This is a genomic window from Methylobacterium sp. E-016 (genome assembly GCF_022829745.1).
Lineage (GTDB): Bacteria > Pseudomonadota > Alphaproteobacteria > Rhizobiales > Beijerinckiaceae > Methylobacterium.
Window position 1 is genome coordinate 1 of record NZ_JAKSYF010000075.1, and the last position, 40,632, is coordinate 40,632.

Genomic DNA, 40,632 nt, shown 5'->3' on the forward strand with positions numbered 1-40,632 from the left:
GATCGACGTGCAGGTCGGTGATCTGATCGTCTCCAACTTGCATCATTCCAACCAGCACGTCACCACGAACGGCGACGATGAAGCTTCGCCACTCATTCTCAGCCTGCAACCGTGCGGGGTCAAAAGCGGCGAAGGCTTGCACCGCCTCGAACGGAAGCTCGGGGGCCCAGGTGACAAGCCACGAACGCCGCAAAAGACGAACGAGCGCAGGCACGTCCCGCTCTTCGGAGGGACGAAGAGTGATGGTCTCAGTCGCCACTTGCGGTCCCTAAAGCGGCCTGCGGTGCGCATAGCCTCACCCAAGCGGGGACATCATTCAAGCTCACCGCCAAGGGCCTAAAAGGATCACGAACGGGAAAGGAAACGATATCCGCTTCAGCGCATTACCGCCCGAATGCGGACCGGCAGAAATCCACCCGTTGCGGGCTTCGCAGGTGGGTACCAAGCGTCGGGTTTGGATTACTAGCCCTCCCCGCAACACAGACGCCAGCCACGCACCGCACCTGAGCAAATGAGACCTCCATTCGAGACCGGCATGCAGCTGATGGGGCGTCGCGTCACTTCACTTGAAAACCGTATGAAGGCATCATAAAGCGAGGCCAAACTTAGCAGCCGCGGGCAACTCTGAACCTGCGCGCTGATGCGCCGAATATTTAGCGGATACCAGTCGCTGACATAGGTGATTAGCCATTGCGAACCTTCACCGCTCGTCATCAGCGCGGGCGATCACGCCTGACCTGGTTCGGCCTCACGCTCATCCTGGTCAGCGTCGGCCTTATCTGGCGTTTGGTCCCCCTCGGCCTCAATGGTTTCGCGCTCAAGTACGGCGGCTCCGTTCTCTGGGCAGCCATGATTTACTGCCTCTGCGCAGCGCTTCTTGCCAGCCAGTCGATCACGGCTACAGTATGCTTATCCGGCTTCATGACGCTCAGCACTGAACTGCTACGCCTCTACCACGAACCCTCACTCGATGCGTTCCGACTGACTTTGCCGGGAGCATTGCTCCTCGGGCGTATTTTCTCGCTTTGGAACCTCGTGGCCTACGTTGCCGGGATCGGGTTCGTTGCTCTTTGTGAACGGGCCGCTACCTCGCAGCCGGCAAATCCATCTTCTCAAACCCGCGAGCGGTAAGCAGACCGTCCTAAGTTTTCGAAGGGTGGGGCAGCCTGACCTCGAATGCCGTCCCATCTACCACCGGTACGACCGCGATTGATCCGCCACGTCCTTGCAGGATCGCTCGAACGATGCTCAGCCCCATGCCGGTCCCCCCATCCTCCCGTCGTGTGGTGTAGAACGGCTCGAACACCCGCTCGCGGTCGCGGATCAGGATCCCGCGACCATCATCGACGATGCGTACGCAATGCATGTCACCGGCGATCATCACGTCGAGCCGCAGGGTCGATGCACCATGCCGAGCTGCGTTGTCGGCCAAATGCCCGAACACGATGCCGGCATCCTCCGGCGACAGCGGCAACGGCTGCTCCAGCGTACCCTCGGCGCGGATCTCGATCTTCGCGAAACGGGCGATCAGATCCGCCGTGATCTCCTGTAAGGTCGTGTGCCCGGCAGGCGAGGCAGTTTCGGCGCGGGCGAGTTCCCGCAGCCGCCGCAGCAGGGCGTTTAGACGATTGGCGTCCGCTACGATGTTTGCGAGAAACCGCCGCCGCTCGGCCGTACTCATCGCCGACCCCAGCCCATCCTCGTCCTCTTGAAGTAGCTCGGCCGCCCCTTGGATCGCAGTGAGCGGTGTCTTCAGTTCGTGCGAGACGTGGTTGGCGAATGTCGCGACGTAGTCCGAGCGCTCGCGCAGGCGCAGTGCCATCGTCTCGAAACTATGAGCGAGTGCCGCGATCTCGCGCGTTCCGAACCGGGCCTCGGGGGCGGAGGTGACCGGCGCACCTTGCCCGATCGCCGCGGCCCGCGCCTTCAAAGCCGTGATCGGCCGACCAATCGCCCGGGTGAAGACGAGGGCAACGGTCCCTGTCAAAACCATCACCATCAGTAACGCAAGGACGACCTTGCCGCGCTCGCCGTAGAGCAGCCGCACGACGTTGTCGGGCGTGCGCGACGCGTACACGACCCCAGCGATGCGGCCATCCACCAGCACTGGCATCGCCACGAACACCCGCACGCTGGTGCCGCGGCTGATCGCGTACAAGGGCGGTGGTGGATGTTTCGAAATGCGGACCCGCATGACCGCCCGAAACCGCCCCTGCAATGCCGTGGCGACCTCCTCGACACCCGCAAGCGAGCGACCGACCTCGTCACCGCCGGCGAGAACGATGCCGTCGCGGTCGAGGACGCGAAAGCCGGCGAGCGTCACGGCTCGGATGGGTGGTAAGAGCGGAGCGAGGCGCGTCCCCAGGGCCGCGGTGGCGGGTGAGAGGCTCGGGGCGTCGGCAGCGCTCGGGCGGCGACCGAGGATGGGGTCGGTGGTGAGATCCAGCGCCGGCTCGATCGCGGCCGGATCCACCTTCGGCACGACCGGGCCGAGCAACATGTCGCGCGCAGGATCCCTGGCGATCTCGCGCGCGATCACAGTCGCTAACACCATGGTCTGGCCGATCAGCTCGCCCTCCGCTTGGCGCACGAGTTGGTTCTCGTACAGTCGCACGAAGGACAGGCCGAGCAGCGGTAGGGCTGCCACAGACAGCAACAGCGCCAGAACAACGAGGCCGAGTGTCGGCCGCCACTTTTCCCGCGGCGCTCGCGCGACAATGTTCTTGGCGCTCACGCCCGCGCACCGCATGGTCCGAGGCGGAAGCCGACGCCGTGTATGGTCTCGATCGCGTCGCTACAGCCGACCGCGGCCAGCTTCGCGCGGAGGTTTCGGACATGGCTGTCGATTGTGCGGTCCGAGACATGCACGCGCCCGCTATAGGCGGCATCCATCAGCTGGTCTCGGCTGAGGACGTGACCAGGACGCACGGCGAGCGCCCGAAGCATCGCAAACTCGACCGCCGTCAATGCCAAGGCGACGCTGCCGTAGGCCGCTGCGTGCCGCGGTGGATCTAGAACGAGGCTACCGCGGCGCAGGACCCCGTCGCCCTCCATGACCGAACGTTGTCCCTCGACCCGCCGCAAGATGATGCCGACCCGGGCGACGAGTTCGCGCGGGCTGAACGGCTTGGTGACGTAGTCGTCGCCACCAATCTCCAGCCCGAGCACCCGGTCGATCTCTTCGTCGCGAGCCGAGAGAAACAGGATCGGCACGTCGGAACTTCGTCGTACCCGGCGGCAAACCTCCAAACCGTCGATGCCCGGTAGCCCGACGTCGAGGACGATGAGGCGCGGCGGCTGCCGGTCGAACTCGGCTAGCGCCGCCTCGCCTCCATCGGCGGCTTGGGTCACGTGTCCCGCCTTGCCCAACGCGAAGCAGATTACTTCGCGGATGTGCGGATCGTCGTCGACGACGAGGATGCTGCGGTTCATGTCTGGCGTGCCGTGCTGATCAGTTGGAAGCTCACCGCGCCGGAACTGGCGCGTCAGGATGCGCGGCAAGGTAGTTCAGAAGACGCTGGTCACGGAATGTCCAGGCGCGCCAATCCCCCATCCGCTGCCGGAGGGCGGCAGCAAGCCTCCACCGCCATTGGCGAGCGTCCACCGTGAGAGGTCCATCGCCATCGGCCAGCACGCGATCAATGGCAGGGATCGCTGCAGCCCCGAGGCTCGCTGCGTACGGCAGATCGAACGCCTGCCCTGCGTCGAGCCGGTGCGCCGCATTGAAGTCCGCCACCGTGCCGGAAAAATTGGCGAACGCGCAGGCGTATAATGTGGTGGCTAGTGCCAGGGCGTTGGCTCCAACGAGCCAACCGTTGCCGCGTCGAAGTATGATGCGGGCGAGGATCAGCGCGAGACCGACGCCGACGAGCGCCATCCAGATCAGGGCCGCGAGGCGCAGGAGCGACAGCCCATAGGCCTCGACGTAGAGGTCGAGCCGCAGCATTGCCGAGGTGACCAGCAGAACGTTCTGACCGATCCACAGGCAGACGAGAATGCGGATCGCCGACGAGCGCTCGCCAACGCCACCGGGACGCAAAGCGATGAGCACGAACGCTGCCGCGAGCAGTGCGGTCGCGATCAGGGGGTAGGCCCCACGGTGCGCATAGGCTGCGTGGGTCACGCCAGGGGGCAAGGCGAACCCGATCCAGAGATAGGCCACGTCGGTGGCCGACTGCACGGCGAAGAGCAGGTTGAACAGGACGAAGCAGCGCAAAACCACTGTTAGGTCGAGCACACCTGAGAGCACGGGTGCGACGTCCGCCGACGGGGACTGCGTGAGCGCTGCGCCTGCTACGTCCAATCGCCCCGATCCGCGCGGAACGACGAAGGCCCAGACGACCGCCAGGAGGCAGAGCCAAAGTAGAGTGCGCAGCAGATCGAGACGCGGGATCAGGACCGACCACGGCATGTCCACGACCCAGCCCACGAGGACCGGGTTGGCCGTAGCAAACAACGCGGCGAAGACGACGCAGAGCGCGAGCGGTATAAGCCAGCCGATCAGAACCGCTGCTCGCGGTGCTCGCCTGCTTCCGATGGTCCGGCGCGCGACGTCGTACAGGTCCGCGGGCAGGTCGAACGGGCCGGCCAGAACGATCCCAGCTGCCGCCTTGACCGTTCTGGCTACACCGCCTTCCAGGCCACCCGTCAGAATGGCGACCGACATGGCTAAACCAACGATACCGAAGCCGAGGGACAGCAGACTGACGCTTTCCGCGAGGGGGGCGAGGCCCGCGATCAGCAGGACGAATGCGATGGCATACCGACGCCAGTGTAGCCGTGAACCTACAGCCACCAGGGCCGCAGCCGCGATCGCCGCCAAAAATACGACCAGCGATATGCCCAAGGCGTGGACGTAGAATAGGCGGTCGCCGAGCAGGGCGACGACGGCGGCGAGCACGAGCTTGGGACCGGGGTGAGAAATCGTCGGCGTGGGTGCGCTCAAGGAGTGTGATGTCATCTCGGCCTCTGCAAGTTGGGAGACCGCCTAGCGCGGGCATGCTGGCGGCGAAGCCAGCCGCCGCCACACCCCATGGCATCTTGGGGCGAAAATGACGTCGACAGCTCACCGCCGATGAATGCGATCGTCTCAGGCATCCCTGAGGGACGATCCGTGCAGGGTCTTAGGAACGTCGTGCAGATCCTGTGCAGCCAGCTCGGCGACCGCAGGGTAGGTTCTTCGATAAAATACTCGCTCGCTCAGCGATGTATGCAAAACCAAGATTTGCGTACACCTTGTGCCGAGGCGATCGCGACGGCGGGCTTTGGTCATCACAAAAACGAAAAACCGAGCATTTTCAGTGGCATAATGACGCCTTGGACATCATTGAGCTTAAGACCCAGCTTTCCAATTTGATTGCCGATGCAAAGCTAATCAGGCCGCCCGATGCTCATGTGGGATACGATCCGCACCAGAGGACGTCCGAGAGTTCGCGCGGAGGTGGCCCGGCCAGCCATCACAGGCGATCGAACCTCTCGATGTCGGTCCAAACGATGACGTCCGGGTCTGGCGCTTGCTGATGGTCGCATTCCCAGGAATGCACCGTCCGATTTACGGGCAGTGTGGTGTCACTCGGACGGGCCATGGGCTTCGGCCTCCGGTGTCACGGGTACGACGGTCTTCAGGTCGTGGGCGAAAACGGCGTCTGTCAGTGCGCCAGGCTCGACGCCGTGGCGACGACCCCATTCCAACAGATTCGGCGGCCGATAGGACGGATCGGTGCGCCAGCGCTCGAACACGGACGCATCGATCGTCTCGTTCACGACCTCGTCGCGTTCGCCGTTCGCCGATTGCGGCGGCGCACCGATCATGCGGTCGAATGGCTTGCTGACGTGGTGGTACAGTCCGTAGCCGAACGCGCCGTAGCTATCGCGCGGATGCACATCCAGCACACCGGTCTCTAGGATGACATCGGCCCGGAATGCCAAGCCATGGCCGGCCGCCTTTTCCATGATCCAGTGGAGCGGAAGCTGGCTTAAAAGGTCGTCGCGATAGCCACCGCCGACATTGGCGTGCGCGCCGACGAACCAGCGCTGCTCGACGTTCGCGACGTCGCGCGGCGGGGCGATCTCGCTTAACGGAACACCATCGCGGAACTTCTTGGTCCAAAGTGTCGGAGCGAACGACGCGCGGCGCTCGTCGATCGCCAGGGCATGGTAGCCGTTTTCGATCGGCAACCGCAGCCCGGTGTGCAGGAACGCGTAGCCCGACCGGCTCAGGCCCGGGATCTTGTCGAGACCGGGGATCCGGGTGGTCTGAACGCCGAGCGAGCCGACCGTGTCCCAGACGCCGACCATCTTGATCTGCACCGGCATCGCGTAAGACACCATCCAGCGCTCTTCCCGGGTGGCGTCGATCAGCGTGCCGTCCCGATCGTGGTTTCTCAGCCAACGGATCGTGCGCCGTTCGTCGCCCCGGCGGTATCGGTCAAACAGCTGACCTGTCCCGAGCGGAGCCCCGGGTTTCAGCAGGCCACACAGGGCAATGAACCCGGCCAGGCTGCGTGCCGTGTATGCCCCACGGCTGAAGCCGAAGATGAAGATTTCGTCGCCCGGCTCAAAAGTCTCGACCAACCATTCGTAGGCCCGTGAGACATTGCGTTCGAGGCCGACACCTAGGACGCCGCCTCGCAACTTCTCGGTTGCGGTCGTGCCCACGCCCCGACTGTAGTAGGCGACTTGGCGTACGCCATCGGTGGCGCGCTGAGCGCACAACGCCTTCAATCGCCAGACATTGGTGTTGTCGTCGAGCGTGTTCCACGTACCGTCGAGGAACAATGCCAACCGTTTCCGCTCCGGCGGCGGCGCGGTTTCGATCTTGCTCGGCGTCACGATGGTTGGTCCTTCGCGCTATCCTTTCGGACCAACGCCGATGGGATCCAAGCGTTGCTGGGTCAGCCCTCGCCGCCCGCCTGCCTCTAGCTCGACGAACTCGGCGGGGCCGCCGCCTCAGGGAAGCCGCACCTGGCGCTGGCAGGAGCGAAGCCATTGGCCGTTCAACCGCGATCGGAAGCGGATCGTCTTCGAAGCAGCATCGAACGCAACCTCCGTGGCATCCGTTGGGTTCGCCGTCGTGTCCTCCGGAAGTGGCGCAACCGAGCACACCTTGGACCGGACCGTCCGAACGGTTTTCCCGCCGCGGATGACATCGACCCGGGTCGGACAGATCGCGGGCTCGGCGACAGCGTTGCGCCCGTTTGCGCCCATTGCACAAATGTCGCCTGCGAAGGCGACACTGACGAGGTATGTCGTACCCTCGATCTCAAAGCGCACGGCATGCAGTTGGTAGAACGGCTTGTCTGCGAGTTCCCTCTGCCACAGCGGCGTCACCGCCACCGAGTAGGCAGAGGGATGTCTTGGGTCCGAGTAGGTCAGCTTTTGCCAGTCGTCAGCCTGAGCTACGCCAATGCCCAGGGCACCGACGAACATCAGCGATGCGGTGATCCGCTTGCACATATCCGTCTCCAGATGGGATTGTTCGATGGGCGGCGCAGCGAAGCGCTCAGCCGAAAACAGGCCGCAACTGCCGCTCGATGATGATCTCAAGGGCGAGGCTGATGCGATCGCAGCGCTTGTGGCGTTCGAATGCGAGGATCCCGCACAGGCCCCCCCAGGCGAGAAGGCCTCCCACAAGGTACGGCAGGACCTGCAGCACCATCTGCACCAGCACGTAGCCCATCAGCCCATACACGAGGAGGCCGACGAGCCCGAACAAGATCGCCGGGACCAGAAAGAACCGCAGGCTGTCCAGGGCGACCGAGCCGACGGTTCCGGCAAACACGAGCGAGACGCCGCCGAGCCCTTTCACCAGGGCGAGTAGCCATCCGCCGCCGGCGTAGGTCTCGACGAAGGCGCTCCACCGCGCCTGATCGTAGACGTCGATCATACGCCGGTTGGCGTCGTAGTACAGCGTCTCCGCCCAGTAGGCGTTCCGTGCGTCCACGAGCCCGATCGGGAGACACCCCGTCCGTTGGTCGAGCATGCCCAGCACGATCCCGATGGCCCAGCGACCGTCGGTGAAACGGTACCGTCGCCCGGTCAGCGTCAGGAGATCGTCGTAGTGCTGCAGCCCAGGGGCGTTCGCCTCAGCCAGTTGCATCGACATGCCATTCATCGCTAGCTCAAGTGTTGGCGTTACTTTAGCACAGGCAGCCTTTCGGCTGGACTTGGTTCGGCGAACACCGTGCGAGACAGAGTGCCGTCCGAGTGCTTGCGCAGATCTGTCTCAAAACCACCGGATCTTCGGGATTTGAGGGCGATGCGTTCTGATGAGGTCGCTCTGCGTTCGCAAAAGATCTGTTCACGTTTCGTCGCCTCGGGCAGACATCGGCATGCGTCCACAAGCCCGAGCGATGTACCGGCGTGGCTGGCGTGGCAATCGAAGGTTACGCCACGCCCCCCGAATCGCTCGAACAGCTTTACCACCGTGGCGATTCGGACATAATCCTACAGCGATTCGCGGAACGAAATTGCCAATTCTGTTTACGTCCTTGAAACGACTGTGCTTATACGCTTGATCTTCACATTGGATGCGGAGTATCAGCTTGATGGTTCTGACGAGCCCCGAGGCGCGTAGCGCCCCGGCCACCGCGTGGAACAAAATTGGCAAATACGTTCCAACGCTCCGCGCGCAGCTTCGCCGCTGTGGTCGGCTTCAGGATCCTTCGCGATGTCCCGAACGGTGCAGGCCTCGACCCTGTCGCTCTACACCGGCGGCGGCCGGCGCAAATATCTGACCGCCAGCGAGCGCGAGCGCTTCGTGGCCGCGGTCGCTGCGTGTTCGGCGGAGATCGGAACGCTCTGTCTGATGCTGGCCTGGACTGGGTGCCGGATCACCGAAGCGCTGAACCTCACTCACGCCGATCTCGACATCGAGGGTGGGATGGTCTCGGTCCGCAGCCTGAAGAAACGCCGCGCCGGCATCGTGCGCGAGGTACCCGTCCCACTCGCTTTTCTGACCGCGGTTCGGCAGGTTCACGGCATTGGGCGTCCCTCGGATCGGTTGTGGCCGATCGGGCGAACCACCGCGTGGCGGTACGTGAAGGCGGTGATGGCCCGCGCAGAAGTCGGGGCGACCGCCGCCTCGCCCAAGGGACTGCGCCATGGCTTCGGTGTGCACGCCCTACGCTCAGGGATCCCGTTGAACCTGCTGCAGCGCTGGCTCGGACACGCCGACATCGCCACGACGGCGATCTATGCCGATGCCATGGGAACCGAGGAGCGTGAGATCGCCGCCCGCATGTGGTCTCGCCCCATACTGGTGGAGCAGCCAGACACAGACCTCGTTCCACGGCCGGGTGCGCCTGACGCCCTCACCGAACCGTAGCCGTCAGCCTCCGCGAGCGTTTGCCAACGCAAGTCTCCTCAAACGAGGTCGGTCTAGCTCAACGGAGATAAGATCAAGCGCTGTCGGAGCTTGTGAAAAATTCGTCTTAACGGAAGTGGAGGAGATCAATTAAGAAAGCTTTATCAACTGCGCGCTAGGATTGGGCTGATCGCTCGTGTGCACTGATGATCAGAGCGGGTGTGACCTCAAGGCTTCAAGATGCTCTCGCCCTTACACGTTGTGTCCTCACCGGCGCACGAGGTGGCACCCGATCACTCCAGCCTTCGGAGCGTCGCCACGGCATTTCCGATGTTGCTGCCTTACCTGAACTCTGTTCGGCATGGCCTGTTGCTGATCGACGAGCGCGGGCGCGTCATCCTTGCCTCTGGTCAGTCGCTGAACCTTCTCGGCAGGCTAGACGGATCGATTGCCGAAGGCGCTTCCATCCGGAACGTCCTTCGCAGGGTTCGCAAGAGCGCAGGTGATCATTGGAAAAACGTGCGCGCTCAGCTGCGTCATGCCTTTGCACAAGCCACAAGCGCAACCTTCGAGATGACGCTTCAGGAATGCCTCCTGGGTATCGGCGTGTATCCCGTCGCCGATCAGGGATGGGCAATCACGTTCGAGGATGTCACCGCGCGTCGGGCCGCCGAAGTTCAAGCCGACGAGATGGCCCGGCACGATCCGCTCACGGGCCTGCCCAACCGGCTTCTCCTGCGCGAGCGCCTCAAAGCATCGATCGAGCGCCTGCAGCGTACCGGCGAGGCGTGTGCCGTCCTGCTGATCGACCTCGACCGGTTCAAGCCCGTCAACGACACACTGGGCCATCCGATGGGTGACGCCCTGCTGAAAAAGGTCGCCGATCGACTGCGCTCCACCGTGCGGCCGACCGACACCGTGGCCCGGATCGGCGGCGACGAGTTCGTGATCCTGCAGACCGGCGTCCAGGAGGCGGCCAACACCCAGGCGCTGGCCCGCCGCCTCGTTGATCTGATCGGTCGGACCTACATGGTCGATGGACACCTGCTCACCATCGGTGCCAGCGTCGGCGTTGCGCTCGCCCCTGGCGACGGCAGCGATGCCGACACTCTCCTGAAGAACGCCGACCTTGCACTCTACCGGGCCAAGCTCGACGGGCGAGCCACCTACCGCTTCTTCGAGCCGGAGATGGATGCGCGTATGCAGGCGCGCCGGCAACTCGAACTCGACATGCGCCAAGCGCTGGCGCGTCGTGAATTCCAGCTACACTACCAGCCGCAGCTTCAATTGGAAGGCAACCGGCTGGTGGGCTGCGAGGCGCTGATCCGCTGGCAGCACCCGGTGCGCGGGATGGTCTCGCCCCTCGACTTCATCCCGTTGGCCGAGGAGATCGGCCTGATCGTACCGATCGGCGAATGGGTCATGCGCCAAGCCTGCCGCGATGCGGTGACCTGGCCCGCCCCACTCTCGGTCGCCGTCAACGTCTCGCCGGCCCAGTTCAAGAGCGAGCGGCTCGTCGAGATGATCATGTCGGCGCTGGCCGCCTCCGGGCTGCCCGCCACGCGCCTCGAGGTGGAGATCACCGAGGGTGTCCTCCTGCAGCATAGCGAGAAAACCCTACAGACTTTGCACCGCCTGCGCGAACTTGGTGTGCGCGTGTCGATGGACGATTTCGGCACCGGCTACTCGTCCCTAAGCTACCTGCGCAGCTTTCCCTTCGACAAGATCAAGATCGACCGATCCTTCGTGAGCGATCTGTCCGGCAAGCGCGATGGCGAGGCGATCATTCGCGCCATTGCCGGCCTCGGCAAGAGCCTCGGCATGACCACCGTCGCCGAGGGCGTCGAGACGGCTGACCAGATGGAGCGCATCCGCGCGGAGGGCTGCACCGATGTTCAGGGCTACCTGATCAGCAAGCCGGTTCCTGCGTCCGAGGTTCTGAAGTTCCTTTCCGCCGACCTCACAGCCTACTGACCGATCTTTCCGCCTGGAGTTTTTTCGTCGTGAGTGATCTCTACCGCCTCGTCTATGCCAGCAAGAACCACCTGCAGGGAACGGACGCCGAGGTTGCCGAAGCCGTCTCGCAAATCCTGGCCGCGTCTCAGCGCAACAACGCCAAGGTCGACGTCACCGGTGCGCTGATGTTCAACGCAGGCGCGTTCGCGCAGGTGCTGGAAGGCCCGCAGCAGGGCGTCGAGAGCACCTTCGAGCGCATCCAGTGCGACCCGCGCCACGGCGACGTGACGGTTCTGCAATGCGGCCCGGCCAAGAGCCGCAGCTTCACGAACTGGTCGATGGCCTTCGTCGGCCAGTCCGCGACCGGCCGCGCCCGCTGGGAGGGGATTTCTGCCGCAAGCGGCTTCGACCTGACCCGGCTCGACGGCGACGCGGTTTTCGCCATGCTGCACGGCCTGGTGTTGGATGAGGAAGGCCTCCCGGCCGCCGCGCCCTTTCCGGCCGAGCCGCTGAAGTCCGTCGACCACTCGAAAACGACCGAAAGCCCTCGTACTGGGTTTGACGTTGAGCGCGTGCGTGCGGAGCTGCCGCAACCCGGCCGTGCGCCTCAGACTTCGCGTGAGGCAGACCCGGTCATGCGGTCGCACGACGGCGACGGAACGCCGTCGTTCAAGCACCGGCTGGTGACCCCTGCACCTGCCAGCCCTGAAGCCTTGAAGGCGGATCTCAGCAAGCGCGATGCGGTCCTGGCCCTTCTTCGGGATACCCTCGCAGAGGAGCGTCAGCGCACGACCGACCTTCGCAACGATCTTGACCTCTTGCGCATCGCCCTCGCCCTTGAACAGCAGCTGTCGGACGAGGTCCGTCGCGAGCGCGATCTTTGGGCTTGGCGCGCGCAACTGCTTGCAACGGCTCTCGGCCAAGAAGCCGACGAACTCGGGGACCACGCGGATCAGGGGGAGCCTGAAGCTCCCGTGGCACACGGCCAAGGCCGTCCGAGCGCATCGATCAAGGCCGTTGCGTGAGGTCTGACTGAACCGCCGACAGACGCCTTCAACTTCCGTCGCGCTTCGGATTGGTCAACGATGCGAACCACGAGGACCAGGATCGTAGACCAGGACGGATCGGCTGCGTGCCTTCGCGGCAAGGGATCTTTCGGACCTCGAGATCATCGAGGACCACCCCGATTAACCCGAACGGACCCACGATCGTCTTCACCGCTCTCGAACGTCCGCGCCGAGCTTCGAAGAGCCATCGCAGCGCGGACGAAGCGAGACGATAAAGCTGATGTCTTCCTGGAGCGCATCGGAAACGTCGCTGAGGGAGGCTGCCTACGGTGACAAGGTAATTCTAGCGGACTTCGATGAAGTACATTGGGTGGATTGCATTTTGCCTCCTGTTAGGCGCACACGGATCTTGGGCGGCCCCGACGGGACCTGAACTTGGATACTTGCCGTCAAAATCGGTTCATATCGATACCGCTTTCGCGTACAAAAGACACAACAACGACGGTATCCTTTATGTCGCGATACGCATGCCGGCCTTTTGGGCCAACATCCACATTAGTTGTCGCGTGAGCCTTAACCGCCGCACCATCCAGGCCATGAACGAGCGCGTCTCGATCACGCAAACGGTGTCCTATAGGCGGCCTGCGCGTTTCGCGCACGCGGCCTCCGCAAGGCGGTTGACGACCCTCGCGAAGCTCGGCCACGCTGCGATAGCTCAGAACATCGTCCCGATAGAAGCTGGTAGGCACTACCTGTAAATCCTGATCGCGCGGTTCAAACCTCTCGCCTACGAGGCCAACGACCGCTCGATCTGCGAGATCTTGAGCGCGAACGATCGCCGCCACATCCAACGGCACGACCAGCGCGATCAGCAGCATCGCATAGACATGGCGACCGTCATGGGTTTAGGCTCGAGCCAGTATACGTTCCGGCTTGGCCTCAGGGCTACTGCTCCCGTCAACACACAGCATGTTGCCTGCTGCCGTATGGCAGAGCCTATTGTGGTCGGAGGAATGGGTAGGCGTGGCATGTCTGTCACCTCCCGAGTCGTAGTTCTCAAAAGGCTTACTAATTGATGCTTTTGATATGGGCGGACGGCCGTGAGCACGACCGACACGAAGGCGGGCAGCAGGCCTAGAGACAAAGCCGCTGTGGCGACAGCAGCAATCCACGAGCAGCGAAGGGGCTACGAAGGCACCGACCACCACGTGTCATTCAAGTGGTCGTCCCTCGGCGTGCGAGTTCGCTCGCCCGTTCGAGGCGTAGTCGCGTAGATGCCTCGACACGGGATAAACCAAGTTTCTGAGCCATGAGGCGAACCCGCTCAGCTTCCGACGCTCCAGATCGCGACGTGCCGGCCAAGGCGACCAGCTCCGGCATCGGCGTATCAGCGTGACCGCGAGCGCCGGGATCGGCTGGGCGATAGGGCCATCTCGACATGGGCTCCTGCCCAGGCGGCCAGAGAAGCGCACGGCCGTCGTCGTCCGTGCGTGCAACGGTGGGATCGATCTGATCCAAGATCGCCTCGCGCACGAGATGCCCCACGCGCTGGATGCCATGGGCTCGCGCGATGCGGCGGACCAGAGCGTCTTCGTAGATCGGCGCTTCGACGGTGAGCACATGCGCGATCATCGCGGTCAGCAGCCGCCTGTATGTCGCATCGTAGAACCGCTCTGGTTCGATCGGGATGCCGAGATCAGTAAGATCAGCGATGCGGTAGGGCGCTTCGGGGTTAGGCGGGGCAACGGCGAAGGCCGTCGATCGCGGGGACGGCACCTGATCCGCATACAGACGCGGTGATTCGACGATTTCGGTCACAGGGAGAGGGTCGTTGGCTGGCTCCACCGGACCGTCTTCATCGGGTGCGACGGCGAGAGGCTCAGCGACCGACCTCGAGCGCTCCAGGTCCAGCGCCTCGTCTTCGAGTTCCTCCCCAAGAGCCGCTGCAGACGCCGCATTCTGACGGTCGGCCTCCAGATCCGAGTTCAGACGCTGATCGAGCTTGGCGAGCGCACTGCCCGCATCCATCCACCACTCCGTGCTCCAGACACGGCGGATGCGCCACCCGAGATCCGTCAGCACGTGCTCACGGAGCCGGTCGCGGTCACGTGCGGTCGCGGAGCTGTGGTAGGTCGCACCATCGCATTCGACGCCGGCGAGGTAGCGGCCAGGCGCATCGGGATGGACGATCCCAAGATCGACCCGAAAGCCCGACACGCCGATCTGCGTGTGAACCGTCCAGCCTTTGGCTTGAAGCGCCGTCATTACCGCTGCCTCGAACGGTGACTCCACATCGCCACCCGTAGGCGCGAAGGCCTCGGCGAGGGCGCGTGGTCCGCGTTCGGCAAACTCCAGGAAGTGCTTGAAGTCGCGCACACCCCGCGCGCCCGTGCGCCCGAGGTCGATCTGCTCAGGACGCAGTGAAGCGAACACAATCAGCTCGCGTCGTGCCCGGGTGATCGCGACGTTGAGGCGGCGATAGCCGCCCTCCTTGTTCAGCGAAGACACCGTGCTGACCGGCCGCCCGTTCTGATCGGGACCGACTGCCACCGAGAAAATGATGACATCGCGCTCGTCGCCCTGCACATTCTCGAGGTTCTTGATGAAGACCGGCTCGTGCCAGCGCTCACGGTCGAAGAACGGCTCCAAGTCGGGATGCGCGCGGCGCTGCTCGTCCAGCAGGTTCTCGATCAGGCGCTGCTGCTCGCCGTTGAAGGTGACGACACCGAGCGAGCGCCGCTCGCCGGCGAAGGCTGGCTCGCGCAGCCGCCGCACGATCTCGGCGACGACGGCCCGCGCCTCCGGTCGGTTCACGCGACCGGCTCCGCGCTCGTAGAGGCCGTCTGGCACCAGTGTCAGCCGGACAGCGCGATCGTCCGTGACCGGCGACGGGAAGGTCACGAGGCGACCGCCGTAGTAGCGCTGGTTCGAGAAGGCGATCAGGCTCTCATGGCGGCTGCGGTAGTGCCAATCGAGATTGCGCCGAGGGATGTTGGCGGCCAGGCACTCGTTCAGGATCGATTCCTGATCGGAGACGTCCGATCCGTCCTCGATATCGTCGACGCCACGATCGCCGATGTTGGTCGGCGGTAACTGCTCAGGATCGCCGACAATCACGACTTGTTTGCCACGGGCAATCGCACCGACGGCGTCCCAGGGCGAGATCTGCGACGCCTCGTCGAAGATGACGACGTCGAACGGTTCCTTCTCAGGCGGCAGGTACTGCGCGATCGAGAGCGGGCTCATCATCACACATGGCGTCAGCCGGGTCAGGGCCGTGGGCATGTTGCCGAACAGCTTGCGCAACGGCATGTGCGCCGATCGCTTGGTCAATTCACGAGACAGCGTACCCCACTCTGGATCGGCCCCGAACGCATTGGGCCCCGGGATGCCACCGCCGAGCCGGGAGCGGACCACGCGCTTCGACAATTCGCCGACCCGAATGTCCGCTGCGCGGAAGCGCTCGATCGCGTCCTCGTGGCGCTCGGGAAGGAACCGACGCAGAACCGGATCGTCGCTGACGACACGATCGATCCACCAGCGCGCATAAGCGGTCTCGAACGACGCTTCGGCAAAGTTTGGCGCAACGCGGCCGTCTTCAAGGCCTTCGATCAGCGGTGTCAGTCCGGCGTTCCGCGCGTTCTGTGCAACCGCTTGCCAAGCGCACCAGCCCTGGGCTCTGCCGAGCCCCGAGGTCCAACGATGGCACTGAGCCACGCTCGCTGTGATCCAGTCGGCATCAGTGGCAAGCGGCTCTTCAGACTCGCTTCGACCAGCGAGCGCATTGAGCTGCTTCATCGACGCGACTGCGGATGCGCGATCTTGCGTGAAGGCACGGTAGGCCTGAGCGATGCGACCGCCTTCGGCGAGCGCGCGGGCTTCGCGCTGGACGAGTTCCACGACGTGGGAACGCAGCCTCTCCACACCCAACGCCTGCGGACCGAGAATATCGAGAAGCTGCTCGACCTTCTTCGCCCATTCGATTGGACCTTGGAATGCGTCAGCTAGGGTCTCAGGCGCGTTCCAGGGCGTACCAAGCGCGGCGAGATGCACCTCTTCGACGCAGCCGGTACGGACGTGCTTGGCGATCTCGATCAGGCCAGTGAGATCCGGGCCCAGATCGGCCGGCAGTGCACCTTCCGAGTAGGGTTGCACTTGGTTCTGAACGCGCTTGATGCGACCGCCGCGGACCAGGAAGTTCGCCCCCTGCGCGGCGATCCATTCGGCCAAAAGCGCTGGCAGATCCTGATCGAGGATCCCCGGACGATAGCGTCCGGCGAGCCGACTGAAGCGCTCGGCCTTCACGGTCTGGAAGCGCTCGCGCGCGGCCACGGCCCGGCGCAGGTCACCAGATCCATCGGCAAGGAAAGCGGCTCCGCAACGGGCGTCGGCACGAACGAGATAGGCCCCCAGGACGACGAGACCGCGGGTTCCCGACCACGTCGATAGGAGATTAGAAAGGCCGATTGCCTCCGCGAACGCGTGGCCGCTACCACGCAGGGCGACGAGGGCCTGCTCGTGGGCTTTGATCGACGCTTGTATGTCGCTGCGCCAGACCGGCGACCACTGCGTGGCCTCGATCCCCTGAAGGGGATGATCGACGAGCGATCCGACGGCGGCGAGGACCGGGCGCAGTTCGCGACAAGCCGCACGCAGGGTCGAGAGCATGGTCTCGTCATGCGCGTGGTGATCGGGCCATGTCAGCGTGACCAGCGGCTCGGCGGAGCCCGCAGCGACCACGTGGCCGAACGCTTCGTAGGCGGTCAAGCCGTTCTCGCGCCGGCGATGCAGAGCGGCCACAAGCCCATTGAGCTCGTCGCGGAACTGAGTCAGTTCGCTCGTCGCCCGGTCCCAATCCCCTTGCGTCGGGGTCGCGCGCTCGTGCCAGGCTCGGCGAAGCTGGGCGAGCACGCTCGACTTCTGCGCCTTGGTCGAGTGAACCTCCAGGCAGTAGTCCCCAAGCCCGATCTCCTGCAGACGGCGCTGCACCACCTCGAGGGCCGCCGTCTTCTGCGAGACAAACAGCACGGTCCGCCCCTGCGCGAGGCACTGCGCGATCATGTTGCCGATGGTCTGGCTCTTACCCGTGCCAGGCGGCCCGAACAGGACGAAGTCCTTGCCGTTGGCCGCCGCGATCACCGCCGAGAGCTGCGAAGAATCGGCCGAGAGCGGCGCGAAGACGGTCTCAGGCGGATGCTCCATATCCAGCCGGAAGGGCTCGGGAAACGCCGTTCCATCACCGTAGGCGTGCTTCGGCGTATCGATGAGGTGGCGTACGACCGGATTGCGCTTCAGGAGCTCGGCACGATCGACGAGGTCCTTCCACATCAGGTATTTCGTGAAGGAGAACGCGGAGAGCACGACGTCGGGCACGACCTCCCAGCCCTTCAGGTCGCGCACGTGGCTGCGAACGATCCGGAAGATGCCGTCGACGTCGATGCCGGACGCATCCCGCGGCAGATCGCCCTCCAACTCCGGCATCCGCAGGCGGAAATCCTCGCGGAGCAGTTCCAGCAGGGTCGGGTTGATGCGGATCTCGTCGTCATGCAGGGCGAGGCGAAAGCCAGCCCGAACACTCGACCGCTTCAGCGAAACCGGTACCAAGAGGAGCGGCGCACGGTAGGCGGGTTCTTCATCCTTACGGGTCCATGACAGGAAACCAATCGCCAGGAACAGGATGTTGGCCCCGCCCTCTTCGAACCCGTTGCGAGCGAGGCGGTAGAGATCCAGCAGACGCCGGTCGAGATCGGCCTCGGTCGAGGTCGTGTAGATCTCATCACGGGCAAGCGCCGCCGCGAGGTAGCTGCGACGACCGTCGTCGTAATGTCGTCGGGCGTAGAGATCGGCGCTCCGGGCATCGGACCCATCGAGGACATCCGACGTCGGCATCAGCTTGAAAGCCCGACCGGCCGCCAGCCGGTCTTCCATCGCACCGGCATCGGCGCATTCGAGCAGGACCGAACCCTTGCCCGGCTTGAAGTTCAGAAGCTTGTTTCTCAGTGTCAGATCGAGGAGCTTGCGCTTCCACGTGTCGAGCCGATCGATGGGCCCGTCTGCAGGCTCATCCGCCGGCCGGACCTCCTCGTCTTGAAATACTGGCGGGCGGGTCAGCCCTTGGTTCAAGGGAGCCGTCTCGACCGGTGCGAGGTCGGTCGGTTTGGGGCCGCCGAGATTTATCGGTCGGATCTTGCGAAGGCGGCAGCGTCTGACGTCGATTGCAACTTCAAGGGGCGCGGCAGCCGTCTCTTCGACGTGAGCGCCACCCTGGCTGGTCGCCGCCGTGAACGAAGCCGGCGGGTTATGGGTCAGAAGCGTCGTCTCAACAAAGATCATGTCCTGCAGGTCGCGCCGCTTGCGCAGCACCTGCATGTCGTCGACGGCGGCGTTCGAGAAATCCTCGTCCTTCAGCCATAGCCCAACAAACGCATGTCCGACGGTCAGCACGAGCACCGGGTTAAGCCCTGCCTGCTCGAGGCAGGCCGCATAGAGCAACGAAAGGTCGAGGCAGGTACCGACCTTGCGGTCGAGAACGTCGCTCGGACCACGGACCTTTTGGCCCGCCTGTTCGAAGCTTGCGGGCGGCAGCACATAGGCGATGCGTCGATCGGCGACGGCGGCCCAGATCGCCTCCGCGAGCTCCCACACCCGAGACTTCTTCGCCGTCGTGTAGCCGTTCAGCCCAGTCTCACGCCCGGCATCACCGAGCTTCGTCGCCGCATCACGTAGAATAATGTCGACGGCAGGGTCGTTCGGCCGGACGAAGGCGGCGAGCAATTCCGGCGCGCTGCGTCCTCCGCCCCAATGCGAGGGCGGCAGCAGGCGCAGATCCGCGACATGCTGCGCCCGTTCGCCGGTCGCGTCTGCCAACGTCAGCGTCAACTCAAGACGGCTGGCCTCGGCAAAGCCTGCAAGCAGGCCCGCATCGAGACGCACGTCCGGTGTCGCGATGTGGTGCGTTCCACCAGCTGGAACCCGGTCGATCAGCAGGGTCAGAGGGTGGACGACCGGCGGGCGGCTCTCGATCTTGAGTTCGACACCCCGAACATCGTCCTCCGAGGCATTCCGGATGACGATCTCTCGGATCACCGGAATGGCGTTCTCATGGTAGGCGAGGCTGACGTGCTCCGTCGCTTCGCATCCGATCTCTATAATGCCGTCCTGCACGTCCAACCCCCATGTAGGGCAGACACTAGAAGTTCATCCTCAAGTTGCGCAAGCAGGCTTCACGCTTTGCCGACGATGTCCTGTCGGAATTGAAGCCCTTTCAGGCCCATCGTTCACACCCAGGGTACGACGCCGAGGATCGATCGCTTCCGACACTTTCCTTGGCGTTCAGACGGGCATCAGCTTAGCGTTCGTCAGTTCGCTCGCCGATCTCAAACGATCCGATCGGCCTGTCGATCATAAGTCGAGTGGCTTCGGCGTGCACGTGTAGGCTCCGTGCATAGGCTCGTTTCAGGACGGCGAGATCAGCCGAATCAGGATGTCGTGTAAATTGGATTCTCGTCGACCCGCGCTATCCTAGCGTCCGTCAATCACGGAGGTTCGACGAGGCGTCAGATCCTCGGCCAACCGGTCAAACCCGAATGAAGCGGACTGATTAGTCCCACATGCGTCACTGATGGCGATTCATGATCCGCTCCACTGTGGCATTTGCAATCTTGAATAGGCCGCTCTGCCCAGCCAAACATCACCTGTCGAGCGTGGCGGGATAAGATCATGCCCTGGGGTGGAATGCGCGGCCTCTGGCCGATCGTGATCATGGCGACGACCATGGGGTCCGCGTCCGCGCAGGTGACCCCGCTCGACATTTTTGGCGGACTGCTCGGCGCGGCTCAATCACAGGCCGCGCGTGAGGCCTGGACTCGCCTGCCGAACGGGGATCGCTCCTGCCTGGATCGCGCCATGGCACGGCGGAACACAGACATCGCTGGATTGATCCAGCGCGGTATCGGGCCGGACGACAGTCGGCTCAGCGGGTTCTTCACAGAGTGCCGGCGGTTCACCGAGCCGAATCTCCGGCGCGGATACAGTTGCACCGCCCCCGATGAAAACGGCTGGTCGGTCTCGACCACATGCAACCAGTCCTTCGCCTACCGCGACGGCAACGGCCGCATCCAGGCCATCGAGCCACGTGAAGCGATCGAGCTGAATTTCTCTGGCACTCGGGTCATCGTCGCCGATGTAGAGACCGGTGAAGCCCGCGAGCTACGTCAAGCACGTGCTGAGGCGCAGGGACGGTCCGAGCAGCTTCAAGTTCTGAAGGGAACGCTCGCGAACTTCCAGCGCGATGCCTCGCCCGTCGTGCGGGCCGAGGTCGCTCGGATCCAGGGTCGCATTGAGCAGCAGCTGAGCGCGCGGACCGGGCCGACCGCGCCCGACACGGATGCAATCGGTCGCGAAATCGGAAACCTCGGCGCGCTCTCCCAGGCGGAGGCTGTCCGGCTGGCCGCTCTCGATCGGGTCAGTGGACTACGGGCCCAGGCCGAAGCACGCACGAAGACCGACACCTCCGACAGCCTGCGCAAACGCCTGAACGAGCTGCGACGCGACGCGGTGGCCCTGTCCGAACCACCGCGCGTCGTACAGGCCACGAAGTCGGTGTCTCCGGCTCGCGATCTTGGTCCGTCCTTCGATTGCGAGCGGGCGAACACGCCCCTTCCGATCCTTATCTGTGAGGATGCGAACCTCCGACGGACCGATCTGGAAATGGCGCGGGCGTTCTACGCCTTGAGGCACCTGAAGCCCGACGCCGGCGCGGAACTCAAGGCCGAATCGAACGACCTCGTGAAGCGTACGATCGAGGCCTGTCGTGTTCCTGAAACCGGCAAGGTCACGGCAGCGTTGCGAGCCAAAAGCGGCCCATGCATCGCAGCGGCCTACAAGCGGCAGAATGACGTTTGGGCAGGGCGCGTCCGTCGCGACGGCCCTCCCTCCGCCCGCCAGGAACTCGAACGCCCTATCGAGGAGCACGTGCGGCTGCAGGAAGCCCTGCGCAACGCCGGCCAACTCCCTGCGGACGCGAACGCGGACGGCGTCTACGGCGGTGTCACACGCCGGGCGATCACGGCGTTTGCGGAAGCAGAGGGGCTGCCTGGCGACGGGTTCCTCGGAAGTGCGCTCGCTAGCCGGCTTGGTCGCAGTACATCCTCCGCTCCATCGATTGCGATCGTCACGAACCCTTCGTTGCCCACGCGCATCGACGCCGTCGCACGGCGCTACGAGACCTATCTGGCGGATCTCGGGGTCGACGAGCGAGACCGCACGACACGGTTGCAGGCGCAGCGAAACCTCGACGAACAGCGCAAGCGCGTTCAAGCGCTCCTCAGCGGACCGGTGCCGGACGACCTTCGCCCGGAACTCGCGGTCTTGATGCAGCAGTCGGAGGGGGCCGCGCCACAGGATTTGCCCCGGATCGCCGAGACGCTCCAACAGCGCTTTTCGCAGATCGAACCCCGGGTGCTACAGGCTGAGGCGGTCCAGCGCGCCGTCACCGATAAAAACCGGTTCCTCGTCGATGGCGATGCCGGCGACCTCCTGCTGCTCTACAACAGCTCGCCGCGCGCCGTGTCTGTCGTTCGCGGCCTCGATGGCAACCCCGTCTTCGATCCGGAGCACACGGTCGCTTGTGCGCTGCCCGATGCGCCGTCCGATCGCATTGCTCTGGAGCAGCTCGTTGCGAAAGCCCGCACGCTCGGTGCGCCGATCAAGGAAACCCTGGCTCCCTGCTCGAGCGCGCAACTCCAGAGCGCCGATCTCATCGCCTTCGAGCGTGGCGCGCTCCAGGCACAGACGAGCCTGTTTAGGACCATCGCTTCGGCCATCGATACCGGTGTCTTCACCCTCGGCGGTACAGTTCTGAAGTCCGACATCGAGGCCGCACGACAGGCCGAGGGCATCCGCGCAGCCGAGGCCGAAACCGAAGTCGCACGCGGAACCTCGGATGGTCTGACCGTCCTCGCATTCAGCACCGGATCGCGCACGATTTGCCGGATCGCGGGTGGCGATAAGGCCCTTCACGATCAGATTCTGCAGCCCTACGAAGCCTTGCTGAAAGCCGAACTTCGGGGCGTCGCGACCGTGGTCCCCGCAACGACCGACGGAGCCTTCCTGTCGGTCAAACGGGGGCAGTGCGGGGCCGTCTATGGCACGGCAAAAGACTTGGCCCCTCTGGTCAAGGCCATGGCGCGGGATGGCGTCTCACTTCGCTACCTCCCGATCTGGATCGCCCCAGAGACGGTCGCCAAGGCGCAAGCCGCGCTGAACGATCAGGACGCCGCCAAACGCCGGGACCGCGAGCAGGATGCGCGCCAGAGGGAGCGCGATCAGGCCGAGCGCAGCCGGACCGCATTGGTCGAACGTCTGAAGCGCGATCAAAGCGAGGCCGAAGCCACGCTGAAGGGCGGGATCCCGCAGGATCTACAAACCTTCTTGGGCGGGTTCGTCGCTGAGATCGCTGGTATCACCGCCGAAACGCCCGATGCGCGGCTGAAAGAGCTGACCGACGCGTATGCCGGCAAGCGCGCGCGCATCGACGAGGCGGCACGGCTCGCACGCGTGATCACAGCCAAGAGCCGTTTTCTGATCGAGGGTGGCCGCGGCGACCTCATCGTCTTGTACAACGACAGCGGCAAGGCCCCGTCGGTGGTACGCAACCTACGCGGCGAACTGGTCTTCGAGGACGGGCGTGCGGCTGCCTGTCTGTTCCATGCGCCACTCTCCGACGTCTTCCTCAACCGCCAGATCCGAGACCGGAGCGCGGCCCTCGGAGCCAAGCTCGCCTTGCCGCTCGCGACGTGTGGCGCGAACGATCTCGCCAAGCAGGATCTCATCTTTGCCGAGCGCGAGCGCCTCTTGCGGGAGCCAGTCGACCGGATGATCACCCTGGTCGATGCTGTCAACGGGAACCTCTTCGCTCGCCTAGAGGTCATCGATGCGGCGGCACTCGCGACTGTGAAACAGGCGGAAGCCGCCAAAGCCAATGCCGTCGAGGCGCGGGTTCGAGGCCGCACCGGCGAGGGCTTTGGCCTGGTGGTCGTGCCGAACACGTCGAGCGCCCTGTGCCAGGTTACGACGGACGCCGTCGAGGCGCATGCCGCAATTCTCAGCCGCCTCGCCGACCGCGTTGGGGACGAATTGCCTGGCACCCCGGTCGTGACGCCGACATCGGCAGATGGGGCATTCATTGCCGTCAAACGCGGCGAGTGCGGTGCCGTCTATGCGTCGGTGGCCGACCTCGCGGCAGTGACGGAGGCCATGACCCGGGACGGTCTCAGCCATCGCTACCTGCCGCTCTGGATCGAACAGAGTGAGGTGGCCCAGACGCTTAATGGGATCGAGCAGGACAAGTCACGCAGCGCTGCGCAGATCTTCGCGCGCCAGCGTGAGCTCGAGGAGCGAAAAACGCTCGACCGCGAGAAGGAAAAAGAGGAAAGCGCCCGGCGCGACGTGCAGGAACGAGCCCTTCGCGCCCAGTATAGCGAACGGGCACGCTTCTTCGAACAAACCTTCGGTGACGAAGCACGGAACTTCGTCACTGGCGATCAGCCTGCATCGTTCATCGGTCGCTATCCACGGCTTGCCCAACACTATCAGGCTCAGCGCGAGGACCGCTGGGAGTTCATGTCGATCGAGACTCGAATTTTGGATTACGGCACCGCCCTCTACAAAAACCGCCCTCTCGAGACCGCGCTGGTGAGCACTTGGGTCAAGATGCGCAACCGCATCAAGGGCGAGTACCAGGATGTCTGCTATGTCACTGGCTATATCAACGATGCCGAATTCGGTGTGACGCGTGATGCGTTTGGCGAGCTCTGCGAAGAGGTCGGCCCCAAGATCGCACGCTACAAACAAGGCTCGCACTTCACTAGTCGATGGACTGTTCCGTGAAACGCACGAAAGCCCCGTGAGACTTTGACGCCGAGTGTAGTGTCACTGCTCTGCCGAATGGACTGTGACGTGCGCGGGACTCTGCATCGGTTTGAGCCATTCCACGGTGGACGGCGCGCTTACCCATTTCCGTCGAAACCTTTCAGCCGGCGTATTCGCAAACCAGCACAGCCTTTGAATGAAGTAAATTTCAATTTCAATTATGAGTTGTGTCAATAAGGCCAATCTGCCTCAGTAAAACACCTTACCTGTGGATAGCTTGAAGCTCAGCTTGGAATCTTTTCAGCGCGGACTGCTTCATCGGATGGCTCAGTCTGGTGAATGACTTACCAAAAACTTCACACCAATCCACTTCGAATCTGCGATCATTACGATTCCCCTTACAGCTAAGACTCCTTCCAGGGCCGACATTGCCAAGCCCTGAAGCGAGCGTTCTCCAGCCTCGAATCCTTGTACCGAACGCAGACTAATTCCAGATTCATCGGCGAGCTGCTTTTGTGACAACTGCAAGAGGGCCCGAGCGGCACGACACTGCGCAGGCGTAATCATTTCATCCTCTGATGAGCAGATAAGCCTTCTTGCGCAAAATGCGCCAAGTTGCGCATTATCCGCCATGCCTGTGGCGAGTGCGAATGTTCGCCGCTCCGGGGCATGGAGGTCGATGCGTGTTGTCCCATCCTGCACACAGAACCGTCGTAGATCCACTGATGAAGGCTGCGACCGATGCCGTCGCGGCGGCAGTGAACACCAAATTTCCACTCGACGAGGTCCTCGGCGCGGAATTGAGCCGTCTGATCAGCATCTCGTCCTCGGTGGTCAAGCGTCATGGGATCCTTCTCGAGAAGGCTTTCGTCGAGGCTCTGCAAGCGAGTGGTCGGTTCGAGGTCCTGCACAACCCGGTCATTCCGATCACCGCGGCCGCCGATGGGCTTCTGGGTTCGAACACGGCCGAGAGCTTGGCGCGGCTCAACCTCCGGTATGATCAGCCCGTCGTGCGCTCCGTCAATCACGATCTGATCGTGATCGACACCGCCGCCGGCTGGGCCGGTGCTTATTCGGTGAAGCGTGGCGGCGGCGACATGGGTCCGCGCTTGCGCAAACCCCTGGAACGCGATGTCGCCTCCGTGCGCTTGCTGCTGCGTGCTTACCTGCGTGACCAGGGCTACTCGACGATCGACGTGACGACGTCGGCCTGCATCGACTGGTTTGGCGCGGCCGGTCTGCCCCCGCACCTCACCGTGCAAGGTCCGGACGTGGATGCGCATTTCGGCGTGCCGGTGATCCCGACCGTCGAGCGAATGACGCGCCATCTGCGCGAGGAACTGCACCGTGCGATACCCGACCTGCTCCTGCCGCTGATCCAGAAGTTCGAGACCTTGCCGCCCGTCCGCACGGTCCCTGCACAAGAGGCTGCCGAAGCTGCGTGCGAGCGACAGGACGAGGCTTCGGTCAGGCGATTGGTCGAGGCGATCTTCCCGATCGGACCGGACGCAATCCGCCTGCCGGCACGGACGCGCAACACGCGCTGACCGCCGTCAGATTTCATCCCTGTCGGACGCGCCGCCCCCCCGCCCCGAGCGGGAGCGAGGCCGTGTGCCTCAGTCCCCCTTCTGCCGCCTCATGATCTCGCTGGAGATTGTCATGGATACTTTCGAAGCGGAACTCCACGCGATCGCACTTCGGTGCTCACCCGAATTTCGGGTCCTACGCAAGCTCGTCCGACGGGACTATTGCGAACGACCGCTCGGTCCTCGCACGAAGATCGGCTTGATCGTCGACGTCGAAACGACAGGCCTCGATACGGGTTGCGATGGCGACGAGATCATCGAACTCGGAATGATCAAGTTCGCCTACACGCCGGGAGGTGTCATCCTCGGTGTGGTGAGCCAGTACGAGAGCTTCCATCAGCCGAACCGTCCGATCCCTGCCCTTGTCAGGCGATTGACGGGGATCACCGACGACATGGTCAGGGGGAAGCGCCTCGACAACGCCGCGATCGCAGCCTTCGTCGAAGACGTGGACATCGTCATCGCCCACAACGCAGACTTCGACCGACGCTTCATGGAGCGAGCCTGTCCCGTATTCGCGACCTTGCCATGGACCTGCTCGCAGACTCAGGTGAAATGGTTCGAAGAAGGTCTGGAAGGTACGAAGCTTTTCTACCTCGCCTATCATTTCCGGTTCTACTTCGATGGCCATCGCAGCATCGACGACTGCTACGCACTGCTGGAAATTCTGGAGCAATCCTTGCCCGAGTCGGGGCAGACCCCTCTGGCCCATTTGTTAGCAGCGGTTCGGCAGCCGAGCTTGAGGGTCTACGCCCTCGGCCTCCCATACGACTTGAAGGATCGGGTCCGTGCCCGTGGGTACCGCTGGTCGAACGGGGAGGATGGGCGACCGCGGGCGTGGCATCGTGACGTGACCGCCGAAGAGGTCGAGCGCGAGCTCCGGTTTCTCGACGATCTCGATCGGGGAGACGTGCTGGAGCCTCTAGTGATGGAGTTGGATGCCTACGTCCGCTTCTCCGATCGCCAGGCTTGATCGCGATGTCATCGCCGTACGTCGACGATGCCGAGCCAGCGTCAACGTCCAGCCCGACGTTGACGGCATCCGGTTTCACACCTGCTCAAGCCGTCGCCATCGCCGTCTTGGTGCATGAGGAGACGGCCGTTGCAGTCGAAGCCCTCGAGCACGAACTCGCCAGATGGCACGTCTATCTCAGCCTCTACATGCTGGTTCAGATCGGCATCGTCCCGTTCGCGATCCTTCTCGCGCAGGCCGTCTACGAACCGCCACGGGCGGCTTCGATTATGGGTCTGCGATCACCCAGCTAATCCGTGAATCTGCAGCGATTCCGTTTATGAATCGCTAACGCACGCTTCTTGACGTGCCCCAAAATGAAACTTGGTTATCACATCTTGGATTTTCTTAGGTTTTCCAAGGCGTTGAATCTGCTTGCGATTCCCCTCACCTGGGCGAACCATAGCGGTGCCTTCGCCGGCGTCGCACTAGCGTCGCCGTTAAGCATCTGTCTATTTTCTTGACGTGCCGCCGCTGAGCGGGCGGCTCGGAACAGGAGGCTGTGATGCCAGACCTTTAATCCCTGGGAAGCCCACCAAGAGGACGTTCGGTTCCCGCCGAACGCCCCCCTCGGTTGAGACCGATTACCGACGCCTTGCGCCTCGAAAGCCAACGTCGGTTCACCCGCTAGGATGACGTGACACCCCGGCGATTCATCGCCGGAACGGCACGCTGGAAACTCGCATGGCGAGTCCAGCCGCGCAAGGTGCATGGCCTCGACCATTCCGCCCCGCCCCGCGCCGGTCACAGCATCCTCGACGACATCGCGATCCCTCGGTCGCCCTCACAAACACGCTTCGGCGTGGACGGGGGCGGCTGTCCACAGCGCAACGAGGATACCCATGTTCACCGATCCAAATTCCACGATCGTCGTATCCGAGACCGAGAACGACAAACCGTTCCAGCCGTTCGTGCCTTCGACGGCCTCGCGGAAGATCTCTCTGCGGTCGAAGGGATCGATGCGCGGGAGCTACGTCGATGTCCGCACGGGCAGGCAGATCACGTACGAAAGCCGGATCGAGAAGGATGTCGCGCTCAACCTGATGACCCTCCCGGGGCTCATCAGGCTTGAGGATCAGCCCGCCGCAATCCCTTACATCGACATCGAAGGAACCACGCGGTCGCATACTTTCGACTTCAAGGTTCACCTGGCCGACGGTCGCCGCATCATGGTCGTCGTTAAGGACCAGAAGCACGCGGAAAAGAAAAACATCGCCAGATTTCTTACGCATCTGGCTCCGCAGATTCCGAAGAGCATCGCCGATGGCGTCATTCTGTACACGGAGGCGATGCTTTCGCCGGCCGCGTGCCACAACGCCCGCCTCATCCAGACCGCGCGGAGGATCCGGGATGCCGCCGCCGACGCAACGGTCGCTGAAGTCGTTGCTCAAATCCAAGGCCAAATCCGCATCGGGGAGATCGTACGAGCCACACGGATGGACGGCGCTGGATTTCACGCCGTCGTCCGCCTGATCGCCCGACGTCGGCTGACCCTGATCGCCGACGACCGGATCGGCTACGGCACCTTCGTCGCTGTCGTACCCGGTCACACCGAAGAGGTCGCGCGATGATCGGCGACTTTCGTCAACATGGGGCGCGTCTGCGCCTCGCCCCCAAAGACGCCGTCACGATCCACGGCAAGAGTTATCGCGTCGTCGGTCAAACGCCCGAAGGCTACGTTCTGGAGAATATCACGACGGCGTTGTCCGAGGCGTTCGGGCATGAGCGGCTGGCGTCGCTCTCTGCGGCTGGGCATCTCGAGTACGCCGCCGGACACCATAGCTCGGCCGCCGCAAAAGCCAGGCTGAAGGCAGGGGCAGATTCGCTCGCGGCACTCCCTGTGAAGGATCAGCAAAGGATCGCCTGGAGGCTCGAATGGATAACCCGTTACGAACGTCGAATGGAGGCCGAGACCGCAGCGAACGCTGGTCAGCTGCGACGCGATCATGTGCAGCCCAAGATCGGATCGCGGGCCGGTGATGAAAAAGCGCTCAGGGAAATCTGGAACGAGATCCGGGAGTTAGAGGTAGCCCGCACGACGCCACGGAGACCGGACGGTACGACGCGAAAGCCGCGCAAGCCGCGCTGCGGCAGCGAGATCAAGGGGTATAACGGCCCCGACGTTCGGACCTTCCGGACTTGGTTGCGGGACCATCGATCAGCCCCGAATAACCCCCTCATCCTCAGGCCACAGACAGCCCGGTGCGGAAATCGCGCGCCTCGCTTCCCGCCCGAGGTCGAGCGCTTGCTCACAGAGCACGCTGGAGAGATCGGGTCGGAACACAGGCGCACGGCGAAACGCTGCCACCGCAGTCTTAAGGCCGCTATCGACCTACTGAACCAGGATCGCGTTGCGCAGGGGCTAACGCCCTATCGCGTCCCATCAGATCGCACGGTGAGCGCGCGCATCGCCTCCCTCAGCGTGTTCGAGATCGACGCCAAGCGGATCGGCGTCGAGGCGGCGACCCGCACTTATCGCTTCATCACTGGCAGCGCAGGTGCGACCCGCCCCGGCGAGCGTCTCGAGATGGACGAGTGGAAGATCGATCTTTTCACCCTCCTCAGCCAGACCGATCTCCTTAAAAACTTGCCCGACAGCATTCTCGACGAACTCCGATCGAAGCGCTGGCAACTCTGCGCGGGGATCGATGTGGCGACGCGCTGCATCCTCGGCATGCATCTCGACCGCAACGCATCGACCCGCAACGCCCTCGCCACTCTTGAGATGGCGGTGTCGGACAAGCAATCGACCGCGACAGCCGTTGGAGCCCTGTCGCCCTGGATGATGGCCGCGCGGTTCGAAACTGTCGTCACTGACAGCGGGTCGAGTTTCATCGACGAGCGTTTTCACCGCGCCGTCCTGAACCTCGGGAGCTCGCACGACGTGCCGCCAGCGGGCCTCCCGCATCTCCGCGGGACCATCGAGCGGATGTTTCGTACGATCGGGCTGCAGTTCGTCCGAGAGTTCACAGGACAAAGTTTCGAAAACGTGGTCGCGCTCGGCGAATACCCGGCTCAGGATCGCGCCAGCATCACGATCGAGAGCTTCGCGCTGGGGATCACCCGTTATGTGGTCGACGCCTATCACAACACGCCTCACGCCGGCCTCGGCGGGGAGACGCCGGCGCATGCCTGGGCTCGGCTCAACAAACTCTATGGCGTCATCCCGATCCCCGGGCGCAACGAGCGACGCGCGATCTTCGGATTGCAGCTCGAGCGTGTCGTCGGACGCCACGGCGTGCGCTTCATGGGCCTCGATTACCGCGCCATAATCCTCCGCGAGCTGTACCTGAAACGCGGCGGCATCACCGTGCCGATCCGCGTCGATCCCCGCGACATCGGGCAGATCTCGATCGAGATCGACGGTGACTGGCACGAAGTGTCAGCCGCCACGTCGGGCTTCGACGGTGTGACCCTCGCCGATCATACCGCGCTCTGCGAGCAACTGCGCGCCCGCTACGCCGATCGGGCCAAGCTGACCGAGAGCATCGTCTTGGAGGCCATACGGGCGATCCAGGCCCGCGCCACCGCCGCCGAGCGCGAGGCGACGTTCATGACCCGCTTCAACGAGACCGAGGACGTCGAGCGCGCCGAGCGCAACCTCATGACGTTCGTGATCCCCGGCACGACCGGGGACACGATCGGGGCCGGAGATCCGTTCGCCGACGCGATCCCGACGGGAGGATCCGAAAACGGCACGGATCTTACAGGTCCCAGACCTTCCACGGCGCAGACGCCCGCGCCGAAGCCGCGACGCCGGTCCATGCGGATCGAGCCCGATCCAGGCACGCCGCCGCGTCCGAAGCGCACGAACTTTCGGATCGACGACTGACCGGACCGACTGGCCGAACTGCGTCCGCCCCCTCCCCCGTATGAGATCAAAGAGCCATCATCATGAGCACGCCGATCGGCCAAGACGGCCGCACCGAACTCGACCGAGCCCTGAACGAACGCGACCTCGCCGTCCTGGCGACGATGGACCGGGTCAAAGGCAAGTTCATCTTCACGGCGGTCGATCGGGAGCTGACACGGGAGATCTCGCGCCTCATCGTCCAACCGGCCCTCCGCGCCGACCCACGCAAGCCGTCGGCGGGCGACAATCGCCGAGAGGGACGCCTTCTCGTGTTCACCGGTCCGAGTGGAGCCGGTAAGACGAGCAGCCTGACCCGAGCGCTGGCACGCCATCCGTTTCTGGCCGATCATGCGATCGATGATCCGCGGGGACCGGTCGCGATGATCACGGTCACCTCGCCGTGCACGCTGAAGCAGCTCGGTCGAGATACCTTGCGCAAGCTCGGGTACCCTCTCGAACGAGACTTGAAGGAGCACATGACTTGGGAGCGCGTCCACGCGCGCATCGCCGAGGAGAAGAAGCGGATCCTCATCTTCGACGAGATGCAGCACATCACCCAGACCATCAATCTGGTCGAACAGGAGAAGGTCGCCAACACGATCAAAAACCTGATGATCAACCACGACTGGCGCTCGTCGATCATCGTGTGCGGTCTGCCGGCGGTCGCCCGTTTTATCCGGCGCGACGAACAGCTGCGACGCCGCGCGATCTTCCTCGAGACGAAGCGGCTGCAACTGCCCTACGACAACGCCGATATCGCGACCATGATCACAGGCCTCGCGAAGGTCGCGCAGTTGCAAGTAGCCGGGGATATCGAGACCGATCTCGCCCCTCGCCTGATCCACGCGTCTGGCTATCGTCTCGGGATTGCCGTCGAATTCACACATGACGCGATCGAGCGTGCGCTCCAGCCCGATTACCTCGACGTAGAGGATGACGACGACATCGTCCTCGGCGATCGGCGCGGAGACCACGGGGACGGATCCCTCACCCTTCAACATTTTGCTCGGGCTTTCGAGCGACGGGCGGGATGTCAGGACGAGGACAATCCCTTCGTGAGTCGCGATTGGATCGGGACCCAGGCTCCAGCCGACCCAGCCTCCGAGCCCTCGACCGCGTCAGGTTCGCATAAGGGGGGGGGCCGATGAGCGGCATCCTCTCCCTCACCTGCTCGCTCCGCCCTGGTGAATCCGCGACGAGCTTCGTCTCACGGCTAGCTGCGCGCAACCACGTCGCGTCGGCGACCGACTTCAGCCTCGATATGGGGCTGACCTTCCAGGCTGTCGTCGATGGGGATCCGTCGGCGCTGGATAAGATCGCGCGGCTCTCCGGCATGCCGGCCTCCGACCTTGAGCGCGGATCCATCCGGAAGATCGGAACGCGCTACCAGCTGGGCGGTGAGCGCTTGTCGAAGGCGAACCTTCGAAGATCACGGCTGTGCGCTTGCCCTGTATGCCTTCGCGACGACCTGAACGCCGCGATCCACGGCGGGGAACCGACACCCTATGGACGCACCGAGTGGTTGTTAGCGGTCATGCGCGCCTGCCCGATCCACGCCTGCGCCCTCGTCGAAGTCGCCGCTGCACCGGACGGTGCACCGCGGTCGGCACACGACTTCACTCTGTTGCTGCGCGAACAGCTGCCCGACCTCGATCGGCTCATCGACTGTGTGCCTCCCCGCAAACCATCGTCCCTCGAAGGTTACGTCCGCGGGCGACTTCAGGGAGCCATGGGCCGAGCGCCGTGGCTCGATCGCATGGAGCTGCACGCCGCAATCACGACCTCCGAGATGCTTGGGGTTCTCGTGACGGTCGGACCGGCCGCTCGATTGCGCGCCCTCGGCGAGGAGGACTGGCACGCGGCCGGCGATGTCGGCCACACACTCGCGCGTGAAGGTGAAAGCGCGATCAAAAGGGTGCTGTCTGAGGTTCAGCAAGCCAGTGTGTGAAAAGGGGATGTTTGGTTGCAGCCGATAGGAGAGTTTGGTTGTAGCTGCCCCGGCAAGGCGTAGCCGACAGAACAGCTTGGGTACGAACACCGGGGGTTCGGAAGCGTGCGAACGGGGGCATTCCCCCGTCGCTCCATCGAGGAAGGCCCACCGTGGGGCCCGAGGCTAGAGGCGGGATGCGAGGCGGTTGCGGCCGAGCACCCCGGTCGTAACCGTCCTCAAGCAGTGACAGCGCGGCTTAATGGGGCCGTGCATCGACAGGGCCGGGGAAGGCATATTGCGTCAGTCCCCGGCCCTCCTTGCCCGGGATAATGAAGCACTCCGTTTCGTGGCGATTTCGATTGACGAACAAATCGTGAATCTCGGCCGCTGAGGGCCATGCGTCGTGCCGATGGGCGCAACCGGAGCCATATCCATGAACGCTCCCGTCAAGATCGTCGCGATGTCGAAGCTCTCCGAATGGAGAGGGCTGGACCGCATCAACCTCGTCGTCCACGGCATGAAGTGCATCTGGCGAGAGCAGGAAAAGGACGACGTCGGGATCGATGGGGAGATCGAGCTGTGCAGGCCCCGTGTGGACGGAGACGGCGCCGTGGCCACCGGCAGGATCGTCAAGGTCCAGTCGAAGTCGGGGACGAGCTTCGTCATCCGCGACACCGAGACCAGCTTCGCCTCGCCGATGTTCGAGAAGGACATCCTCTACTGGCGGGGGGTCAACGTCCCGGTCATCTACGTGGTGTTCCACCCGGACGACGACGCGCTCTACTGGAAGGACGTTCAGGCCTACCTGCGGGACAACCCGAACGCGTTGAAGGCCCCGCACCGGATCGAGTTCTCGAAGGCCGACGACCGCTTCGACGAGGCCGCCTATCCCGCCCTCCTCGCCCTTTGCGAGGGTGCCCCCGAACGGGTCTCGACGGAGGTCGGGGAAACCTTGTTCACGAACCTCCTGAGGATCGAGCGCCGCCCCGAGAAAGTGTGGATCGCCCCCGTCGTGCCCCAGAAGCAGTTCGGGTTCCATGACCGCCTGACCGGCATCATCCCCCCGTACGTCTACAAGGGGGGGCTGCTCCATACGCTCTCGGACCCGTCGGATCGGAACACCGCGCTCGCGAGCGTCATCGACGCCGGAGGCATCGAGCAAATCGACCTTGAGGAATGGATTTCGCAGGGCCCCGAGTACGAGAACGACCTCGCGCGGTTGATGAACGGCCTGATCCACCGGCACCTGAGGGGGATCGGCCTGAGCTACGCGAAGCGGCCGAGGCGCTACTTCTACAATCGCGGGCTGGCGGTGGACGCGCCCATCCAGAAGCGCTGGACCAGCGGCCGGACGGGCCGCACCCAAAGCCGGACCGTCGCCAAGCACTACGAGTACGGGAAGCTGAAGTTCTTCCGGCACCAGGCCCTGGACTACGGGTTCGAACGGTACGGCGACCTCTGGGCGATCGCCATCAACCCGCGGCTCATGTTCACCACTGACGGCACGCGGCCGTGGGAGGGTGAGGCCGCCCGGTCCTACGCGACCTCGGCGCGGGTCGAGGAATACAACGACGCCTACCTCAACAACAACATCCTGTTCTGGGCCTACCAGATGTCCGGCGGGCGGGAACTGTTCGACCTCAGGATCGGGGACGAGACCGTCGCGCAGGCCGGCGGCCCGCCGATCACGGCGGAGGCGGCCTTCAGCATCCAGAGCAATCCGGTTGCCGCGCGCAAGCGTCCGAAGGGGGAGTGAGATGTCCGTCACCATCGAGTACATCCGCGAGCCGCATCTCGAGTTCGGCGGCCACTTCCTGCATCCGGACAAGAAGACCGGGCTCGCCGAGACCGGTCCCTTCGGCCTTACCGACCCGGCCCTCCACCCGACCCAGATCCGGGTGGGCATCGTCGGGACCCGGGCGACCGCTGAGCTCTGCGAACGCTGGGTGGACGAGTGCAGGCACCGCATCGAGACCAACAAGACCCAGAAGCGGACGGCGCCTCCCGGTTCACCATCCCTCCTTGAGGCGTCCGACGAGGAGGTCACGATCGAGGCCTTGGTCAAGAGCCTGACGCCGGACTTCGTCGGCATGTCGGCGGAGACCAGCTTCGCTACCCAGATCCTCACGGCCGAGCGGTGGCGCTCCACGGTCCAGGACCGCGAGGCGCGCCTGATCGCGGATGGCGCCAACGCGATCCAGCGGGTCGAGCGGGCGACCGACCTCCTTGCCGAGCACATCGAACGCATCGCGACGGTCTCGCCCGCGCCGGACGTCATCCTCGTGGCGATGCCGGAGGTCCTTCTCGAAGGCTCGTCGACCGCCCAGCTCAACAACGGTGGCTGGCTCAACCTACGACGTGGCCTGAAGGCGCGGAGCATGAAGTGGGGCGTGCCGATCCAGATCCTGCGGGAGGACACCCTGAGCGGGAAGAAGCCCTCCCTGCAGGACCGGGCGACGCGCGCCTGGAACTTCGCCACAGCGCTGTAGTTCAAGGGCGGCGGCGTTCCCTGGAGGGGCCACAGCGTCGGCGCCGACACCTGCTACGTCGGCGTCACTTTCTACAAGGCCGAGGATGCGGGCGGCCGGATCGGGATGCGGACCGGCATCGCCCAAGCCTTCGACTACCTGGGTCAGGGGGTCGTCCTACGTGGCGATCCCTTCGAGTGGGATGTCGAGGAGCACGGCAAGACCCCGCACCTCACCCACACCGGCGCATCCGATCTGATGCGCAAGGTCCTGACCGAGTACAAGAAGATCAGCCGCCTGCCGCCCAAGCGCGTCGTCGTCCACAAGAGCTCCCGCTTCTGGGGGCCGGAGCACCGCGAGTTCAACGAGCTGGAGGGCTTCTTCGAGGGGATCTACGCCGTGAACCCGCTGGCCGAGGTGGACCTCGTGACCCTCGACCGGAGCCGGGTGCGGCTGGCCCGGATCGGACGCTACCCGCCGGTCCGGGGTACCTTCGCGATGGTCGATGACGCCTACCCCATCCTCTACACCCACGGTTTCACGCCGTACTTCGACACCTACCCGGGCGTCCACGTCCCGGAACCCTGGACCATCCTGGAGAAGTACGGCGACAGTGGGCCGCGCGAGCTCGCCACCGAGATCCTCGCCTTGACGAAGATGAACGTGAACAACGCTGCCTTCTCCGATGGCGTGCCGATCACGATGGCCTTTTCGAGAAAGGTCAGCGAGGTGCTGAAGCAGGTCAGCCCGGAGATGACCGTACGGTCCGAGTACAAGTTTTACATGTGAGCCTCCGGCGAGGCCGTTTCGCGCGTCCGTAATCGGTGTCGGGTTGATTGAAATCAGCTCTTCCGCTGACCACTCATACCGGCCGCTTGCACCATGCCGGACATTTCCCGAAAACAGCCATACGGTACGCCGGCACGTTCGATCCCTCGTAATCATCCATCACGACTACGTGAGTTTTTGGCATACAAAATTTCACGTAGTCCAGCGCAGCAAAGACCCAGCTCTCTCGGGTTTGCTGTAGCCAGATTTGGGACACAAACGATGTACGCTGCGCAGAGTCTCGCGAAAGCGCCCCTCGAACCGTCTCAGAAAGTCCGTCAGGACTACCGTCGGCGCAGTGGCTTTCGACAGCGCGCCGAAGCGATGCGGGGTGCGGCACGCGACTTCACGCCCCCGCCCGACATCATCGGTCCGGAGGCGATGCGTCCCTGGAGATCGGCCAAAGCCTGAACGCAACGGAAGGGTAGGCCAGATGCTTCCTGTTCTCGAACAGGTGTCGGGCGCGCTCGTGATGGGGCTCGTCCTCGCCGACGTCTTCCTGACCGTCCTCTACGCACGCATCGGAACGGGCTTGTTCGCGGACCGGGTGGCCCATCTCGTCTGGGCGATCTTCCGCCGTGCTGACGATCTCTTCGCAAAGCGGCGGGGTGCGGTGCTCTCCGCCTGCGGCCCGGTCATCCTCATCGTCTACGTTCTCTTCTGGTCGATGGGGCTGACCCTCGGAGCCGGCCTCATCATCCACCCGGCATTGGGAACGGCCGTTCGGGCGAGCGGTGGCGAAACCCCGGCCGACTTCGTGACCGCCCTGTACGCGGGCGGCAGCAGCATCGCGATTGTGGGGGCGAGCGACTTCAAACCGGCCACGGACGCCTACCGGGTCCTCTACCTCGTCAACTCGCTCATCGGGATGTCGGTGACGTCGCTGGTCCTGACCTACGTGATGCAGGTCTACACATCGCTTCGACAGCGCAATGCTCTCGGCCTGAAGCTGCATCTGCTGGCGGCTGAGACCTCGGATGCGGCCGAACTCCTGGTACGTCTCGGGCCCAGAGGACAGTTCAGTTCCGGATACACCCACCTAGCCGATGTCGCCGGGTCCCTCGCCGAAATGAAGGAGGCGCATCACTTCTATCCGGTGCTGTTCTACTTCCGCTTCCGGCAGCCCTTCTATTCCGTCTCGGCGCAGGCGTTCATCGCGCTCGACACGGTGTCGCTGATCCGAAGCGGAATTGTGGATCGTCAGGCCGCATGGCTCAAGGAGAGCGCTGCTGTCGATGCGATCTGGCGCGTCGCCATGCTGCTTGTCAACACCCTCGAATTGACGTTCCTGCCCGGGGATCTGCCAGCGCCCGCCGACGCAAACTGTACCGAGCGCGAGGCATGGCGTACCCGCTACGCAGCGGCCGTCGGCCGGCTGTCGGAAGCCGGCGTCGAGCCGACACCGGGTGGGCCGGGTCCAGAGACCTATGTCGCGTTGCGGGCACGTTGGCAGCCACACATCGCACGACTGGCCCCTGCGATGCCCTACCACATCGAAGAGTTCAGACCCGGGAGGGAGCCGCGACCCTGAAACGCTTCGTCCGAGCGTATCGAAAACGGCGCTCGCACGCGCTCCCTGTTGCTGGTCTGTCAGCTTCGTCGAACGCGCTCTCGGGAGCCGCTGCTTCGCCTTGGAGAAATTGCACCGGAAGCGCTGACTTTGGCCGAGCGTCTTGATCTGCGAAAACCGGTCGTGTCCCAGCTCCATTAATCGTTTCGACTGCCGGACGGGCATCGCTATTTTTGTAAATCCGGAAACTCGGCTGCGTTTGAGGAAGTTTTGAGCCTGGCTACGGACAACACCTTAGGACTCTACCGGATGAGGCAATCGCGGAATGCATGACACGCTTCTCATCGAGCCCACGGCTTCAGGTTGGAAAAGCCATCTAATGTCCCGGGGCTGTAACGACCAATCCTCGCACTCGAAGGAAGCCAGCCATGGTGACCAAAGCGCTCTTCGTACGACTGGAAGCGAAGCCCGGAAGTGAGGCCGATGTGGAAAGTTTTCTGCGCGGCGGTCTTTCGATTGTCGAGCAGGAGCCGGCGACGACAGCTTGGTTCGCCGTTCGAATCGGACTGTCGACCTTTGGAATCTTTGACGCCTTCCCCGACGAGGCGGGCCGGCAGGCCCATCTTTCCGGCGGCGTCGCGCAGGCGCTGAAGGCAGAGGCGTCCGAACTGTTCTCCGAGCCACCTTCGATCCAGGAAATCGACGTGCTCGCCTCGAAGCTTCCTCGGTAGCGGGGGCCGGTGCCCCATGGATCACAGACCGACGCCGGGAATGCGCTCATGCTGGCCGAAGGAACTACGATTTGAGCGTTCAGCCGTTCAGGTCCGGCGTCGCCTCAAAGGGCCCGCCCGTTACTCGAGCGGGCCGCAGTGTCCGGGCGGGCGGTGAGGACCGTCCCGAATCCAATCCTTGTCGAACGGAGAGCGGAACATGACTTCTGAAACCCTCGACGACCTGAAGGTCGCGATCCTGGTGACGGACGGCTTCGAGCAGATCGAGATGACCGATCCGCGCAAGGCCGTCGACGAGGCAGGCGCCGAGACCCGGCTCGTGTCGCCCAAGGACGGTCGGGTGAAGGCCTGGAACTTCACGGATTGGGGCGACACCTTCCCGGTGGACATGCCCCTCGACAGCGCCCGGTCCGAGGACTTTGACGCGCTCCTGCTGCCGGGTGGCGTCATCAACCCCGACATGCTCCGCGCGCTGCCCGAGGCGATCGCGTTCGTGAAGGCCTTCTTCGACGCCCGCAAGCCCATGGCCTCGATCTGCCATGGCCCCTGGACCATCATCGAGGCGGACGCCGCACGCGGACGGCGCCTGACCTCCTGGCCGTCGCTGATGACCGACCTCAAGAACGCCGGGGCGGAGTGGGTGGATCAGGAGGTCGTCGTCGATCAGGGCTTCGTCACCAGTCGCAAACCCGACGACATCCCGGCCTTCCACCCGGAGGTGATCAGGCTGTTCGCGAGCGCACGCGGACCGTCGCGACAGGCAGCCGCCCAATGAAACCGAAAGCCGCGGTCGACGCTGCGCAGCAAACGCCTTCTCCGTCGGGACCGAAGATCATGGAGCGGCGTCCGTTCGGTCCTGTGCCACGCGAGATTGCGGTGATCGGCCAGGGAACCTGGTACATTGACGACGCGCACCGACCCACCGCTGTCGCGACCCTGCGGCGGGGTCTCGACCTCGGCATGACCCACATCGACACGGCCGAGATGTACGGCGACGCCGAGACCGTGGTCGGCGAGGCTATTGCTGAACGGCGCGAAGAAGTTTTCCTTGTCTCCAAAGTACTCCCTAGCAACGCGACGCGCGCGGGGACCGTGGCGGCCTGCGAGCGATCGCTTGCGCGCCTGCGCACCGACAGGCTGGATTGTTACCTCCTGCACTGGCCCGGTCCGCACCCACTGGAGGACACCTTCGCCGGCTTCGAGCGGCTTCGCGAGCAGGGCAAGATCCTGTCCTGGGGGGTGAGCAACTTCGACGTGCCCGACCTCAATGCCGCTTGGAAAGCCGGTGGCGAGGGCCGGATAGCCTGCAACCAGGTCCTCTATCACCTCCAAGAGCGTGCCATCGAGCACACGGTACTGCCGTGGTGTGAGGAGCACGGTATCGCCACGGTCGCTTACAGCCCATTCGGCCATGGCAGCTTTCCCGGCCCGTACACGTCGGGGTACCGCGTCTTGGGGGAGATCGCGTCCAGCCACGGCGCGACCGCGCGTCAAGTGGCGCTCCGCTTCCTGGTGCGGCGACCGTCGTTGCTCACGATCCCCAAGGCGTCTAGCCCCGAGCACGTCGCCGACAACGCGGCCGCCGCCGCGCTGCAGCTGACGGAAGCCGAACTTGCCCGGATCGACGCGGCATTCCCGCTCGGCTCCCGGCCACGCCGGCTTCCCATGCTGTAGGGCCCATGAAAATCCGCTGCAGCCGGAAAGAACGGTTCGGGATGCGCGTTTCGGAGCAAGTGTTCGGCGCGGTCGTGATGCTGACTGTCCTCTTCGACGTGTTCCTGAGGGGGCTTCACGCCCGTATCGGAACGGGCATCCTCAGCCCCAAGCTCACGCGGCTGACGTGGCGGCTGTTCCGAGGTCCACCGGCCGGACTACGGGCCGATGGTGTTGGCCTTCCACGGGCCGGCAATCCTCCTGCTGCTGGCCTTGACGCGGTCGGGGCTCCTCGCGTCCGACGCTGGATTGATTATGCAGCCCGAACGCAGCACCGGCGTCCGGGCCAGCCGCGGTGAGACGCCCACGGACCTTGTTACCGCCCTCTACCCCGGCGGCAGCAGCCTTCTCCATCATCGGCGCGAGCGATTTCGCGCCGCATACAGCGGCCATCAAAACGCAGCCCTCCAAGCGTCGCCCAAGGCGGCCCACCACAGACGTTTGTCGTTCACTGGCAATGCGGTTGTGCTGCCGGGGCTGTTTCCTAGCCGAGTGTACGGGATCTTTTCCGACCCAAGCCGTGCAAACGCTCCTTTGGCCCTATCCTGAATTTCCAAGAAATCACCATCTGGCAAAACTTACCCGCTTGCCGAGGATGAAAACGGCGGATTTCGCTTGAACCGCCTGCGTGCATCCCGAGCGATCGACTAGTGCTCTGACGCCGACAAAACGTGCACAAGGCAGCGAATTTTGAAGCCACAGCAGCGAATTAGAAGACAGGCCGGGTAACCGGGGCAGATCACCGGGCGGTCATGCTGTTGCGGCGTTTCTGACAAGGTCCGGCAGGGGCGGGACGGTTGCGCTGTCTGGGATGCCGAGGCGATCGCCGAGGTATCGGAAGAACGAGACGTCGAGCTTGGCGC

The 40,632-nt window shown here is 64.0% G+C and carries 29 protein-coding genes and 1 pseudogene; 20 read left to right on the top strand and 10 right to left on the bottom strand.

Translation table 11 applies throughout. From position 1 onward, the window contains the following. Positions 1–259: hypothetical protein (locus MKK68_RS07720; RefSeq protein ID WP_244029643.1), on the bottom strand; the 259-nt coding region annotated here is incomplete at its 3' end. Between the two features lie 431 nt (positions 260–690). Between MKK68_RS07720 and MKK68_RS07725 the strand changes: the two genes are divergently transcribed. Beyond that, positions 691–1,131, top strand: a complete 441-nt coding sequence (locus tag MKK68_RS07725; RefSeq protein ID WP_244029645.1) for a DUF2809 domain-containing protein — start codon at positions 691–693, stop codon at positions 1,129–1,131. Positions 1,132–1,141: 10 nt separating this feature from the next. On the opposite strand, the gene MKK68_RS07730 is transcribed toward MKK68_RS07725, so the two are convergent. From MKK68_RS07730 to MKK68_RS07755, 6 genes are all read right to left on the bottom strand, one after another. Next, positions 1,142–2,734 (bottom strand): sensor histidine kinase, encoded by a 1,593-nt coding sequence (locus MKK68_RS07730; protein ID WP_244029647.1) that lies wholly within the window; start codon positions 2,732–2,734, stop codon positions 1,142–1,144. Further along, positions 2,731–3,432, bottom strand: coding sequence for a response regulator (locus tag MKK68_RS07735; protein ID WP_147841160.1), 702 nt, complete (start codon positions 3,430–3,432; stop codon positions 2,731–2,733). Before MKK68_RS07735 ends, MKK68_RS07730 begins: the two co-directional genes overlap by 4 nt. Before the next feature lie 31 nt (positions 3,433–3,463). Further along, entirely contained in the window at positions 3,464–4,945 is a 1,482-nt protein-coding gene (locus MKK68_RS07740) for a DUF4173 domain-containing protein (protein WP_244029649.1), read from the bottom strand. Positions 4,946–5,568: 623 nt separating this feature from the next. Then, on the bottom strand, positions 5,569–6,831 hold the full coding sequence (locus MKK68_RS07745) for a DUF2235 domain-containing protein (RefSeq protein ID WP_244029650.1): 1,263 nt from the start codon (positions 6,829–6,831) through the stop codon (positions 5,569–5,571). Between the two features lie 117 nt (positions 6,832–6,948). Further along, complete coding sequence (locus MKK68_RS07750) at positions 6,949–7,455, bottom strand: hypothetical protein (RefSeq protein WP_244029652.1); 507 nt, start codon at positions 7,453–7,455, stop codon at positions 6,949–6,951. Positions 7,456–7,501: 46 nt separating this feature from the next. Next, positions 7,502–8,104 (bottom strand): hypothetical protein, encoded by a 603-nt coding sequence (locus MKK68_RS07755; RefSeq protein ID WP_244029654.1) that lies wholly within the window; start codon positions 8,102–8,104, stop codon positions 7,502–7,504. 564 nt (positions 8,105–8,668) lie between these two features. On the opposite strand from MKK68_RS07755, the gene MKK68_RS07760 reads away from it, so the two are divergent. From MKK68_RS07760 to MKK68_RS07770, 3 genes are all read left to right on the top strand, one after another. Next, the gene (locus MKK68_RS07760) at positions 8,669–9,325 is read left to right on the top strand and encodes a tyrosine-type recombinase/integrase (RefSeq protein ID WP_244029656.1); all 657 of its coding nucleotides are present in this window, start codon (positions 8,669–8,671) and stop codon (positions 9,323–9,325) included. Between the two features lie 309 nt (positions 9,326–9,634). Beyond that, positions 9,635–11,278: a putative bifunctional diguanylate cyclase/phosphodiesterase gene (locus MKK68_RS07765; protein WP_244029657.1), complete on the top strand. Its 1,644-nt coding sequence runs from the start codon at positions 9,635–9,637 to the stop codon at positions 11,276–11,278. A gap of 29 nt (positions 11,279–11,307) precedes the next feature. Next, positions 11,308–12,285 (top strand): BLUF domain-containing protein, encoded by a 978-nt coding sequence (locus MKK68_RS07770; protein ID WP_244029659.1) that lies wholly within the window; start codon positions 11,308–11,310, stop codon positions 12,283–12,285. 431 nt (positions 12,286–12,716) lie between these two features. Here the strand turns inward: MKK68_RS07770 and MKK68_RS07775 are convergent, their stop codons facing one another. Next, on the bottom strand, positions 12,717–13,145 hold the full coding sequence (locus MKK68_RS07775) for a hypothetical protein (RefSeq protein WP_244029661.1): 429 nt from the start codon (positions 13,143–13,145) through the stop codon (positions 12,717–12,719). Between the two features lie 337 nt (positions 13,146–13,482). Beyond that, positions 13,483–19,431 (bottom strand): DUF3320 domain-containing protein, encoded by a 5,949-nt coding sequence (locus tag MKK68_RS07780; RefSeq protein WP_244029663.1) that lies wholly within the window; start codon positions 19,429–19,431, stop codon positions 13,483–13,485. Between the two features lie 555 nt (positions 19,432–19,986). Between MKK68_RS07780 and MKK68_RS07785 the strand changes: the two genes are divergently transcribed. Then, positions 19,987–24,156 carry a peptidoglycan-binding protein gene (locus tag MKK68_RS07785; protein WP_244029665.1) on the top strand — a complete coding sequence of 1,390 codons (4,170 nt, stop codon included), beginning with the start codon at positions 19,987–19,989 and terminating at the stop codon, positions 24,154–24,156. A 309-nt stretch (positions 24,157–24,465) separates the two neighbouring features. On the opposite strand, the gene MKK68_RS29905 is transcribed toward MKK68_RS07785, so the two are convergent. Continuing rightward, a complete protein-coding gene (locus MKK68_RS29905) occupies positions 24,466–24,771 on the bottom strand; it encodes a helix-turn-helix domain-containing protein (protein WP_409567196.1) in 306 nt (101 codons plus the stop codon). A 92-nt stretch (positions 24,772–24,863) separates the two neighbouring features. On the opposite strand from MKK68_RS29905, the gene MKK68_RS07790 reads away from it, so the two are divergent. The 15 genes and pseudogenes from MKK68_RS07790 to MKK68_RS07860 all read left to right on the top strand — a co-directional run bounded on the left by MKK68_RS07790 (position 24,864) and on the right by MKK68_RS07860 (position 39,730). After that, positions 24,864–25,685 carry a hypothetical protein gene (locus MKK68_RS07790; protein WP_244029667.1) on the top strand — a complete coding sequence of 274 codons (822 nt, stop codon included), beginning with the start codon at positions 24,864–24,866 and terminating at the stop codon, positions 25,683–25,685. 112 nt (positions 25,686–25,797) lie between these two features. Beyond that, positions 25,798–26,697, top strand: a complete 900-nt coding sequence (locus tag MKK68_RS07795) for a 3'-5' exonuclease (RefSeq protein ID WP_244029688.1) — start codon at positions 25,798–25,800, stop codon at positions 26,695–26,697. Continuing rightward, positions 26,694–26,990: a hypothetical protein gene (locus tag MKK68_RS07800; protein WP_244029670.1), complete on the top strand. Its 297-nt coding sequence runs from the start codon at positions 26,694–26,696 to the stop codon at positions 26,988–26,990. Before MKK68_RS07795 ends, MKK68_RS07800 begins: the two co-directional genes overlap by 4 nt. Positions 26,991–27,578: 588 nt before the next feature. Then, the gene (locus MKK68_RS07805) at positions 27,579–28,307 is read left to right on the top strand and encodes a hypothetical protein (RefSeq protein WP_244029672.1); all 729 of its coding nucleotides are present in this window, start codon (positions 27,579–27,581) and stop codon (positions 28,305–28,307) included. Then, positions 28,304–30,568 carry a Mu transposase C-terminal domain-containing protein gene (locus MKK68_RS07810; RefSeq protein WP_244029674.1) on the top strand — a complete coding sequence of 755 codons (2,265 nt, stop codon included), beginning with the start codon at positions 28,304–28,306 and terminating at the stop codon, positions 30,566–30,568. Before MKK68_RS07805 ends, MKK68_RS07810 begins: the two co-directional genes overlap by 4 nt. 62 nt (positions 30,569–30,630) lie before the next feature. Continuing rightward, on the top strand, positions 30,631–31,737 hold the full coding sequence (locus MKK68_RS07815) for a TniB family NTP-binding protein (protein ID WP_244029676.1): 1,107 nt from the start codon (positions 30,631–30,633) through the stop codon (positions 31,735–31,737). After that, positions 31,734–32,537, top strand: a complete 804-nt coding sequence (locus MKK68_RS07820; RefSeq protein ID WP_244029678.1) for a TniQ family protein — start codon at positions 31,734–31,736, stop codon at positions 32,535–32,537. The genes MKK68_RS07815 and MKK68_RS07820 overlap by 4 nt, the downstream gene beginning before the upstream one ends. A gap of 415 nt (positions 32,538–32,952) precedes the next feature. Then, positions 32,953–34,275 carry a DUF4365 domain-containing protein gene (locus tag MKK68_RS07825; RefSeq protein WP_244029680.1) on the top strand — a complete coding sequence of 441 codons (1,323 nt, stop codon included), beginning with the start codon at positions 32,953–32,955 and terminating at the stop codon, positions 34,273–34,275. 1 nt (position 34,276) lies between these two features. Beyond that, positions 34,277–35,008 carry a hypothetical protein gene (locus tag MKK68_RS07830; protein WP_243948366.1) on the top strand — a complete coding sequence of 244 codons (732 nt, stop codon included), beginning with the start codon at positions 34,277–34,279 and terminating at the stop codon, positions 35,006–35,008. Between the two features lie 105 nt (positions 35,009–35,113). Next, a complete protein-coding gene (locus MKK68_RS07835; RefSeq protein ID WP_244029682.1) occupies positions 35,114–35,776 on the top strand; it encodes a hypothetical protein in 663 nt (220 codons plus the stop codon). Between the two features lie 270 nt (positions 35,777–36,046). Beyond that, positions 36,047–36,226 (top strand): annotated as a pseudogene (locus MKK68_RS07840) (cyclase dehydrase); the annotation flags it as partial. Between the two features lie 22 nt (positions 36,227–36,248). Continuing rightward, positions 36,249–37,346 (top strand): two pore domain potassium channel family protein, encoded by a 1,098-nt coding sequence (locus MKK68_RS07845; protein WP_244029684.1) that lies wholly within the window; start codon positions 36,249–36,251, stop codon positions 37,344–37,346. Between the two features lie 407 nt (positions 37,347–37,753). Next, a complete protein-coding gene (locus MKK68_RS07850; RefSeq protein WP_244029686.1) occupies positions 37,754–38,056 on the top strand; it encodes a putative quinol monooxygenase in 303 nt (100 codons plus the stop codon). 199 nt (positions 38,057–38,255) lie between these two features. After that, positions 38,256–38,831 (top strand): type 1 glutamine amidotransferase domain-containing protein, encoded by a 576-nt coding sequence (locus tag MKK68_RS07855; protein ID WP_147724923.1) that lies wholly within the window; start codon positions 38,256–38,258, stop codon positions 38,829–38,831. 59 nt (positions 38,832–38,890) lie between these two features. Then, entirely contained in the window at positions 38,891–39,730 is an 840-nt protein-coding gene (locus MKK68_RS07860) for an aldo/keto reductase (protein WP_243948391.1), read from the top strand. The last annotated feature ends 902 nt before the right edge of the window (positions 39,731–40,632 follow it).

Excerpts from the sequence above, each read along its gene's own strand:
- MKK68_RS07735 (WP_147841160.1), bottom strand. The coding sequence starts at position 3,432 with ATGAACCGCAGCATCCTCGTCGTCGACGACGATCCGCACATCCGCGAA.
- MKK68_RS07750 (WP_244029652.1), bottom strand. The coding sequence starts at position 7,455 with ATGTGCAAGCGGATCACCGCATCGCTGATGTTCGTCGGTGCCCTGGGC.
- MKK68_RS07755 (WP_244029654.1), bottom strand. The coding sequence starts at position 8,104 with ATGTCGATGCAACTGGCTGAGGCGAACGCCCCTGGGCTGCAGCACTAC.
- MKK68_RS07760 (WP_244029656.1), top strand. The coding sequence starts at position 8,669 with ATGTCCCGAACGGTGCAGGCCTCGACCCTGTCGCTCTACACCGGCGGC.
- MKK68_RS07765 (WP_244029657.1), top strand. The coding sequence starts at position 9,635 with ATGTTGCTGCCTTACCTGAACTCTGTTCGGCATGGCCTGTTGCTGATC.
- MKK68_RS07775 (WP_244029661.1), bottom strand. The coding sequence starts at position 13,145 with ATGCTGCTGATCGCGCTGGTCGTGCCGTTGGATGTGGCGGCGATCGTT.
- MKK68_RS07785 (WP_244029665.1), top strand. The coding sequence starts at position 19,987 with ATGCCCTGGGGTGGAATGCGCGGCCTCTGGCCGATCGTGATCATGGCG.
- MKK68_RS29905 (WP_409567196.1), bottom strand. The coding sequence starts at position 24,771 with ATGGCGGATAATGCGCAACTTGGCGCATTTTGCGCAAGAAGGCTTATC.
- MKK68_RS07790 (WP_244029667.1), top strand. The coding sequence starts at position 24,864 with ATGAAGGCTGCGACCGATGCCGTCGCGGCGGCAGTGAACACCAAATTT.
- MKK68_RS07795 (WP_244029688.1), top strand. The coding sequence starts at position 25,798 with ATGGATACTTTCGAAGCGGAACTCCACGCGATCGCACTTCGGTGCTCA.
- MKK68_RS07805 (WP_244029672.1), top strand. The coding sequence starts at position 27,579 with ATGTTCACCGATCCAAATTCCACGATCGTCGTATCCGAGACCGAGAAC.
- MKK68_RS07810 (WP_244029674.1), top strand. The coding sequence starts at position 28,304 with ATGATCGGCGACTTTCGTCAACATGGGGCGCGTCTGCGCCTCGCCCCC.
- MKK68_RS07815 (WP_244029676.1), top strand. The coding sequence starts at position 30,631 with ATGAGCACGCCGATCGGCCAAGACGGCCGCACCGAACTCGACCGAGCC.
- MKK68_RS07820 (WP_244029678.1), top strand. The coding sequence starts at position 31,734 with ATGAGCGGCATCCTCTCCCTCACCTGCTCGCTCCGCCCTGGTGAATCC.
- MKK68_RS07825 (WP_244029680.1), top strand. The coding sequence starts at position 32,953 with ATGAACGCTCCCGTCAAGATCGTCGCGATGTCGAAGCTCTCCGAATGG.
- MKK68_RS07830 (WP_243948366.1), top strand. The coding sequence starts at position 34,277 with ATGTCCGTCACCATCGAGTACATCCGCGAGCCGCATCTCGAGTTCGGC.
- MKK68_RS07835 (WP_244029682.1), top strand. The coding sequence starts at position 35,114 with ATGCGGACCGGCATCGCCCAAGCCTTCGACTACCTGGGTCAGGGGGTC.
- MKK68_RS07845 (WP_244029684.1), top strand. The coding sequence starts at position 36,249 with ATGCTTCCTGTTCTCGAACAGGTGTCGGGCGCGCTCGTGATGGGGCTC.
- MKK68_RS07850 (WP_244029686.1), top strand. The coding sequence starts at position 37,754 with ATGGTGACCAAAGCGCTCTTCGTACGACTGGAAGCGAAGCCCGGAAGT.
- MKK68_RS07855 (WP_147724923.1), top strand. The coding sequence starts at position 38,256 with ATGACTTCTGAAACCCTCGACGACCTGAAGGTCGCGATCCTGGTGACG.
- MKK68_RS07860 (WP_243948391.1), top strand. The coding sequence starts at position 38,891 with ATGGAGCGGCGTCCGTTCGGTCCTGTGCCACGCGAGATTGCGGTGATC.